Source organism: Nocardia sp. JCM 38205 (assembly GCF_058222935.1).
In genome coordinates this window covers 880,912-937,210 of the sequence record NZ_JBYHFL010000002.1, presented here as the reverse complement: position 1 = coordinate 937,210, position 56,299 = coordinate 880,912, and the positions used below count along the sequence as shown (strand labels likewise).

Sequence of the window (56,299 nt, the reverse complement as noted above, 5' to 3'; positions counted from 1 at the left end):
TCTTGTTGATCTTGTAGCGACCGACGCGGGCCAGGTCGTAGCGCTTCTCCTTGAAGAACAGGTTCTCCAGCAGGGTCTGCGCGGACTCCTTGGTTGGCGGCTCGCCCGGACGCAGCTTGCGGTAGATGTCCAGCAGCGCCTCGTCCTGACCGGCGGTGTTGTCCTTCTCGAGGGTGGACATCATGATCTCGGAGAAGCCGAAACGCTCGACGATCTCCTCGGTGGTCAGACCGAGCGCCTTGAGCAGCACGGTGACCGGCTGGCGACGCTTGCGGTCGATGCGGACACCGACGGTGTCGCGCTTGTCGACGTCGAACTCCAGCCAGGCGCCACGGCTCGGGATGACCCGCACGCTGTGCAGATCCTTCTCGGTGCTCTTGTCGACGGTGTGGTCGAAGTAGACACCGGGCGAGCGCACCAGCTGCGAGACGACGACACGCTCGGTGCCGTTGATGATGAAGGTGCCCTTGTCGGTCATCATCGGGAAATCACCCATGAAGACCGTCTGGCTCTTGATCTCACCGGTGTTGTTGTTGATGAACTCCGCGGTGACGAACAGCGGAGCCGCGTAGGTCATGTCCTTGTCTTTGCACTCATCGATGGAGGCCTTGACCTCTTCGAAGCGCGGATCGGAGAAGGACAGAGACATCGACCCGGAGAAATCCTCGATGGGCGAGAGCTCCTCGAGCACCTCCTCGAGCCCACCGACCAGGCCGACGTCGCCGCGGGCGGCTGCCCGCTCACGCCATTCGGGCGACCCGATCAGCCAGGCGAAAGATTCCGTTTGTAGATCGAGAAGCCCGGGCACCGCAAGCGGCTCCCTGAGCTTCGCGAAAGACACCCGCAACGGGGCCCCGGGGATAGACCCCGCAACTCCCAGCTTCGAATTGGCGCTTGTCTGGGTGGAGACTGCCAAGATGCGTCCTTCCAGCACCTCACGCGCGTCGCGTGGTGGTCCGCGACCGTCGCTTGTCTGCTACGAATTCCGCTGGTTACAACCCGAACGAAACTCGAACAGGCACCAACGGAAGTAACACCGGAAGGTGGAACTTACGTGTGCAAATCGAGGTATGGACAGGAGGCAGCCAGCGCAACGTCCAAACTTACACCTACTGACACGGAGGTGTCAAAGTACCAGCCATGCGAATTTTCGCCAGGCCGACGCGCCGTGTCCGGCCACCCTGCTCCGGCCGGGTCCGATTCCGCTGGCTGCGTCGAGAACCACGGTGAGCCGAGTGTCGACTGTGACGGATTACCGCCACGGTGACAGCTGCCGCTGCTGTGAATAGCGTGACGGGTCCGGCGAGACTCGTCAAGTGGCAGCACCGGGTGGACAGTCGGCGAGATCGACTGCCCCGCTGCGCTTATCCCGGCTTCCCGGCCGTCCTGATCAGGCGCTGGTCAACGGTCGACGATGTCCTCGGCCAGCCATCGGCCGTCCACCTTGCGCATCTGCAGCACCACCGGCCCGGCCACGCTCTGCTGCGCGATACCGTCCTTCTCGGCGCTCACCACGAGGTTGACCAGAACCTCGGCGCGATCGCCGGTCAGTTTGGTCACACCGACCGGCTCGACATGCGCTTCGGTGCTGGTCCCGGCCTGTTTGATGGCCGAGATGGTGGTGGCGGCGTAGCTGTCGAGCTCGGCGCGCATCTTGCCGGTGAGCACCTGGGAGACGGCTGCCTGATAGCCGTCGATGTCCTTCAGCTGATACCCGTACACGGTGCGCAGTGCGTGCTCGGCGGCCGCGCGCACCTCCTCGGTGGCGGCATTGTCGACGAACGCGGCGTTGTCGTCGGGAACGCCCGGCCGCAGCGCGGCGACGACGGCGAACGCGGCCAGCGCGAGCGCGGCGAGGCCGCAGGCCAGCGGGAGGGTCCAGGAACGGGCGCGGCCGGCCTGCGGTCGTCGGCGCGGCAGGAAACGGCGCCGGTCCCGTCCGCTCGCCACCGGGCGCGACAACCGGGCCGCGCGGGTGGTCTTGGTGCGGGGCGCGCGGGAGGTGTTCGCGCCGGTCATCGCGGCAGGCCCACGACTGTCCGCACCGCGGGAGCCGGCGCGCGGACCGGCCGCTCGGGCGCCGGAGGCGGCGATACCACGCGATCCCGTCGACGGCGTGCCGGTGCGGCGGACCGGACGCGGCGTGCGTTCGACCGGGCGGCGCGAGGAGATCTTGTTGACGGGTCGGCGTTCAGCCATCGCTGTTCCTCCTGGCACCGGTCGGCAGCTCGGTTCGTGCGGTGAGGCGCGGCGAGGTGCGGCCCTGCGCCATGAACATGCTGGTCGCAGGCTCCCCGCCGGGAGCCGTGGGCATGACCGCGCCCTGGGCGGGCCGCCGTGGCGCGGGGCGGGTCCGTCCGCCGAGGCGGTTGCGTAGATGCCCGGTGCGGAGCCTCACGGGATCTCACCTGCCGGGGGTGCACCGCCCGGGGCGGGCGCATCGCGAGACTCATCCGGAGCGGTGCCCTCACCCTGCCCACTCGGGCCAGGTACATCGCGAGACTCGCCCGGTGCGGCGCCCGCGCCCGGCCCACTCCGGGCAGGCGCGTCGCGAGACTCGTCCGGAGCGGCGCCCTCGCCCCCACTCGGGTCGGGTCCGTGCGCCGGTTCGCCGGGCGGGGCGGCCCCGGGTGCCGCCGGATCGGCGGGGCTGGTCCCCGCATCGTTCAATGGCACCGGCTGCCCGAGCGAGGACACCTGCTCGGCCTTCCAGATATCGCCGTCCTTCGCCATATCGAGGCTCCAGGTGTACCGATACCCGGACGGCTGTTCGCCCGGCCTGGCCTCGGTGACCCGGAGCACCACCAGCGCCGACGCCCGGTCGAGCTCGGAGTTCAACGAGGTCACGGCGGCGCCGAGCACACTCGACTCCATCCGCACCCCTGCCTGCGTCGCCATTGCCTCGGCCTGCTGCTGATGTTCGGTGGCCGAGGCCAGGATCGGCCCCGTCATCGACGAGCGCGCGATCGCCAGCGACCCCGCCACGTCATCGATGTTCATCGAGGTCATATTGATCGCGGCCTGCTGGGCGGCGTCCAGCGCCGCATCGCGCGCCGCCGCCCGCGGGCCATCGGTGAAGTACGCCGCCCGCACCCACCCGGCCCCGAACCAGGCCGCCGCAACCGATGCGAGCACCAGCGCCGCCACCGCCGCCACCGTCACGAACCGCGGCGGACCGGGGCTCTCACCGCCCGCACCGCGCTTGCGGGTCACACCGGCGACCGGACCGTCCACTGTCACGTCCGAATCGGCAGCCGCTTCGCCCCGAACCGCAGCCGCCTCGCCCGAATCAGCAGCCACCTCGCCCCGGACCGCAGTCACCTCGCCCGAACCAGCCGTCGCATCGCCCGGATCAGCAGCCGCCTCGACGGACCCGGCGGCCGCCGATCGGGTCCTGCGGCGCGGCCGACCGCCCCGCACTCCAGCCTCGGCAGCCGGCACTTCGCCAGGACCACGCACCGCAGACTCGGATCCGGCGCCGGGCTCACTACCGGCAGCATCGGCGGAAGGTGATCCACGGTCCATCTCCTGCGCAGATTCGGACCGGCCGCTGGTCTTGCGGCCGCCGAGGTCCGGCGCGGCGCCGTCGGCAGGACGGGAGGGTGGGTTGTCGGCGGAGTCGGGATCGCGGGACGGCGCCCGGGTGTTCTCGGGGTCGGGTGGGTCGAGATTCACTGCGCACCTCGTGTCGTTCGGTTCAGCGTTTCGGGGTCACTCCCAGCAGGGTGGAGATCTGGACGGCGATGGGGGTGAGGTTGAGCTTGTCGGGGTCGACCTTGGGGTTGTCGTCCCAGGGCTGGACGATGAGCGGGTCGGCGAGGTCGGCGCGTTCGCCGCCGCGGACGGCGGTCGGATTGCCGAAGGGCACCGCGCAGTGGGCCTCGGTATTGAAGGGGAACTCGTCGCGGGTGTCGTCGAAGTCCGGGTTCTGCGCCTTCATCCGGTCGAGGATGGCCTTGGTGCCCTCGTAGCCGACGGTGCAGGCGGGCGGATTGTTGGTCTCGAGCACCAGCCCGAAATGGCTGGTGCCGTCACCGGGGGCGGTGGCCGAGGCACCGATGGACAGTTGCGGCAGCATTTGCAGCAGCGGTTTGAGCGCGTAGAACTTCGGCGAGATGGCCAGCAGCAGCACGCGCAGGTTGGCCAGGTCGGTGGTCAGGGCGGCGCCGCTCTCGTCGAGCAGCGCGCCGATTTGCTGACCGGCGTCGGTGCCGGTGCCGATCAGCCTGCGCACCGCCGGATCGCTGGTCCGCAATTGGGCTGCGAGCTGGTCGAGACCGGCGCTGAATTCGCGGATCGCATCCGATTGCGCGGCCTGGGTGCCGAGCGCGACGCGGCCGTCGCGGATGAGCTGCACCGTCTGCGGCAGCGCCTCCCGGAAGCTCTCGGTGAAGGTGTTCAGCGATTCGAGCAGCCCGCGCAGGTCGCCGCCCTTGCCGTCGAGTGCGCGACCCAGTTCGGTGACGGTGGTGCTCAGCGCGGTCAGGTCGACGGTGCTCGCGAGGGTGTCGACGCTGCCGATCAACTCTTCCACCGGCACCGGCGTGGTCACCGAGTCGATGATCGATCCCTCGCGCAGATGCGGTTCGCCCACCGTGTCCGGTTGCAGATCTACATACTGCTCGCCGATCGCCGATCGGTTGGCCACCACCGCCCGCGCCGACGCCGGGATCGGCGGCGAACTCGAATCGATCGTCAGCTTGATCAGCACGCCGTCGTCGGTGAGGTCAACGCCACCGACCCGGCCCACCGGAACTCCGCGATAGGTGACCTCGGCGCCCGCGTAGGCGCCGCCGGTGTGCTCTGCGCGTAGCAGCACCTCGTACTGCCCGAATCCGAGCATGTGGTCGAGCCGGATATAGCGGGCGCCCACGTAGACGACACCGAGCACCGCGATGACGGCGAACGCGATCAGCTGGATCCGCACCATGCGCGTCATCGCGGTCCACCTCCGAACGGTTCCAGCAGGGGCCCGAGCTGCGGCGGCAACCCCGGTACGCCCGGTTGACCCGGCACAGGAAGGACGGCCATGGTCGGCGGCAGCGGGAACAGCGACACCGTCGGCCAGCCGGGCCGCGGCCCGTTGCCGCCGTAGTACGGATTGGACGGGTCGACGTTGACCGGCGGTCCGGTCGGCGGGATGTACACCGGATCGGGTTTGCCGACGCCGAGGTTGCTCAGGGTGACGCCGATCTGCTGATCCACCGACAGCCAGGTATTGACCTGCCCGCCGAAGGTGCCCTCCAGCGTCGAATCCGGGAACGGATAGGTCGGCACGAGCGGCAGCGCGGTGACCAGGTCCGGCGCGGCACGCCCGAGCTCTTGTAGTGCGGGCCGCAGCGCGCGCAGATCGCGGATGAGATCGTCTTTGGCGGTATCGATGACGTCGAACCCGGCCCGCCCCACCCGATCGAGCTGGGCCAGCAGCGCGATCAGCTGCGGCCGCTGTTGTTCCAGAATCCGGATGCCTTCGGGCAGTTCGTCGAGGATCTGATCGAGTTGGCGGGTCTGCGCGGCGACCCGGTTGCTCAGCGTCTCCAGTCCGTCGAGTGCTCTTGTGATGTCATCGACCTGTTCGTCGAGTCCGCCGATGAGGGTGTTCGCCTGCTCCAGCACCGCCCGCACCCGGTCTTCGCGGCCGCCGATCGCCTTGTTCAACTCGCTGACGATCGGCTGCAATTGCGCCACCCCACCGCCGTTGAGCAGCAGCGACAGCGCGCCGAGCACCTGCTCCACCTCGGTGGCGTGCCTGGTGTTGGTCAACGGGATCACCGCGCCGTCGCCGAGTCTCGGCCCCGCATCATCGCCGTCGGGTGCGGACAGTTCGATGAACTTCTCACCGAGCAGATTCGATTGGCGCACTTCGGCCAGCGCGTTCGCCGGCAGATCGACCGAAGAGTTCACCACGGTGGAGACATTCGCGGTCCAGCCGTCCTCGGCGAGGCTGATGTCCTCCACCCGCCCGACCGGTACGCCTTCGACTTTCACCGCCGATTGCGGCACCAGATCCAGCACATCGTCGAACCGGATATCGATGTGCATGGGGTCTGATCCGACGTCCGCGCCGCCGGGCAGCGGAATGCTGTAGATGCCGTCCGACGAGCACGAACCCATCAACAGCCCGGAGACCACCGCGGCCGCCGCGAGCGCCGTCCGCCGCATCATTTCGGACCTCCCTGCGAGGGCGGCAGCCGGTTCGACGGCGTGCCCGGCACCGTCCCCGGCACCGGCGCACGCTGCTGGTTCTCCGCGCTGAGGATGCCGAACGGCAGGATCAGCGTCGGCGTCTGCACGGCTGCCGTGATCTGGTCGGTGATGTGCTTGCAGCGTTCGAGCAGCGGTCGCATCTGCTTGCCGAGCGCCTCGAACTTCGGGTCGCCGGGCATGAGCTTGCTCAGGTCGAGCATCCGGCACATGGCGCCGAACGGGTCTTGCAGATCGGTGAAATTGGCACGCATATCCAGCGTGCCGGATTCGCCATTGTGGATATTGATGAGATTGCTCAACGCCACCGGCAGCACCGGCAGGGCCTCGGCCAGTGCGTCGCGCCGGTCGGCGAGGGTCTGGGTGAGGGTGATGAGCGAATCGGCATTGCCCTGGATCAGTTGCCGATTGGCGTCGATGAACCGGGCGACGTCACCGAGGGCGATGGACAGCAATTCCAGCGCGTTGCCGAGATTCTGCCGTTCCCCGGCCAGGAACGACGACAGGTCGGCGAGCTGGATGTTGAATTGGCGCACCTGCTGGTCGTTGCGGGCCAGCATGGTGATGAACGCCTGCAGGTTCTTCACGGTGTCGAAGATGTCGCCGCGCGAATCCGACAGCGTGCGCGCGGCCGCCGACAGTTCGCTGATGCCGTCGGCGATCGCGGCGCCGTTGCCGGTGAGGTTGCGCGCAGTGGTCCGCACCAGCTGGTCCAGCGCGCCGTCGGCATTGGCGCCGTCCGGGCCGAGCGCTTCGGACAGTTCGGTGATGCTGCGGTAGAGCCGATCGACTTCGACCGGGGTGGCGGTGCGCTCACGCGGAATCGTCGCGGTGCGCTCCATTTTCGGGCCGCCCCGATAGACAGGCGTGAGCTGGATGAAGCGATCCGAGACGATCGACGGCGTGATCTGGGCGGCTCTGGCGTCGGCGGGGATGTCGTAGGAGCGGTCGACGCTCATCACGATCTTCACCTGATCGCCCAGCGGTTCGACCGATTCCACCGAGCCCACCGGCACCCCGAGGATCCGCACATCCGAGCCCTCGTAGATGCCGACCGACCGATCGAAATAGGCGGTGATCGTGGTGGTGTTGAGCCGGTCGAACACCCACCACAGCGCCGCGGCCAGCACCAGCGCGATGACCGCGATCAATGCGATCGCGATCTTGCCGCCCCGCCGCAACGCCATCAGTTGCCTCCCAGCGTGCGCACCGGCGGCCGGTAGCCGGGGATCTCCGGAAGGCCGGGCGGGGTGATGTTGACGATCACCGCGTCGAACCAGCGCCCGGTGCCGAGCACATTCGCGTACAGCCCGTAGAACGGCGCCGCCAACTCCAGGGTTTTGCTGATATTGGCCTGGTTGGCGTTGAGCAGGTCGATCGCGGCCTGCAAATTGGTCAGCGCCGGGCCGATCTGTTTCTCGTTGTCGGCCACCAGCGCACTCAGCTCGGTGGACACGGTCTGGGCGCCCGCCAGCAGCTGCGAGATGGCCTGCTGACGGATATTGAGTTCGGCGAACAGCTGCCCGCCCGAGGTCAGCAGACGCTCGAATTCGGCATTGCGGTCAGCCAGCACCTGGGTGGTTTTCTTCGTCGCGGCGAACAATTTGCGCAGTTCGTCATCGCGTTTGGCCACCGTGGTCGACAACCGGGTCACCCCGTCGATCGCGCTGCGGATATGCGGCGGCGTGGCGGCGAAGGCGTCCGAGAGCACCCGCATGGAGGTGGCCAGCTGGGTGGTGTCGATCTCGTCGAGGGTGCGGGCGGCGTCGCTGAAGGCGTCGATCACGTCGTACGGGGAGACGGTGCGCGACAACGGGATCCGCTCGCTCGGGTCGGCCATCCGCGAACCCTGCGGGTCCAGCGCCAGATACTTCTGCCCGAGCAGGGTCTTGATCTGGATGGACGCCGTGGTCTCGTCACCGATCCAGGTATCCCTGGTGCGGAAATCGACCACCACCCGGTCGCCGTCGAGGCGCACCCCCGACACCGACCCGACCTTGACTCCGGCGACCCGCACCTCGTCCCCGCGATCGAGCCCGGCCGCCTCGGAGAATTCGGCCGAATACGAGATGCCCGCACCGATGATGGGCAGCCGGTCGAGGAAGAACGCCGACATCGTCACCAGCAGCACCATCACCAGCCCGAGCACGCCGATGAAGGCGGGACTGCGCTTGCCGAGTAGCACCCGATCGTCCATCAGCGGCCCCCTTCCCCATGGCAACGCGGCGCGGCATTGGTGTAGAGCGGCTGATTGATCGTCGGCAGGCCGGCGGGCAGATTCAGCTGAGGCGCGTCCGGGGCGCCCGGGCCGGCAACGATGTCGATGCCGCACAGATAGAACTGGAACCAGGAGCCGTAACTGCCGACGCGGCCGAGCTTTTCCATCTTGATCGGCAGCGTCGCCAGCGCCTGATCCACCTCGTCGCGGCGTTCGTTGATCACCCCGGTGAGCTGGTTGATGCCGGCGATGGTGCCCTGCAGCGACGGCCGGGTCGGCACCAGCAGCTCGGAGGTGGCGGTGGCGACGTCACCGAGGGAGGTGACCGCGCGGCCGATCGTGTCGCGTTGCGCGGCCAGCCCGTCCACCAGCGCCGCGGTATTGACCACGAGCTGATCGAACTGGTCCTCGCGGGCGTTGATGGTGTCGAGCACCTCGGTCAGATCGCGCACCAGCTCGCCTATCACCGCGTCCTTGTCGGCGATCTTGTTGGTGAGATTCGCGGTGCTGGCGACCAGGTCGGCGACGGTGCCCTGCTCACCTTGGAAGACCTGGATGATCTCGTAGGACAGCTTGTTGACGTCCTCGGGCTGCAAGGTCCGAAACAGCGGCCGGAATCCGTCGAACAGGGTGGTCAGATTCAGTGCGGGCCGGGTGCGTTCCAGCGGAATCGTCGCACCCTCGTTGATCTTGCGGCCCTGCTCACCGGGACCGCGCTCCAATTCGATATAGCGCTGCCCGACCAGATTGCGGAAGCGGATGGTGGCCATCACCGAGGCGGGCAGCCACTCGCGGTCGGTGAGTTCGAACTTCACCTCCGCCACCCGGCGGTCCACGATCGAAATCCCGGTCACCTTGCCGACGCGGACGCCGGCGATGCGGATCTCATCACCCGGATTGAGCGAGGTGACGTCGGTGAAGCGGGCCTTGAACATGGTGCCGCCGCCGGTGTAGTTCGCGATCGACAGCCCGAGCATCACCGTCGCGAACAGCGTCACCACCACGAAGACCGCGAGTTTGGTGAGCGGCCCGCCCAGACCACGCAGCTGCGCCCTCATCGCACACTCACCTCGCTCCCGCGAAAGGCCGGTGCGGCGATCCTGGTCACCCAGCCCGGCACCTGGTCCGGCGAAACACCCTGTGCGGCACCGTAGATCGCGCCGAGCGCGTGCTGCTCGCCGGGCGAGCCCGCGATGGTCGGCGTGTTCCCGGCCGGGAACACCCCGAACTGCGGTGGCTGCATGGCACCAATCTGCTGATCGCCCGGGTTGCGGCTCGGTGGCTGATAGGAGCCGTCGTTGTTGGGCCCGCCCGGATACTGCCCCGCATCCACACCCAGCGGGAACTCGGGGAAGCAGGCCGGGCCGCGGGTATCGAGCCAGCGCGGTTCGTCCTGGTTGGGCAGATACCGGCCGCGGGTGTTGACCAGCTCGATCGTCACCCGGGAGCCGGGGCGGTCGGTGCCCATGCCCATGATCTCGTCGATCCGCGGACGCATCTTGGCGAAATTGGCCAGCGCACAGGCATAGGTCGGTGAATAGGTGGCCAGCAATTCCAGCGCCGGACGAGCGTCCGCGGCGACATCGATGACGTTGTCGTGGTTGGCGATCAGGAAATCGGCGGTCGCTGCGGAGGTGGGCGTCAGCGTGGCCAGCAGGACGTCGATATCGGTGCGGCGCTGCACGATGGTCGCGTTGGTGGTGCGCAGTTTGTCCAGCGCGTCGATGAGCTGCGGTGCGGCGTCGGCGTAGGTGATCGCGGTCTCGGCGAGACTGCGCAAACCCGCACGCAATTCGGGCAGCACCGCGTTGACGTCGGTGAGGATGACGTCGAGCCGGTCCAGCGTCGTACCCAGCTCCTCCCCCTGCCCGGCCAGCGCCTGCGACAGCGCGCCGAGGGTCGCCGCCAGATCCTGCGGCGGGATCGCCTGCAACAGCGGCAGCAGATCGTCGAGCAGTTTGCTCACCTCGACGGCATTGCCGCCGGCATCCTGATGCAGCGTCACCCCCGACGTCAGATGCTGCGGGCTCGGATCCTCGGGAATCAACAGATCGACATACCGTTCGCCGAACAACGTCTTCGGCAGCAGCCGCGCGGTCGAGTTCACCGGAATCTGCTCCGCGCGCGCCGGATCGATCGCGAGCTCGAGGGTCACCTGGCCGCCCTCGGCGCGGCTGGAACGCACCTCGCCGACGGTGACGCCACGCGCCTTCACATCGGCGTTCTTGGTCAGCGCATTGCCGACGCTGTCGGTGATCAGCCGGACATCGACCGAGTTCACGAACGTCTTGTTGTAGATGGCCACCGTCGTCCACAGAAACAACGCGACCACCACGAAAAAGGCGATGCCGAGCAGCCGATTGCGCACCTTGGCCGTCGACCGCCACCACTGCACCCGGCTGCTCATCCGGCCACCCGCACCGTCGTCGTGGTGCCCCAGATCGCCAGGCTCAGAAAGAAGTCCAGCACATTGACCAGCACGATCGCCGCTCGCACGGCCCGCCCCACCGCCACCCCGACACCGGCGGGCCCTCCGGTGGCGTGGAAGCCGTAATAGCAGTGCACCATGATGATCACGAAGGCGAATACCAGCACTTTGAGGAACGAATACAGCACGTCCTCTGGTGGCAGGAACAGCCCGAAATAGTGGTCATAGGACCCGCTGGATTGGCCGTTGAACCAAATGCTGATCATCCGCGAGGCCAGAAAGGTCCCGAGCAGACCGACGACGTAGAGCGGGATCACCGCGAGAAATCCGGCGATCACCCTGGTCGTCACCAGGAAGGGCACCCCGGGCACCGCCATCACTTCCAGCGCGTCGATCTCCTCGGAGATGCGCATGGCGCCCAATTGCGCGGTGAAGCCACAGCCCACTGTCGCCGACAATGCGAGCGCGGCCACCAGCGGCGCGATTTCCCTGGTGTTGATATAGGCGGTGAGGAATCCGGTGAGCACCGAACTTCCGAGCGAATCGAGCGCCTTGAAACCCTGGAGTCCGACCACCACGCCGACCGAACCGGACATGAACACGATGACGCCGATCGTTCCGCCGATCACCGCGAGCGCACCGCTGCCGAACGTGACCTCGGCCAGCAGCCGCATGACCTCCTTGCGGTAATGCACCGCGGTGCGCGGAATCCAGGCGATCGCACGGGAATAGAACGACATCTGCTCGCCCGCGCGGTCGATGACGTTCAGCGGCGCGCGTGCGGCCTCCCCGGCCCGGCGGGCCGTTTTCGCGAGGGCTGGATTGCGGTAGCGGACAGCCACCGGTCAGGAGCCCTTTGCGGGAACAATCTGCAAATAGATCAAGGTCAGCACCAGGTTCACGAAGAAAAGCACCAGGAACGTGATCACCACTGATTGATTCACCGCGTCGCCGACTCCTTTCGGTCCCCCGCTGGGATGCAGCCCCTTGTACGCGGCGATCACGCCCGCGATCAGCCCGAAAACGGCGGCTTTGATCTCACCGATCCACAGATCGGGCAGCTGGGCCAGCGCCGAGAACGACGCGAGATAGGCGCCCGGTGTGCCGCCCTGCAACAAGACATTGAAGAAATAGCCGCCGGCGATGCCGACCACCGACACCAGCCCGTTGAGCAGCAGCGCCACCAGCATCATGCCGAGCACCCGGGGTACGACCAGCTTCTGCACCGGATCGACGCCGAGCACCTCCAGCGCGTCGATCTCCTCGCGGATGGTGCGCGAGCCCAGGTCGGCGGCCACCGCGGAGCCGGCCGCGCCCGCGATGATCAATGCCGTCACCACCGGCGCCGCCTGCTGCACGGTCGCGAGCACGCTGGTCGCGCCGGTGAACGATTCGGCGCCGAGCTGTTTGATCAGTGAGCCGGTCTGCAACGCCACGACCGCGCCGAACGGAATCGCCACCAACGCGCTGGGCAGAATCGACACGCTGGCGATGAACCAGGATTGCTCGATGAATTCGCGCCATTGGAAGGGCCGGCGAAATACCTTGCGCGCCACATCGAGAAACAGCGCGAAGATCTTCCCGGCCTGAGCGAACCCGGACTCGACCGGAGTCCGTAAACGCGCGAGCGTTGGGTTCACGAGGGCCGATGTTACCTGCGTTACACCTTGCGACAGTCCCGCATAACCGCCGTGTCGCGGGGTTTATCGGCGACCAGGCGCCGAAAAGACGAATACCGCGCCGGTGATCCGGCGCGGTATTCGAGGGGGTGTGGTCTACCTGTTCGGAGTCTGGTGATGCGGCACGGTGGCGTCGTACGGGCCACCCTGCGAGAGCTGGGCGGTGTCGTAGGACATCACCTGGGTGTCATCGTTCTCCTCCAGCGACTGCTGGATGGCGACCTGCGCGGCGTGCGGCAGGGTGTGCATGATCTCGCGCACCCGCTGCTTGCGGCGGTGCACCGCCTGGCGCACCGGCATACCGGGCTGGGCCTTCATCTGCGGGATGATGCCCTCGATCTCCTCGGCGCCGCCGTGGTGGTGACCGGCGTCGACCATGGCCTGCTCGCGGGCCATCTGCGCCTCGTCCTTTTCCTCCGACATACCGATCGGGCCGATCATGCGGCCGTTGAGGAACTGCTTGACCACCGGCTCGTCGGAGGTGAGCAGCACCTCGCGGGGGCCGAACATCACCAACTGGCGGCGGAACAGCATGCCGATGTTGTCGGGCACGGTGCGGGCCAGGTTGATGTTGTGGGTCACGATGAGGATCGTGGCGTCGATCTGGGCGTTGATGTCGATGAGCAGCTGGCTCAGGTAGGTGGTGCGGACCGGGTCCAGACCGGAGTCGGGCTCGTCGACCAGGATGATCTGCGGGTCGAGCACCAGCGCGCGGGCCAGGCCGGCACGTTTGCGCATACCGCCGGAGATTTCGCCGGGGAGCTTGTACTCCGCGCCGAGGAGACCGACCATCTCCATCTTCTCCATGACGATCTTCTTGATCTCCGACTCCGACTTCTTCGTGTGCTCACGCAACGGGAAGGCGACGTTGTCGAACAGATGCATGGAGCCGAACAGTGCGCCGTCCTGGAACAGGACGCCGAACAGCTTGCGGATCTCGTAGAGCTCCTTGTTGGAGCAGGTGGTGATATCGGTTCCGTCGATGTAGATCGAGCCGCGCTCGGGGCGCAGCAGACCGATCAGCGATTTCAGAAAGACGGACTTACCGGTACCGGAGGGGCCGAGCAGCGCACTGACCTCCCCGGCGGGCAGGGTGATCGAAACGTCCTGCCAAATCCGCTGGGAACCAAAGGACTTGGTAATGCCTTCGGTCCTGACCTCGACGCCCACGCCAACCTCCACATTTCTCAGCGAGCCGCCCCACCGGCGAACCGCGGGCTCGACCTCGCGGTGTGTCACGTCACAGTGGGTTCGGTCACTCTATCGCATGGGCATGTCGTCGCACACCCCAACCTGACCGAAGAGTAACCCCCGAACGGTCCGGTTATTCGGCCGACCCCGGCAGGTGGCCGGAGAACACGAACGGGCGGCCCCAGGAAATGGGACCGCCCGTTACGGCGTTTCGCTCGGAAATTACTTGACCGAGACCGAGGCGCCGGCCGCTTCCAGCTTCTCCTTGGCGGCGTCGGCAGCGTCCTTGGCGACCTTCTCCAGGATCGGCTTCGGGGCACCCTCGACCAGGTCCTTGGCTTCCTTCAGGCCCAGGCCGGAGACGATCTCGCGGACCACCTTGATGACCTGGATCTTCTTGTCGCCGGCACCCTCGAGGATGACGTCGAACTCGTCCTGCTCGGACTCGGCCTCGGCGGCACCACCGGCAGCGGCGCCACCGACGGCGGCGACGGCGACCGGAGCAGCAGCGGTGACCTCGAACTTCTCCTCGAACTTCTTGACGAAGTCCGACAGCTCGAGCAGGGTCATGTTGCCGAAGGTCTCGAGCAGTTCGTCAACGTTGGCCATTGTTGTTTCCTTTCGGTGGATGATGTCTGGGTCGGACGCGGATCGCGCCCGTTTGATTTGCGGCGTTCACGGGGCCTGCGTGGTTACGCTCCGCTTCCGCCTCCGGCCCCTGAGCTCACGCCGCGGGGGTTTGGTGGCGCTTATTCGGCGCCTTCGGCCCGCTTCTTGTCCTCGAGCGCGGCGGCCAGGCGGGCCACCTGCGACGCGGGAGCGTTGAACAGGCCTGCGGCCTTGGCCAGGTTGCCCTTCAGCGCACCGGCCAGCTTGGCCAGCAGCACCTCGCGGGTTTCCAGGTCGGCGATCTTCTCGACCTCGGACACGGACAGCGCGTTGCCGTCCATGTAGCCGCCCTTGATGACCAGCGCCTTGTGATCCTTGGCGAAGGTCTTGAGCGCCTTCGCCGCGTTGACCGGCTCGCCCTGGATGAAGGCGATAGCGGTCGGTCCGACGAACAAGTCGTCCAGGCCCTCGACACCGGCCTCGGCGGCAGCCCGCTTGACCAGGGTGTTCTTGGCGACGGAGTACGTGGCGTCGGCACCGAGCGCGCGGCGCAGTTCGGTGAGGGCACCGACGGACAGGCCACGGTATTCCGTGACGACGGTGGCCGTCGAGCTCTTGAACTGCTCAGCGATCTCCGCGACCGCGGTGACCTTCTCGGGTTTTGCCATACTTCGCCTCCTCTCTGATGTCGGTTCGGACCCGAACTACCGACCTGAGGTGGCGAAACAACAAACGCCCCGGACGCAGAGCGTTCCGGGGCGCAATAGGATGAACCGATCCGGGCCGGGGCCCGTGGTCGACTCCCAGCCTCGGCTCTCCCTGCGTGGGCCGCCGGCTGATGCCGGACCTTCGACCGAACCCATGCGGGAACGGCGACCAACGGTCTTCGGTAGAACGGATTGGGTAGCGATCGAACACGTCGATAACTTCGCTTCAGAGTACCGGTAGGTCCCCCATCTGGCAAAACGGGGTCCACTGAGCCCGCGAATCAGTCAATTTCAGTGTCGTGCATCACATTCGACCCGCAAGGTGAGCAGGATCGCAGAGCATAAGTGTTACTTGAAGTAACGGTTACTACATACGCTGCTCGCCATGACAACCTCACTAGTCGATCCACCGGTGCTGCTGGAACGACGTGCGCACCGATTCCTCGCGCTCGCGGTGATCTGCCTCGCCGAACTGCTCGTCGTACTCGACAACACCATCGTCAATGTGGCCCTTCCGTCGATCGGTGTCGAACTGTCCACCGGCGTCAGCGGCCTGCAATGGGTGGTCGACGCCTACACCCTCACCTTCGCCGGCCTGCTGTTGGCCTTCGGCAATCTCGGCGACCGCTACGGGCGCCGCCGGGTGATGATGATCGGCCTGGTCGGCGTCGGTGCGATGTCGGTGGTCGGTGCGCTGTCGAGTTCGCTCGACGGTGTCATCGCCGCCCGTGCGGCCATGGGGGTGTTCGCCGCCGCGGTGTTCCCGGCGACATTGGCGCTGATCATCAATATCTTCACCGACCGAAGGGAACGCGCCCTTGCCATCGCGGCCTGGACCGCCATGGCCGGCTTCGCCATCGCGATCGGACCCATCTCCGGCGGCTGGCTGCTCGAGCATTTCTCCTGGCACTCCGTCTTCTGGATCAACGTGCCGGTGGCCCTCGTGGCCTTGATAGCCACCGTGTTGTGGGTGCCGGAATCACGGTCGGCGGAGGTCGGCAGGCTCGACCTGGCGGGCATCGCGTTGTCCATCGCCGGTATCACCCTGCTGGTGTGGGCCATCATCGAAGCCCCGCGCTATGGCTGGCTCTCGGCGACGACGCTCACCGCGGCGGCCGGTGGCCTCGCGCTGCTCGCCGCGTTCATCGGCTGGGAATTGCGCACCGGCGCACCGATTCTCGATATGCGCCTGTTCCGCAACCGACGATTCTCGCTGCCCGCCCTTGCCATCGCGGTCGGCTATTTCTCGATGTTCGGCTTCCTGTTCCTGATCACCCAGTATTTCCAGGGGGTTCGCGAATACACACCGCTCGAATTCGGTATCGCCTCCTTGCCTTTCGCGTTCTCGGTCGCGATCGGCGCGCCCGTCGCCACCCTGCTCGCGCAACGCCTCGGCACCACCCCGGTCATCGTGTTCGGCTTGCTGCTCACCGGGCTCGGGCTCTATCTCGGCGGTCAGGTGACCGTCGACAGCGGCTATCTCACCGATGTGCTGCCGTCGATGGTGTCGATGGCACTCGGCCTGGCCATCGTGCAGGGGCCCGCCACCGAATCGATCATGTCGTCGCTGCCGTTGAACGAGGCGGGCGCCGGCTCCGCGGTCAACGACACCACCCGCGAATTCGGCGGCACGCTCGGCGTGGCCGTGCTCGGCTCGATCGTCGCCTCGTACTACACGACGAAGGTGGCGCCGCTGATCGACCGTGTGCCAGGAACGCTGATGTCGGACAACGAGAAGGACTTCGCGAAGTCGACCCCGTTGAGCGTGCTGGAGATGCGCAAACGGGAATTGACGCCGTTCTTCGACTCGCAGCGCGAGAACATCATCACCGCGATGAAGACCGCCTGCTTGGAAGGCTCACATGCCGCCTCGCTGGTGGCCACGGGCGCGGTGGTGGTCTGCGCGGTGATCGTCGCGATCTTTCTGCCCTGGGGTGTGCCGGAGGGTGATTCGGTGCTGCTCGGCTGGCGCGGGAAGGCGGAGTCGGACTGAGCGGACCGGTCGGCAGGTGTGGGTGGCCGGTGGGTTCTCCCGGCCGGCCTCCGTCACCGGAGTCTGGTTACTTGCGGTGCCGCCCGGCACGGGTGCCGGCAGAACCGGAGTCATCGTCGCGGTGACTGTCCTTCGCACTGTCGTCGCTGGATCGTTCGCCGATTCGGCGGGGTTTGGGCAGGCGCCGGTGTCCGGTGGCTCCGGCGTCATCGCCGGACCGCTTCCGACGCAGCTCGTCGAGATCGACGACGCTACCTGCCCGACCGGTGCCGGGTGAGTCGGTCGGGCTCGCCGACCACGAGCCGACCGGCCACGCTCCGGTTTCGCCCTGCAACTCCGACCGCAGGACCGGCCTGGTCGGCGCCGGGTCGTACGACGCGCCGAATTCCGGACGCCACGTTTTCGGTGGAGCGGCCTCTGCCACCCGCCGCGGGCGCCGCGGGAGTGGAACGACCTTCGAGGACCGCTGGTCCGGTACTTCCTGATCCGACATCGAGCTAGCAGCCGCCTGGTGCCGCGACATCGGCCGGCGCACCGGGCCGATGTCTGATCCTTGTGCTGAGTCCGTCGCTCACACCCCTATTCTCTCTCAGCATCCGCGCGACCGCAGAATCGGTCGCCGCGGCCCGCTCGGCGGCCGGGGCGTAGGGCCGGTGAACGCCGAAACGGCGGGAACGCAGATCGCGTTCCCGCCGTTTCGGTGGTGCTCAGGTGCTGCTTACGCGTCCTCGTCGAGGAGGTTGCGGGTGCGGTTCGGGTCCACCGGGATGCCCGGTCCGGTGTTCGTCGAGACCGTCACCTTCTTGACGTAGCGGCCCTTGGCGGTCGACGGCTTCACACGCAGGATCTCGTCCAGCGCGGCGCCGTAGTTCTCCACCAGCTTGGCATCGTCGAAGGATGCCTTGCCGATGACGAAGTGCAGGTTGGCCTGCTTGTCGACGCGGAAGTTGATCTTGCCGCCCTTGATGTCGTTGACGGCCTTGGTCACGTCGGTGGTGACCGTGCCCGTCTTCGGGTTCGGCATCAGACCGCGCGGGCCGAGGACACGCGCGATGCGGCCGACCTTGGCCATCTGGTCCGGGGTGGCGATCGCGGCGTCGAAGTCCAGCCAGCCGCCCTGAATCCGCTCGATCAGATCCTCGGCGCCGACGGCGTCCGCACCGGCGGCCTCGGCCTCGGCGGCCTTCTCGCCGGCCGCGAACACGATGACGCGGGCGGTCTTACCGGTGCCGTGCGGCAGGTTGACGGTGCCGCGGACCATCTGGTCGGCCTTACGGGGATCCACACCGAGACGAACGGCGACCTCGACGGTCGCGTCGGTCTTGGTGGTGGCGGTCTCCTTGGCCAGCCGCGCGGCGGCCAGCGGGGAGTAGAGCTTGGTGCGATCGACCTTCTCGGCCGCGGCGAGGTACGCCTTGCTTCGTTTTGCCATGTTTTCTCTGTCCTTAGCTGTGGTTCAGAAGTGGTTATCGGGCCTGGCCGGCCCTCCCACCAGTTGCAGGGAGCTGACGCTCAGCCCTCGACCGTGATGCCCATCGAACGAGCGGTGCCCGCGATGATCTTCGCGGCCTGCTCGATGTCGTTGGCGTTCAGGTCTTCCTGCTTGGTCTTGGCGATCTCGCGCACCTGGTCCATGGTCACGGTGGCGACCTTGTTGCGGTGCGGTTCGGCCGAGCCCTTCTGCACGCCTGCGGCCTTGAGCAGCAGCTTGGCGGCGGGCGGGGTCTTCAGCTTGAAGTCGAAGGTCCGGTCCTCGTACACCGAGATCTCGACCGGAATGACGTTGCCACGCTGCGACTCGGTCGCGGCGTTGTACGCCTTGCAGAACTCCATGATGTTGACGCCGTGCTGACCGAGCGCGGGGCCGACCGGAGGGGCCGGGTTCGCCTGGCCGGCCTGGATCTGCAGCTTGATGATCCCGGCGAGCTTCTTCTTCTTGGGGGGCATCTTTCTTCCTTGGTTTCGGTTCCTTACGGTTGCCGTAAGCCTGTCGCGGGCGCGAACCCGCAGCCGGGCACGCCCGGCACCGCGCGACGAATCCGGTAGTACTGCACCGGCTCGCGCGCGAACCCTGACACCTTACCGGGATCGCCGCGCGCGCGATCATGTGGGGCCGGTGCACGGCCCCTTGATCAGATCTTCGCGACCTGGGTGAACGCCAGCTCGACCGGGGTTTCCCGTCCGAAGATCGACACCAGCACCTTGAGCTTCTGCTGTTCGGCGTTGACCTCGGAGATGCTGGCGGGCAGCGTCGCGAACGGGCCGTCCATGACGGTGACCGACTCGCCGACCTCGAAATCGACCTCGATGACCGGCTTGGCGACGGCCTCGGTGGCGGCTTCCTGAGTGGCCGAGGCGGCAGCGGCCGCGGCGGCCGGCGCCTTCTTCTGCTGCGAGGCGGGCACCAGGAACTTCACCACGTCGTTGATGGTCAGCGGCGAAGGCCGGGAGGTCGCGCCGACGAAGCCGGTGACGCCGGGGGTGTTGCGCACCGCGCCCCAGGACTCGTCGTTCAGTTCCATGCGGACCAGGATGTAGCCGGGCAGCACCTTGCGGTTGACGTTCTTGCGCTGGCCGTTCTTGATCTCGGTGACCTCTTCGGTGGGCACTTCCACCTGGAAGATGTAGTCCTCGAGGTCGAGGTTCTGCACACGGGTCTCGAGATTGGCCTTGACCTTGTTCTCGTAGCCCGCGTAGGAGTGGATGACGTACCACTCGCCGGGCGCGCGACGCAGCGCGGCCTTCATCTCCTCCACCGGATCGGCCGGGGCCTCGTCGATGGGGGCTTCCTCGGCAGCGGCGGCCTCGTCAGCGGGCGCGGATTCGTCGACGGCCACGGACTCGTCGGCGGATTCCTCGACGGAGCCGGCGGCCGACTCGGCCACCGCGTCGTCGACCGGGAACTCGTCGTTTGTGTCGTTCTCCGGGGTGCTCACTGGGGCACTCGCTTCCTGTGTCGTCACGTAAATCCTCTGCGTGCCGGGGCCGGACACGGTGAAAATGGTCCGTCCGTCCCGTCCCGGGGTCGGCTTCCGGCGGCGTTCGTTAACCGAACAGCCAGTCGACACCTTTGACGAACGCCACATCCAATCCCGCGATGAACGCGACCATGAAGACCACGAACACCAGAACAACGCTCGTATAGGTGACCATCTGCTTCCGGTTGGGCCAGATCACCTTGCGCAGTTCCGCGATCACCTCACGCAGGAACTTGATCAAACGCTTGAACGGATTGCCCGGCTTCTTGCGTTCGGCCCGATCGGAGGTCTTGGCTGCCTTGCGCGGGCGGTCGATCGTGGCGACCGCGCCGTTATCGGCCGACGAGGACGACGAACCGGTGCGGGCCCGCCGGGCGGACCGCTTGCCGCTCGGCCGACTCGCCGCGGCGGTGCCATCGCCGTCGTCGCGAGTGTCCCGCTCGTCGCTCACGTCAGAACCCTCTCTCATCGCTGGCATCCAGGGCAGGGGCGACAGGACTTGAACCTGCAACCTGCGGTTTTGGAGACCGCTGCTCTGCCAATTGAGCTACGCCCCTTCGGCTGGACGGTGGTGCTGATGCCCAGCCACATGTGCTGTATTCAGTTGTCCTGGTGCCACACAACACGCGCGCCGCTCCGGCAGTTGCCGGCCCCGTCAGCGGAAGTTCCGGAGCTGGGCTCCGGGCCGCCTGGAACCAGCCTTGCAGAGCAGCGCGCATCGGCTGGTGACCCCAGAAACCCGAGTGTACGTGAAGACCGGTGGCATTAGCCAATCCGGCCCCCACGAACCAGGTCAGGACAGCTGCACGGTGGCGGTCGCGCGCCCGAAGATCTTGCGGCCCGCCGACTTCGCGACGAGGGCGACGACCGCGGTCTTGGTCTCGGGATCGACCGATTTCACCTTGCCGGTGAACTCCACCTCGGCCGGTTCGTCCACACCCACGTAGACCGGGCTGGTGAAGCGGACGTTGTACTCCTTGACCGCACCGGGATCGCCGAGCCACGAGGTGACGAATCCGCCGCCGAGGCCCATGGTCAGCATGCCGTGAGCGACGACGTTGTCCAGGCCGACGAGCTTGACGACCTCGTCACTCCAGTGGATGGGGTTGGCGTCGCCGGACACACCGGCGTAGTTGACCAGGTCGCCCCGGGTCAGCCGGACGGTGCGCGGGGGCAGCTCGTCGCCGGCGCTGATCGAGTCGAAGGCGATGGCGTGCTTGCTCGGCGCGACGTCGGGAGCGGTCGGCACCGGCGCGGGCGCCGAGGTGGGCACGGTGCGCGGGTGATGCTGCGGGGTCTCCTCGCCGAGGCCGTGCATGAGCACGTTGCGAACCGCGCCGGCCAGGTTCGGGTCGATATCGCCGCCGCTGCGGCCGATCAGCGTGGTGTAGGTGGTGAGCACCAGCTCGTCGCGCTGATCGGTGACGATGTTCTTGGTGACGATGATGTCGCCGCCGAAGGCCTGCCGGAACGAGTGCAGGTAGACGTCGCAGGTCAGCTGGTCGCCGACCTTGATCGGCCGGTGGAATTCCAGGATCTGGTCGGTCTGCATGATCTGGCTCAGGTCGTAGCCGGTGACGACCTCTTCGAACAGCTTGCGCTGAGCCAGGATCCCGACCAGGGAGATGAAGGTCAGCGGCGCGAGCAGGCCGTCGTAGCCGTACTCCTGCGCGACGTCTTCCTCCCAGTGCACCGGGTGGTAGTCCTGCACGGCGCGGGCGTATTCGCGGACCTTTTCGCGGCCGACCTCGTAGTAGTCGTCGACGCGGTAGTGGTGACCGACCATGGCCGCCGCGTGTTCGGCGGGGTCGAAACTCTCGCCCGTCGCGACCGCTTCGTCTGTACCGGTGTTCATTGTCACGGGAGGACTGTACCTATCTGACCCCGTCTGCGGAGTCGGTGGAGCGTAGACCACCGCTGGCCAGATGCACCGTGCCAACGCAGTCGGGCCGGACGCGAGGTCCGGCCCGATGCTTGTGTCACGGCGGTTGTGTTCCGGCTGGTGCCGGAATCGAGGTCCCGGCGCCGATGCACGCGGTAGCTACACGCGTGGTTGGCTCAGCGGGACTCGCGGTGCGCCCGATGCGTGCCGCAGTTCGGGCAGAACTTCTTCAGCTCCAAGCGGTCCGGGTCGTTACGCCGGTTCTTCTTGGTGATGTAGTTGCGGTGCTTGCACTGCTCGCAGGCCAAGGTGATCTTTGGCCGGACATCGGTGGACTTCGCGGCCACGATATGCCTTCTTTCCGGAACTGGGCTTGATCGGTTGTGGTAGCGATGGCCGGACTTGAACCGGCGACACAACGATTATGAGTCGTTTGCTCTACCGACTGAGCTACACCGCCACGGGTCGCATTGCCTTACGGTGCCGTGCCCAGCCCCTCCGAGCGGGGAGCGATGCCGAGTCGGTCACCACCGGCAATCCGGCGAGCCCCCTAACGGAATCGAACCGTTGACCTTTTCCTTACCATGGAAACGCTCTGCCGACTGAGCTAAGGGGGCATGACCTCTTACGCACCGTGACCCGACTTTCCGTGACCCCGGCGCTTCGAAGTCTTGAACGAGGTTACACACTCACCCGTCCATGCACCAAACCGGCTGGTCAGAGCGGGTATTTCCGATCTCGTGGGCCCAGCCGTGGCCTCGCGCGCAGCACCGGCCGGCCCGGAAACGGAAGAACCCCCGCGGATCGTTTTCGATCCACGGGGGTTCTCGGTGGCAGGTGTAGGATTCGAACCTACGTAGGCTTTCACCGACAGATTTACAGTCTGCTCCCATTGGCCGCTCGGGCAACCTGCCGTCGCGCTTCTCGGCGCGCAGAGCAGAATACAACGAACCCACACCCGGAATGCAAACCGGCTGTACAGCGGCATGGTTCGACCGGCTCGCCCCTGCCTGCGGCGACACAGACCGCGTCCGGGGACTAATCTCGTTCGGCCGGGTAGAACTAGGTGGGTGCGGCGAACCATCCGGCGCGACCTCGAACGCCGGACCGTCAGGACAGGAGCGCAGTGTGGCCGATTCGTCTTTCGATGTCGTCAGCAAGGTCGATCGCCAGGAGGTCGACAACGCCTTGCATCAGGCGGAGAAGGAGCTGAACACCCGCTACGACTTCCGCGGCACCGGTGCGGCGATCGAATGGTCCGGTGAGGACAAGATCGTGATCAGCGCCGAGGCCGAGGAGCGGGTCAAGGCCGCACTCGAGGTGTTCAAGGAGAAGCTGATCCGCCGCGATATCTCGCTCAAGGCGTTCGACGCCGGCGAGCCGGTGGTCTCCGGCAAGACCTACAAGATCACCGGTTCGCTGGTGCAGGGCATCGACGCCGAGCACGCGAAGAAGATCTCCAAGAAGATCCGCGATGAGGGCCCCAAGGGCGTCAAGGCCCAGATCCAGGGCGACGAGCTGCGCGTGAGCAGCAAGAAGCGCGACGACCTGCAGGCCGTCATCTCGCTGCTCAAGGGCGAGGACTTCGGCATCGCCCTGCAGTTCGTCAACTACCGCTAGCCGAGGTCACCGCCCCGGGCGCCGGGGCGAGTCCTTCGTCACGCCCAGCCTCGGGGCCGAGCAGGCCCAGCGGGAATTTGCGCGCCGGCGAGGTCAGCCGCGCGGACGGCCGGCCAGCTCTTCGAGGCGGGCGATGCGGTCGGCCATCGGCGGGTGGGTGGAGAACCAGCGGGCGGCGCGCTCGCCCGGGCGGAACGGGTTGGCGATCATCAAATGGGACTGGGCGGTGAGCTGCGGTTCCGGTGGCAGCGGGGCGGCTTGGACGCCGCGTTCCAGCTTGCGCAGGGCCGAGGCCAGAGCGAGTGGATCGCCGGTGAGTTCGGCCCCGGATTGATCGGCCTGGTATTCGCGTGAGCGCGAGACGGCCAGCTTGATCAGGGTGGCCGCGATCGGGCCGAGCAGCGAGACCAAGATCACGCCGATGATGTTGGGCCCACCCTCGCGGTTGCCGCCGAAGGCGGTGGCGAAGAAGGCCAGATTGGCCAGACCGGAGATGACTGCGGCCAGTGCGCCCGCGACCGAGGAGATGAGGATGTCGCGGTTGTAGACGTGCGAGAGCTCATGTCCGAGCACCGCGCGCAGCTCGCGCTCGTCCAGGATCTGCAGGATGCCGCTGGTACAGCACACCGCCGCGTGGCGGGGACTGCGACCGGTAGCGAAGGCGTTGGGGGCGTTGGTCGGGCTGATGTAGAGCCGCGGCATGGGCTGACGGGCGGCGGTGGCGAGCTCACGCACGATCCGGTAGATGACCGGCGCCTCCAGCTCGCTGATCGGCTGGGCGTGCATGGCCTTCAACGCCAGCTTGTCGCTGTTGAAGTAGGCGTAGGCGTTCATGCCGACGGCCAGCAGGATCGCGATGACCAGGATCGTCGGGCTGCGGAACATCGCCCCGGCGAACACGATCAGCGCGGATAGTCCGACCATCAAACCAAAGGTCTTGATCCCGTTCGCATACCCATGCCCGTGCATACGTCTCCTCGCCGCTCCCCCGTCCTGTATGGATTTCCGCGCCGCCCGACGGCGCACAACGCTGCTCGACTGCTACTGATCTTCACGTAATCCAGCAGTTCGAGTGCTACAGAATGGCAACGATCGCGGCGCTGCCGGAGTTCCGGGTGCGCCGCGGCGAGGGCCTAGCCCACTCGTTCGATGGTGTAGCGGACCAGCCGCACCAGCGCGTCGTTGGCGGGGCCCGGCGGCAGCGCCGAGAGTTCGGCGTAGGCGAGGTCGGCGTACTCCTGCAGCTTCTGCTTGGCCTGGGTCATGCCGGGGGAACGGCCCAGCAGTTCCAGCGCCTCATCGACTTCGGCGTCGGTCTCCAGCGGGCGGGCCAGCAGGGCACGCAGCCGGTCACCGTCGGGGCCCTCCTCGCGCAGGGCGTAGAGAACGGGCAGGGTGTGCACGCCTTCGCGCAGGTCGGTGCCGGGCGTCTTGCCGGATTGCGCCGATTCGGAGGAGATGTCGATGATGTCGTCGGAGATCTGGAAGGCGGTACCGACGGCGTCGCCGAGGCGGGCCAGCCGCTCGACGTGTTCGGTGTCGGCGCCGGAGAAGGTGCCGCCGAATCGGCCGGCGGCCGCGATCAGCGAACCGGTCTTCTCCCACACCACGCGCAGGTAATGGGCGACCGGATCCTTGGCCTCGGCGGCGCCCATCGTCTCGCGCATCTGGCCGGTGACCAGTTCGGCGAAGGTTTCGGCGATGATCCGCACCGCGTCCGGGCCGAGGGTCGACACCAGCCGGGAGGCATGCGCGAACAGATAGTCACCGGCGAGGATCGCGATGCTGTTGCCCCAGCGCGAATTCACGCTCGGCGCACCGCGGCGCATGGTGGCCTCGTCCATCACGTCGTCGTGGTAGAGGGTGGCCAGATGCACAAGTTCGACGACGGTGCCCGCGGTGATCAGGTCCGGGTCGGTCGGGCGCGGGCCGAGCTGGCCGGTGAGGATGGTGAACAGCGGACGGAACCGCTTACCTCCGGCCTTGGCCAGGTGCAGTGCGGCCTCCTGGAGGAAGGACGCACCGTCGGACAGCTCCTCGATCAGTAGCTTTTCGACGTCGGCCAGGCCGTTACGCACCGTGGCGGCGAGTTCGGAATCGCCGAGATCCACCCCTGCCACTACCGTGCTCTCGTCGCTCACAGCAGATGTGCTCATTTCTTCTCCCAGCGATGCGTCCGACCCACGGTCAAAGAACCTAGCGTGTCCACGGTAGATAACCCCATGAACACCGTCACTCCCGGCAATATCCGCTGGGGCGCACCGCACACCTTCGCATACCGGACCGGACGACGGACGGTGAGCCCGGCGCTGCGTCGGCGGCCGAGTCCGCCACCTCGCCGCATGTCACACGGCACCGGCGTCGACACCGGTGCGGCCGCGCTGCGAGTATGGGTCCATGGGTGCACCGGATGTCACACCAGCGGGCGGTGACGAGCAGACACACGGCGCGGTCCCCGCGCACGCCGATGTCGTCGTGGTCGGGGCGGGACCGGCCGGATCGGCGGCGGCGACCTGGGCCGCACGAGCCGGCCGCGATGTGCTGCTGGTCGATTCGGCGGTGTTCCCGCGCGACAAGACCTGCGGCGACGGCCTGACCCCGCGTGCCACCGCCGAATTGGAGCATCTCGGGCTCGGCGACTGGGTGCGCGCGCATACCGTCAACCACGGTTTGCGGATGACCGGCTTCGGGCGCGAGGAACTGCTGCCGTGGCCGGGTGGATCGTTCCCCACCTACGGAAGTGCCGTTCCGCGCACCGAACTCGACGACAAGCTGCGCGAGACCGCGGTGAAATCGGGGGCGGGGATGCTGGAGGGCGCCAAGGTCGTCGACGTCACCCGCGACGGTGAGCGTGTCACCGGCGTGACGGTGCGTACCGGGGCGGGCACGCGGTCGATCAGCTGCCGGACCCTCGTCGTCGCCGACGGTGTGCGTTCGCCGGTCGGCAAGATCCTCGGCCGCGAATGGCATCGGCAGTACGCCTACGGCGTGGCGGCCCGCGCCTACATCAGCTCCGGACGTTCGGCCGATCAGTGGATCACCTCGCATCTGGAATTGCGGGACGCGAACGGTTCGCTGGTGCCCGGGTATGGCTGGGTGTTCCCGCTGGCCAACGGCGAGGTCAATATCGGGGTCGGTTCGCTGGCGACCGAGAAGCGTCCCTCGCATATCGCGTTGAAGCCGCTACTGGAGCACTACACAGCGTTGCGGTACGAGGAATGGGAGTTCAGCGGGTCGCTGCGGGCGGTGGCGTCGGCGCTGCTGCCGATGGGCGGCGCGGTGTCGAATATCGCCGGCCGCAACTGGGTGCTGGTCGGTGACGCCGCGGGCTGTGTGAATCCACTCAACGGCGAAGGCATCGATTACGGGCTCGAAGGCGGGCACATGCTCGCCGATCTGCTCGACGAACCGGATCTGAGCACGGTGTGGCCGGAGTTGCTGCGGGCCCGCTACGGCCGCACGTATTCGGTGGCGCGCCGGATCGCGGGCCTCGCCACCCATCCGCGCATGGTGCCGATGGGCGGGCCGCCGGTGATGCGGTCGAAGTTCTTGCAGCGCACCGCGGTTCGGGTGATGGGCAATCTGGTCACCGACGAGGACGTGGATCTGGTCGCGCGGGCCTGGCGGATGGCCGGGCGGGTGTCGCGGCGTTTCGACGAGCGGCCACCGTTCTGCTGATCGCCGCATCGAGCGGGCCGAGGACCGCGTACGGACCCGCGCCGACCTACAGTGGAACGGTGACGCCGCGACCGGTGCCCGAGGATCTGCTCCCGCATCTGCGGCGGGCACGGGATCTCGCCGACCGTGAATACGCCCAGCCGCTGGATCTGGACGGCCTTGCCGCCGCCGCGGGTGTGTCGAAGTATCACTTCCTGCGCTGTTTCGCCGCGACCTACGGCAAGACGCCCGCGGTGTATCTGGCCGAGCGCCGCGTCGAGCGGGCCCAGGATCTGCTGCGCGCCACGAATGTCACGGTGACCGAGGCGTGCATGCTCGTCGGCTACACCAGCCTCGGATCGTTCTCCCGGAAGTTCACCGAGTTGGTCGGGATGTCGCCGTCGGCGTATCAGGCGAAGTTCGCCGCCGACGGCGCGCCACGGATTCCGGGCTGCTACGTGTTCATGCACGGCTTGTCCGATCGGGCGCCCCGGCCGGACAAGGAACGGTGACGCCGCAATTTCGGAGAAGCCGCCGCCGTGTGCGCGCACATAGCCTGAGCTCATGACTCCGATTACGCACGTTTCGCTGGTCACGGTGTATGTGACCGATATGGACGCGGCCAAGCAGTGGTACCTCGACAAGCTCGGCTTCGTGGAGACCGCCGATGTGACGATGGGCGACAGTGGTTTCCGCTGGCTCACCATCGCCCACCCCGACCATCGCGAACTGGAAGTGACGCTGATGGTGCCGGGCCCGCCGCTGGACGAGAACCTCGCCGAAGCCACCCGGCGCGCGCTCGCCAACGGCACGCACGGCGCGCTCGGCCTGGCCACCGACGACTGCCAGAAGGCCTACGAGGAACTGTCGGCCAAGGGCGTGGAGTTCGTGCAGCCGCCCTCGGACCGCCCCTACGGCGTCGAAGCGGTAATGCGCGACAACTCCGGCAACTGGCTCGTGCTGGTGCAGAAGAAGGATTACGACCCGAGCGATTTCGCGCCGTAGGCGCGTGACGTGGATGCACGCCAGCACGGTGTGCATCCACCTCGCGGATCAGGCAGAGGCCTGCCCGGCGAACCACTTCTCGATGAACTTGCGCTCGCTGTCGAGCACGCGGTGATGCAGTTGTTCGGCCAGCGGCTCGATGGCTCCGCCGACCAGCGGAACCTTCACCTTCACGGTGCCGACGACCTCGATTTCGCTGCCCTCGGCGGTGGGCCGCAGCTCATAGGTGCCCGACATCTCCGAGTTGACGCCCTTGGACGTGCCTTCGAAGCTGCCCTTGGCGATCTCGCCGGTCAGCGGCTGCCAGGTGTCGGTGCGGGAGACCACCAGATCACTCTTGAGCACCTTGCGCACGATGCCGGGAATCTTGTCGGGACGGATCTTCTCGCTCATCGCGAGCCTGACGGTGCCCTCGCCGCCGGGGTGGGCCAGATCGAGGGTGGCGGTCTCGGCGCCGGCGAAGCGGGCCTGCCACAGCTCGTCGCCGGTGAGTGCCCGGTGCAGGTCCTCCACCGGAACGGTGTAGGGCACCGTGAAGCTGAATTTTCGGGACATGGCGTCACGGTAGCCGACCCCGGCTCGCCCGGCCCGGCATCGGCCGCACATGGCGGACGGGCACGCGGTTCGGCGGGCCAGTAACCTGTGGCGGTGTCGGAAACCAGTCAGCCGGAGGGGCGCCCGGTACGCCTGCGGCGGGCGCGGATCGCGGTACTCACCGCCGCCATCGTGGTCAGTGTGCTGATAGGTCTGCTGGTGCTGGCGGCCTGGCGCAACGACTATCTGATCAGTTCGGATATGGGCCGCACCACCGGTGAAGTGATCTCGGCTGGCCGGCTGCGCTCGGCGGTGAAGTATGTGACGCCCGATGGTGTGACGCACAATCCGAAGGTCGGGGTGCTCTACCCCACCAACCTCACCAAGGGCGAGCACATCAACGTCGAATACAACCGGGCCGATCCCGACCTGGTGCGGGTTGCCGGACGCGACGTACGGGTCGCGATACCGCCCGCGCTGTCGGTGATCGCGGTGACGTGGGCGCTCGCGCTGCCCACGCTGTGGATTCTGCGGCGAACCGAACGCAGGCCGGTAGCGGTGGCCACCGCGAAGGTCTGAGAGGTGTTCGCCGGAACTTCGCGTGGGTGTCATGTCGGCGTGACTGGGCTGACGGCGCCACCGATCACACTGGAGACGTGCGCGTAGCCATCGTGTCGGAGTCTTTCCTGCCGAATATGAACGGTGTCGTCAACTCCGTGCTCCGGGTTCTCGATCATCTGGACCAGCACGGGCACGACGCGCTGATCATCGCGCCGGACACGCTGCGTGGGCAGCCGCCCGCGCCGCGCTTCCACGGGCGGTTCCCGGTGTACCGGGTGCCCGCGGTGATGGTGCCGAAGATCAGTTCCCTGCCCGTCGGCCTGCCGCAACCGGGCATGGTGCGCGCCATCGCCGATTTCGACGCCGATGTGGTGCACCTGGCCTCGCCGTTCCTGCTCGGCGCCGGTGGACTCGGGGCGGCGCTGCGGCTGGATCTGCCCGCGGTGGCGGTGTATCAGACCGACGTCGCGGGATTCGCGAAGAGTTATGGGCTCGGGCTGGCCAGTCGCGCGGCATGGGCATGGACGCGGCGGATTCACGAGAGCGCGGCCCGTACGCTCGCGCCGTCGTCGGCCGCGGCGGCGGATCTGGCTCGGCACGGCATTCCGCGGGTGCATCGGTGGGGTCGCGGGGTGGATATCGGACGGTTCACGCCGTCGGCGCGGCGAGCGGCGCTACGAGAGTCATGGGCCGGCCCGGAGAAGCTGATCGTCGGCTTCGTCGGACGGCTCGCGCCGGAGAAGCATGTCGAGCGGCTGGCCGCGCTCGCGCACGATCCGGATATCCAGCTGGTGATCGTCGGCGACGGCCCCGAACGCTCCCGGCTGACCCGGTTGATGCCGGGCGCGGTGTTCACCGGGGAACTCGGCGGTGCCGAACTGGCCCAGGCCTACGCGAGCCTGGATGTGATGGTGCACGCCGGCGAACACGAAACCTTCTGTCAGGGAGTGCAGGAGGCGCTGGCCTCGGGGGTTCCGGTGATCGGACCCGATGCCGGCGGCCCGCGCGACCTCATCGCGCACTGCCGCAACGGGTATCTGCTGCCGGTGGATCGGTTCAGCGAACTGTTGCCGAGCGCCGTCGCGGCCCTGCGTGATCCGGTGCTGCGCGCCCGCTTCGCCGGTGCGGCCCGGAAATCGGTGCTGCACCGCACCTGGCCGGCGATCTGCGAAGAGTTGATGGGCCATTACGCGGACGTGATCGGCACCGAGTACCGGATACCGCGTTCGGCCTAGATCGATCGCTCGACACCGCGGCCAATGCCGTCCGCCTGCACCTCTTCGAGAAGAACGACGAAGACCGGCATCCGGGCGCGGAACCCGGATGCCGGTGCGACGAGCCGATTCATGGAACGTCGCTACCCGACCTCCCAGGTGACCGGAAGTTCGTGCACGCCATAGATGTTCATATCGGTTCGGAGCGGCACCTGGTCGGCGGGCACGGCCAGCGACAGCGTCGGGAAGCGACGCAGCAGGCCGGCGAAGCCCGCGGCCATCTCGATCCGGGCCAGCTGCTGGCCGAGGCACTGGTGCATCCCGTGCCCGAGGCTCACGTGACCGCGCGCCTTGCGGTGGATGTCGAGCCGGTCGGGTTCCTCGAATCGCATCGGGTCGCGGTTGGCGGCCAGCAGCGAGACGACGACGGTGGAGCCGGCCGGAATCGTTTCACCACACAGCTCGATATCCTCGGTGGCGTAGCGATAGAAGATGTCGGCGACCGAGAGATAGCGCAGCAGTTCCTCGACAGCGTCGGGGATCAGCTCCGGTTCGGCGTGCAGCAGCGCCAGTTGGTCTGGGTGTTCCACAAGCGCGAAGGTGCCGAGCGACAGCATGTTCGCGGTGGTCTCGTGACCGGCGAGCAGCAGCAGGAAGGCGATGCCGGTGAGCTCATCAATGCCGAGGTCCTCGTCGCGGGCGAGGTCGGACAGGATGTCCTCACCGGGCTCGGCCCGTTTGCGGGCGACCAGTTGCGCCAGGTACGTGTGCATCGCGCCGAAGGCCGCCATCTTCTCCTCCACCGTCTGGTCCTTGACCAGGAACTGCGCGGAGTTGGCCTGGAAGTTCGCGCGGTCCTCGTAGGGCACGCCGAGCATTTCGCAGATCACCAGCGACGGCACCGGCAGCGCGAATTCGGCGACCAGATCGACCGGCGGGGTGAGCGCAGCCATGGCGTCGAGACGCTCCTCGACGATCTCGGCGATGCGTTCTTCCAGCGCGCGCATCCTGCGGACGGTGAACGCGCCGATGAGCTTGCGCCGCAACCGAGTGTGATCCGGCGGATCCATGGAGATGAACAGGCCGGGGATCTGCGGCGACGGCTCGGTGGGAAACGGCATGCCCGGCGTCTCGTACGGGATGTGCATGATGTCCAGGTCCTGGCGGGAGCTGAACCGGGTGTCGGCCAACAGCGCGCGGACTGCCTCGTAACCGGTGACCAGCCAGCCCTCGTGGCCGTCCGGGAAGAGCAGCGGGCTGACCGGGAGGGCCGCACGCAACCGGGTGATCGCGCTCGGTGGATCGAACGGGCCCGCGTCGCGCTGCTGCGGCAGACCGTGCGGGACGGAGACGGTGTCGATCATCGGATGTCCTTGTCGGAGAGAAGAATTCGGGATCTAGTCGCGGTCGATGAGAGTGATGGCCCCTGAGGGGCACAGCAGTGCGGCCTCGGCGACCGCCGGCTCCCACTCCGCGTCGGGAGCGGAAGCCGGCGGCAGTACCCGGCCGTCGTCGGGGTGCTGGTCGAACACCGCGGGCGCGGTCAGCACGCACATGCCCGCGCCGATGCAGCGTTCGCGATCTACCTGGAGTTCCGGCACGGTCATGCCCGGCTCAGGCGGCGACGGCGTGCCGGATGACGATGTCGCCCTGGGTGGTGCGCGCGAACACCTGCACGGTGTCCACCGGCTCGGCGACGACGGGCGCGATGGTGTTGCGCACCGCGCCTACGGTGGCGGCCGTGTCCAGCTGGACGACGCTGGTGGGGTTGATGCCGATCTCCAGCTCGCCGACCGAGGTCTCCAACCGGATATCGCCGCGGGTGGCGGCGCCGATGCGGATATCGCCCTTGGCGGTCTTGGCGGTCACCGAACCCTGCGGGCGCTCCACGATGATGTCGCCGAGCGACACGGTGAGATCGCAGTGCCCGAGCTCGCCGGCGCCGAGCACGCGGCCGACGCCGCTGGTGGCCGTCAGCTCCGAGCCGACGGGCACCTCGATGGTCACCTCGATGCGCGGGTTGCCGCCGAACGGGGTGTGGCTGCGCCAGTTCTTCGGGGTGATCACGCTCAGGGTGCCCGCCTCGAATGCGACGACGGTCTGCTCGGCGGCGCGCACATCGGCCTTCTTGTCGGCGTCGGCCGGCCGGACCAGCACGACGCTGTCGGTGCGTTCGGCGGCGATGACGGTGACGTCGGCGGCCAGGACGTCGACGGTGACGGCGATCGGCTGCGGGGTCTGGAAGGTGTACATGGGGTTCTCCTCGAGATCGTGCTCCCGCTGCCTGCTCGCCGCGGTCGCTGTTGCGTTGATGTGACTACTGTCGCGGGGGCGGCTGATACGGACCTGACACCGAGCTGATGCCCCGCCTGATATGCCGGGCGGCCTCATTGAGCACGCGGTTCTACCCCGCTGACCAGGGCATTCGACCGGATGAACACCTCGCGCGAACCGCTCGGAACGATCCACGATCCCGTTACACACCACCCGGCCGGCACACGTCGGGCCGCACGGACACGATCTCGCGCGGCGCCGGGCACGGCCCACCAGCGAGACCGCACAGCTGGCTGACGACCGGACACCATCCGTCGGCGCCACACGCAGCGCCAACCACGCAGGCCGGTCGACCGGCCGGCAACCGGCAACCCGCCGGCACCATGCATGGCTACCGCCCGGACCACCCGCCCCCGGGGGGCGACGCCGGGCGCACCGTTGACGGCCCGGGCAGAATGAGCCGGTGCAGATCACGATGCTCGGCCCGCTGGAGATCCGGACAGCTGACGGTGGATTGATAGCGATACCGGGTGCACGGTTGCGCGCGTTGCTGGTGGCGCTGGCGCTCGAGCCCGGCCGCGCGGTCGCCAAGACCAAGCTGGTCGACTGGATCTGGGGCGAGCAGCCGCCGGCGGATGCCGCTAATGCCTTGCAGGCGTTGGTCTCCCGTTTGCGCCGGGTGTTGCCCGAGGGCGCGCTCGATGTGCAGGCGGGCGGGTACCGGCTGGCGATCGAGCCGGGAGCCGTCGACGCGGTGCGCTTCGATCAACTGCTCGATCAGGCGCGCGGCGGCGATGACGCGTCTCAGGCCCGGCTGCTGCGGGAGGCCCTGGAACTGTGGCGCGGGCCGGCGATGCAGGATCTGGGCGACAGCGATGACGTCGCCGCGGTCGTCACCCGATACGACAACTTGCGGCTGTCGGCGATGGAGGATCTGTACGAAGCGGAGATCCGGTTGGGTCGCGGGGCCGAGCTGGTCACCGAGCTGACCGATCTGATCGCCCAGCATCCGGCGCGGGAACGGCTGGCCGGTGCGCTCATGCGGGCGCTCGCCGCGGCGGGGCGCGGGGCCGAAGCGCTGACGGTGTTCCAGCGCACCAGGGAGGCGCTCGCCGATGAACTCGGCGTCGACCCGTCACCGGAGCTGTCCACGCTGCACGTCGCCCTGCTGCGCGGCGAGGTGGGCGCACGTCCGCAGCAGCGCAGCACCAACCTGCGCGCCGAACTCACCAGCTACATCGGTAAGCGCAGCGACATCGCCGCGGTGCGCGAACTCATCGCCGCGCACCGGCTCACCACGCTGACCGGCCCCGGTGGTTCCGGCAAGACCCGCTTGGCGTCCGAAACCGCCCACTCCATGCTCGGTGATCTGCCCGACGGCGCCTGGCTGGTGGAACTGGCGGGCGCCGATGGCAGCGGCGATCTGGCGCAGGCGGCGCTGTCGGCCTTCGGGCTGCGTGACGCGCTGCTGGGCAGCACGGCCGATACCGAACCGATGGATCGGCTCATCGCGGCGATCCGCGACCGGGAAACCCTGCTGATCCTGGACAACTGCGAGCATGTGATCGAGGCCGCGGCCGGCTTCGCTCATCGCCTGCTCGGCGAGTGCCGGCGGCTGCGCATTCTGGCGACCAGCCGCGAACCCCTCGGCATCACCGGTGAGGCGCTGTGGCAGGTGGAACCCCTGCTCTTGCCGGGCGCCGACGCGGACCCCGACACCATCGCGAAATCCCCCGCCGTGGCGCTGCTGCGGGACCGGGCCGGTGCGGTGCGCAAGGATCTCGGCAGCGACCCCGCGACCCTGGCGACCATGGCCCGGATCTGCCGTGCCCTCGACGGCATTCCGCTGGCGATCGAATTGGCGGCGGCGCGCTTGCGCACCATGTCCCTCGATCAGCTCGCGCACCGCCTCGACGACCGGTTCCGGCTGCTCACCGGCGGCAGCCGCACCGCGATCGCCCAGCACCGGACCCTGCGCGCGGTGGTCGACTGGAGCTGGGAACTGCTCAGCGAGGCCGAACGGACGGTGCTGCGCAGGCTCGCGATGTTCGCGGGTGGCGCGAATCTGGAAGCGGCCGAACATGTTTGCGCCGACGGCAGCACGGTCGAACAGTGGGAGGTGCTCGAGCTGCTGACCGCGCTGACCGAGAAATCGTTGCTGCTGGTCACCTCGGACGATAATCCGCGCTTCCGGATGCTCGAAACCATCAAGCAGTACGCCGCCGATCGGCTCGCCGAATCCGGCGACGCCGAAACCGCCCGACGTGCTCACCTGAAGTACTTCACCGACCTCGCCGCCACCGCCGAACCCCACCTGCGCCGCGCGGAACAGCTGAAATGGCTGGCCGTGCTCGAAGCCGAACACGACAACATCGCCGCGGCCATGCGTGGTGCACTCGGCGCAGGCGACGCCGACGGAGCGACGCGGCTCGCGGCGGCCGCCGGCTGGTACTGGTGGCTGGGCGGGCACAAGGCCGAGGGCACCGAATACGTCGTCGCGGCAGCCGAATCGGACGGCACCGTCGATGCAGAGACGCAGGCGATGGTCTACGGGCTCGTCGTGCACTTCGTCAGCGCGGGCCGCAATGACGAACAGCACATCGCGGAATGGATCCGCAAGGCGTGCGCGGCCGGCCGTGGTGTCGAGGGCGGCCATCCGGCGCTGCGGTTCACCACCGCGCTCGAACGCATGCTCGCCGGCCCCGACGCGTTCCTGCCCGCCTTCGAGGCCCTGCTCACCGATGACGACCCCTGGGTGCGGGCACTGGCCCGGCTGCAACTGGGCAAACTGCGCACCGTGCTCGGACACGAGGGCACCGCGGCCGACGAATACCTCGAACAGGCGCTCACCGAGTTCCGCGCCATCGGCGAACGCTGGGGCATGTCGTTCGCGCTGACCGAGCTGGCCGCTCGGACCGCCCTACGCGGCGAATTCCGGGCGGCGTGCGAACTGTACGACGAGGCCGCCGCCGTCATCACCGAGGTCGGCGCGATCGAGGATCTGGTGCCGATCCACGCCAGGAAAGCGCAGCTGTACTGGCTGCTCGACGACCCCGACGCGAGCGCGGCCGCCCTGGCCGAAGCACAGCGCCGCGCCGACCAGACCGGCTGGCCGACCTCCCTCGCCGAAGTCGCCATGGCCCGTGCCGAACTCGCCCGCTGGACCCGCGACACCGCCCTCGCCCACCAGCAGATCGACCTCGCCCGCACCGTCCTCGGCCCCGACGCCGACCAACCCAACGTCTCCGCCACCCTGCACTCCCTGCGCGGCTACCTCACCGAAGACCTCACCGAGGCCCGCACCCACCACACCACCGCCTACCAAGCCGCCACCCTCTCCGGGCACGCCGCCCTGATCGCCCAAATCCTTGTCGGTATCGCAGATCTGGCCTTGCGCTCCGGAGATTTCGAGCAAGCCGCCCGCCTGCTCGCGGCAAGCACCGCCGCCCGCGGGCTGCCCGACCGTTCTCATCCGGACGCGGCTGCCATCGAGGAGGAGGCACGGATTCACCTCGGGGAGAAGGGGTTTGCAGTGGCGATGAAGGAGGGGTCTGTGGTGGATCGGGACGAGTTGGTCGCACGGACGCTCGGTTCGTGACAATTCGTGAGTTCAAGGGCAACGCGCTCGATGAGATCAGTGGCGTCAAGTGACCACAGGTGAGGGATCGCCGGGCGAACGTCCGTGGTCCGAGGTCTTGGCGGCCGAAGAGGTGCGGGGCCAGCCGGCGGGTCCATCGGTATCGGATCTGGTGGATCGGTTTTCGGTCGATGGCGAGTACGACGACTACTACGAGGTCGTCGCGCAGGGGCTGTACGAGCATGGCCGAGCCGGCATCGAAGTGCTGGTACAGGAGTTGGCCAGTCGGCGGATTCCACAGTTGCGCGCTGCGCTGACCGTGCTGGCAGTTCAGCAGGGCGATGATCCGCAGTTCGTTGAGCGGGCGAAGTCGCTGGCCGGCAATGCCGAGCCTATCGTTGCGGCGGACGCGATCAGGCTGCTCGGTTCACTCGGTGTCACCGATGTCGCGGACAGAATCCGTGGCCTCGTAGGGCATTCGTCGCCACTCATCCGGGCGAGCGTTCTGGATTATCTGGCTCGCGTGGAGCCGGATTCGGCACGCCCTGTGTTGATTCAGGCCCTGGAGGATTCTGACTACATCGTGCGTGAGACTGCTATCGAGATCGGGGGGAATGCCGCCGTTTCCCTCACGAACCGCCCCTCCAACGAGTGATCTCACCGCCAGCAAGCCCGACCACGACCTCCACCATGTCAACGTCGCATAGGTTGTCGGCGCGGAGAGGCTCGATAGGGTGTGCGAAGTGCCGGCAGCCTGTGCGAGGTCGGTGTACGGGGCGAGTCCGCGCGACGTCTGGTGGCTATCGAGCGGGCACGACACCTACCCGCTGGGCGAGTCGGCCGAGGTCGCCTGTGGTGCGGTCGCGGCGGGCTGTTCGCATCATGTGGCCGACCAGCTCCCGAACGTGGACCATGGTGCGAACATGCTGGGGGGCGGCGTGTTCGGCGCGTAGCAGGGCGTGCAGCGAGTCGCGGTAGTTGCGCTGCATGGCGTGTGCGCGGCCGATTTCTACGAAGTGAAGGTTCCGTTATCCCACTCGCGGACCAGGTGCGTGAAGCCGACGCCGATGCGTTGATCATTCCCGCGCCGGACCATCTGGATCCGATCACCCTCAATGCCGTCATGCATTACAGCGACGTCGAATCAGTTTGTCCGCGCCTGTCTTTCGCTCGCTGGTCGATCGGACGCCAGCAGTGAGCGGCTGGATAGCCGCCGGGTACGCGGTCGCGAGTGGGCTCCCGTTGCTGGTGATCGCGGCTACGGCCTGCTTGCCGTACCCCACCGACGGCGCATCGCCCCGGCGACGAGGTCACCGGGGCGATGCGGAGGGGGACGGGAAGAGCGTGTGGGGTTCACGCTCGCTTGCTGAAAGTCGCTCGGGACCACACGTAGCCGATGATGGCGAAGCCTGCGCACCAGGCGAGGGCGGTGAGGGTGTCGGCGGTGGAGGGGGTGCCGGCGAGGAAGCCGCGGACGGATTCGATGATCGGGGTGAAGGGCTGGTATTCGGCGAACTGGCGCACGCCGGGGCCCATTTTGTCGGCGGGGACGATCGCGCTGCTGAGGAAGGGCAGCATGATCAGCGGGACCACCGACATGCCCGCGGCCTCAGGGGTTTTCGCCGACATGCCGAGCGCGACGGTGAGCCAGGCGGCGGCGAACGCGGTGGCCAGCAGGACACCGAGGGCGCCGAGCCACTGCACGGCATCGGCCGGGGAGCGGAAGCCGAGCGCGAAACCGACGCCGAGGACGGCGGCGATGGCGACGATATTGGTGACCATGCTCGCTGCGACATGGCCGGTGAGCACGGCACCCCTGGACACATCCATGACCTTGAACCGGTTGATGACGCCCTTGGTCATGTCCGAACTCACCGCGACGGCGGTGCCGGACAGCCCGTAGCTGATGGCAAGCATGAGCATGCCCGGCACGGCGTAATCGATGTAATCCCCGCCGACGTCGAAAGCGTCGCCGAAGACGTAGACGAAGATCAGCATCATCACCACGGGCATCAGCGCCGCGTTGAACACGGTGACGGGTGAGCGGGTGATGTGGGTGAAGTTGCGGCGCAACATCACCGACGAATCGAACAGGGCGGCGGACAGGCTGCTGGTTGCGGTCGCGGTGCTCATCGTGCTTCGGCCTCCGTGGTGGCGTGCCCGGTCAGGGCAAGGAAAACGTCGTCGAGATCGGGGGTGTGGATGGAAACCTGCGCGGCCTCCATGGAGTGGGCGGCGAGCCGGTCCAGCAGCTCACGCAGCGCGGCCGAGCTGCCGTCGCCGGGCACGCTCAGCGTGAGCGCGTCCTCGTCAGCGGTGGCGCCGGACAGGATGCGCGCGGCCGCGGCCAGTTCGGTGCTGCTGGTGAAGCGCAGCCGGATGTGGCTGCCGGGGACGCGGCGCTTGAGTTCCTCGGCGGTGCCCTCGGCCACGATATGGCCCTGGTCGAGTACCGCAATGCGGTCGGCCAGCTGGTCGGCTTCCTCGAGGTACTGGGTGGTGAGGAAGATCGTCACGCCGCCTGCGGTCAGCTCACGCACGATCTCCCACATGGTGCGCCTGCTGCGCGGGTCGAGCCCGGTGGTCGGTTCGTCGAGGAAGACGATCTCCGGCTTGGTGACCAGCGTCATCGCCAGATCCAGCTTCCTGCGCATACCACCGGAGTAGCTGCCTGCGGGCTTGCGCGCCGATCCGACCAGATCGAATCGTTCCAGCAGCTCGGCGATCACCCGCTTGCCGTCCTTGCCGCGCAGGCGGTGCAGATCGGCCATCAACCGCAGGTTCTCCTCGCCGGTCAGCAGATCGTCCACCGCGGCGAACTGCCCGGTGACGCCGATGGACGCGCGAACCGCCTTGGTCTCGGCGTCGACATCGTGGCCCGCCACGCGGGCGGTGCCGGAGTCGGCTTTCAAGAGCGTGGTCAGGACGTTGACGGTCGTGGTTTTGCCGGCTCCGTTGGGGCCGAGCAGGGCGAAGATCGTGCCCGCGTCGACGGTGAGGTCGACGCCGTCGAGGACTGTTTTGTCCCCGTAGGACTTCCGCAGCCCGGAGGCCGCAATTGCTGTGCTGTTCATGGCAACTACCGTCGCCGGTGCGGCTGATACCGGCCTGACACCGTCCTGATACGTGCGCTGACAGCGACCTGACGCGTGTTCTGACAGCGCCTTCTCGTGTCGGGCCAGTGGTATGTCAGTTCGGCGTCAGCCCGCCGTCAGCCGGGTCGGCGACCGTCATTGCCGTGAACACCACCGCATTCGCCGCCACCGCTCCCGTCTTCGTCTCTACGATGCCGGCGGAATGGGCCACCCGCGCACGGCAGTTCCTGTTCGGTGCGCACCCCCTCGCGCAGCTGCTCCGTTTCGCCGCGGTCGGCGGCGCCAGCAATATCTCCTACCTGCTGCTTTTCCTCGGTTGCGCCGGCCTCGGCCCGTTGGCCGCCAATGCCGCCGGTTCGATCGTGAGCACGATGATCGCCAACGAACTACACCGCAGACTCACTTTCCGGGCAGCCGGCCGAGTCGGCTGGTTCACCGCGCAATGGCAGGGCGGCGGGCTGGCGCTGCTCGGCCTGCTCACCAGCACGGCCGCGCTGGCGGGCATCGAATTCCTGACACCCGGCCTGGACGAGATCACCAGGGCGTCGCTGGTGCTCGCGGTGATGGCGGCGGTCGGCGGTCTGCGCTTCCTCGCCCTGCGCGGCTTGTTCTAGTTTGCTCGATCCATGGTTGCCTGCTGCTGCGCGCAGCACGGTTCGCCGACGCCACGCGGGTCCTCCCTGCCGTGAACGGGCTCATCCTGGATGAGCGCAGCACTAGCCGGTGGAGGACTCACGAACGAACGTCCCCCGCGCGGCCCCGTCGGCGGCCGATTGCGCGGCGCTGCGGGCGGCGAAATCGTCGATCGGGTCGCCGCTGGCGAGCAGGCGGTAGTACAGGGGGCCCGATACCGCGGCGAGGACGGCGCGCGGGTCGGTGCCGGGAGGAGCTTCGCCTCGGTCGATGGCGGCGGTGACGCAGGGGGCCCATTCGGTGAGGCGGATGTCGTAGAAGCGGCGCAGGGCGGCGGCGGTGGTGTCGTCGCAGGTGGCGGCGGCGATGACGGCCTGGAAGAGCCGGCCTTGGCGAGGATCGGTGAGGGTCTTCGCGACCAGGCGGGCGTTGGCGGTCAGATCACCGAGCAGGGAACCGGTGTCGGCACGCGAGACGGACGTTTCGGCCATGTCGACCAGCAGATCGGCGATGAGCCCGGTGGGGGTACGCCAGCGGCGATAGACGGTGGTCTTGCCGACCTCGGCGCGGGCGGCGACCTCGGCCAGATCGAGCCGCGCGAAGCCGTTTTCGGCCAGCAGATCACCGGCCGCATCCAGCACGGCCGCGCGCACCCGGGCCGTGCGACCACCGGGCCGGACCGACCCCGGGACCTGCGATTCTTCCGTCATAACGGGACTCCAGTTTCATTTATCGCCGAAAGGGTGTACGTTCCGAGTTGTTAACGGAACTATAGACCCTTTAGGAGTCATCATGGAGTACCGGCGGTTGGGTGCCTCGGGGCTGCTCGTTCCCGCATTGAGCTTCGGCGCGGGTACCTTCGGTGGACGCGGCGAACTGTTCAGCGCGTGGGGCGATACCGACGTCGAGCAGGCGCGGCGGATGGTCGACATCAGCCTGGAGGCGGGCGTCACCATGTTCGATACGGCGGATGTCTATTCCGACGGCGCCTCCGAGGAGGTCCTCGGCGCGGCCATCCGGGGACGACGCGATCAGCTGCTGCTGTCCACCAAGGCGAGCCTGCCCACCGGGCCCGGCCCCTTCGACGCCGGCTCGGGCCGCTCCCGGCTGATCGGCGCCGTGGAGGCCTCGCTGCGCCGGCTCGGCGTCGACCACATCGACCTGTTCCAGCTGCACGCCTTCGACGCCAACACCCCGATCGAGGAGGTGCTGCACGCCCTCGATGATCTGGTGCGCGCCGGCAAGATCCGTTACCTCGGCGCCTCGAACTTCGCCGGCTGGCAGCTGATGAAATCGCTGGACGCCGCCGATCGGCACGGCCTGACCCGCTATGTCGCGCACCAGGTCTACTACTCGCTGGTCGGCCGCGACTACGAATGGGAGCTGATGCCGCTGGGCCGGGAGGAAGGCGTCGGCGCGGTGGTGTGGAGCCCGCTCGGCTGGGGCAGGCTGACCGGCAAGATCCGGCGCGGGCAACCACTTCCGGAAGGCAGCCGGTTGCATCAGACCGCCGAAGCGGGCCCGCCGGTGAACGACGAACTGCTCTACGACGTGGTCGATGTGCTCGACGAGATCGCCGCCGACACCGGCAAAACCGTCCCGCAGATCGCGTTGAACTGGCTGCTCACCCGCCCGACGGTATCCACCGTCATCGTCGGCGCCCGCAATGAGGAGCAGCTGCGCCAGAATCTCGGCGCCATCGGCTGGCAGCTCACGGCCGACCAGATCGCCCGCCTGGACAAGGCAAGTGCCGTCACCCCGCCGTACCCGTACTACCCGTACTACCGGCTGGCCGACTTCACCCGGCTCAACCCGCCGGCGGTGTGAAATCGGTTGCCGCGGCGGATCGCCGGCGAATCCTGCGCCGAGGCATTCACGGCGAAAGCGGCAACGGAAGCGGCGGGCACCAGGTGGCCGCCGATAACGCAGTGGTGCGGATGGTTGTTGACAACACCGGGATGGAACTATGCGTCACCAGCGCTGAGCAGCCGGCCGTCGCCGGAGGCCGAACTGTCCCCGCGCGGGCGCGACGACCTCAGTGATCGGCGGGGATGACCCGCACAGGCCTCCGCCGCCGCCGGAAGCAGCAGCGCGTCGACCGAGCGGCACGTCGACCGGGCGTACTTCGAGTTCCCGGCTCACGTGCTGCTCGGCCGCTCAGTACACGTCGCGCACGTACCGCTTCTCCGCGACGAGCTGCTTCTTGAATGCCAGCGCCCCGTCTTCGTCGAGCTTGCCGTGGATCTGGGCGAGCGTGAGCAGGGTGTCGTCGACGTCCTTGGCCATGCGGGCGGCGTCACCGCAGACGTAGAGGTGGGCACCGTCGCGCAGCCAGGACCACAGTTCGGCGCCGTGCTCGATCATGCGGTGCTGCACGTAGATCCGTTCCCGCTGGTCACGGGAGAAGGCGAGGTCGAGGCGGGACAGGTGCCCGGACCGGAACATGTCCTCGAGTTCGGTGCGGTAGTAGAAGTTCTGCGCGGCGTGCTGATCGCCGAAGAACAGCCAGTTGCGGCCGGTGGCGCCGAGGGCGCGGCGCTCGTGCAAGAAGCCGCGGAACGGCGCGATACCGGTGCCGGGGCCGACCATGATCATCGGCACGCTCGGGTCCAGCGGCGGACGGAAATGCGGGGCGCGTTGCAGGAAGATCGGCACCTCGGTGGTGTCGGCGCGGTCGGCGAGGAAGGTCGAGCAGACCCCGCCGCGCCGGGCCACCGAACCCGCGGCGGCCGGATCGCCGTAGCGCACCACGCCGACCGTCAGCTCCACCTGATCCGGGCTCACCAGCGGGCTCGACGAAATCGAATACTGGCGTGGCTGCAACTTTTTCAGCGCGCCCAGCCATTCGACCAGGTCGGCGCGCACCGGGAAATCGCGCAGCACATCCACGGCTTGCCGATCCCACAGATAGCCGGCCAACTCGTTGCGGTTGTCCCGGCGCAGCAGCTTGGCCAGGCGCTGATCCGGGTTGCGGTCGGCGACGAATTCCAGCAGATCGTGGGAGATCTTGGTGATGTCGTAGCGGGTGCGCAGCGCCTCGGCCAGCGGCATCTCGGTGGCGTCCACCTCGACGGTGCGCTGCCCGTCCAGCCCGGTCGCGTCCAGCCATTCCCGCACCAGCGACGGACAGTTGGTCGGCCAGACTCCGAGCGAATCCCCGACCTCGTAGCTCGCGTCGAGTCCGCGCAGATCGAATCCGAACCTGCGCACCTCCTTCGAGGAATCGGCACTGGACAGCACCTCGTTGCGGACCAGCGGCGCGCGCAGCGGGGCGTTGCGGCTGAACGGCGCCGGGGCACGACGCACCGGCTGCGGGGCGGGCGCCGTCATGGTGCGGTCGAGCACAGCCGTGGCGGTGCCGGCGGACCCGCCGGGCGGCGGGAAACCGATCGAATCGGGGGCAGGCCCGGAAACCTGGCCGCCGCTTCCGGTGAGCACCGCGATGACCTCGTCCAGCCAGGCCTGTCCGGGTTCGGTGAAATCGGGTTCGCAGTCGACGCGCGGAAGCAGCCTGGTCGCACCGCGTTCGGCGAACTTCTCATCCAGTGTGCGGCCGTGCCCGCAGAAATCATCGTAGGAGGAATCACCCAGCGCGAAGACGGCGTAGCGCATGCCGGTGAACCGGGTGGCGCTGTCGTCGAGCCGCTGCCAGAAGTCGCTGCCGTTATCGGGCGGGCCGCCATCGCCGAAGGTGCTGCTGATCACCAGCACGTCACCGGTGAGAGCGCCGAGCTCACAGGAATCCATCTCGAGCAGCCGTGGACTTAGCCCTGATTCGGTGAGGCGTTGCGCGGCCGTCGCGGCGAACTCCTCGGCATTGCCGGTCTGCGATGCCCACAGCACGGTCACTACGCGCTGTTCGTCGGCGGGCTCGGAGACGGCCGTGATATCGGCTCCCCCACGGGAATACATGCCCGCCAGCAGTCCGTCCACCCACAGCCTGCTCTGTGGCGACAACGGCGCCGATGCGGGCAGCACCGGCTGGCCGGTGACCGGCAGCGAGTGCAGCGCGGCCAGATAGCCGCCGAGGTAGATCCGCTCGGTCTCGCTCAGCGTCGGCGTGGCGGTCGCGTCCAGGCCGAGCATCGCCGCCAGCGGATGGGTTCCGGTCTGCGGTTGCGCGATAGGCGTCTGTTGGACCGGACGAGCCACCGGAGCAACGCGTCGCAACGCGACCGCGCAGGCCTTGAACTCCGGTTGCAGCGAATCCGCGTCCACGGCATCGTTGGTGACGGCGTTGATGGTCAGGTACTCCCCCTGTTCGTCATTCCAGTGGAAGGGCGCGAAGCAATCGCCCTGGCGCACCCGGTCGCTGATCCGGGCGGGCAGCACGGCCCGGCCGCGGCGCGAGGTGATCTCGACTTGATCGCCGGGGGCCAGCTCGAGGGCGCGGGCGTCGTCGGGGTGGATTTCGACGAACGGTTCGCCGTTGAGTTTGTTGAGCTTGTCGATGCGGCCGGTCTTGGTCATCGAATGCCACTGATGTTGCAGGCGGCCGGTATTGAGCAGGAACGGGTAGTCGTCATCGGGCATCTCCTCGGGCAGCAGATGCGGGCGCGGCCAGAACACCGCGCGACGGCTCGCGGTGGGGAACGCCAGCCGCGGGCGATGTCCGCCGGCGTCGACGAACCCCGTTTGGCTCACGCCATCGTTGACGTAGCGGATCGGATTGCGACGCCGCTCGGGTTCGGGGCACGGCCACTGCATTGGCCCTTCCCGCAACCGCTCATAGCTCATCCCGCGCAGGTCATAGCCGGTCGCCGGGTTCGCGAACCGCCGAATCTCGTCGAAAACCTCCGCGCTGGAGGCGAAATCGAAGCCGTCGAAACCCATGGCGGTCGCCATCTGGGCGATCAGCTGCCAATCCGGGCGCGCATCGCCCGCCGGCTGCACCGAGCTCTGCAACAGCGTGACGTTGCGTTCGGAGTTGACCATCACCGCGTCGGCCTCCGCCCACAGCGTTGCGGGCAGCAGCAGATCGGCGTAGGCGTTGGTGGCGGTGTCGAGGTAGGCATCCTGGGCGATCACCAGCTCGGCCGCTTCCAGGCCCGCGATGACGGTCTTCCGATTGGCCACCGTCGCCACCGGATTGGTGCAGATGATCCAGGCCGCCTTGATGGTGCCCGCGGACAGTCCGCGGAACATGTCGATGGTCCCGGGCCCGGTTTCCGCGCGTATGGTGCCGGGGTCCAGGCCCCACGCCGTCTCCACGAAAGTGCGGTCGGCGGGGTTGAGCACGCTGCGCTGGCCGGGCAGCCCGGGACCCATATATCCCATTTCCCGCCCGCCCATGGCGTTGGGCTGGCCGGTCAGCGAGAACGGGCCGCTGCCGGGGCGGCAGATCGCTCCGGTGGCCAGATGCAGGTTGATCAGGGCGTTGGTGTTCCAGGTGCCGTGCGTGGACTGGTTGAGGCCCATCGTCCACAGGCTCATCCACTCGCCGGCTTCGCCGATCCAGCGGGCCGCGGTGCGCAGATCCTCGACGGCAAGGCCGGTGATCTCGGCAACCCGGTCGGGGGTGTAGCCGGCGAGGAATTCCGGCATCGCCGCCCAGCCCTCGGTGTGCTCGGCGATGAATTCGGCGTCGATATCGCCCGCCTCGACCAGCAGGTGCAGCAAGCCGTTCAGCAGGGCCAGATCGGTGCCGGGCGCGATCTGCAAGAACAGATCGGCGCGGGCGGCGGTATCGGTGCGCCGCGGATCCACCACGATCAGCTTGGCGCCCGCCTTCAACCGGTCGGCCATCCGCAGGAACAGGATGGGATGGCAATCGGCCATGTTCGCGCCGATGACGAAGAACAGGTCGGCGTGATCGATGTCGTCGTAGGAGCCGGGCGGCCCGTCCGCGCCGAGCGATTGTTTGTATCCGGTGCCCGCACTGGCCATGCACAGCCGGGAGTTGGCCTCGATATGCACCGTGCGCAGATATCCCTTGGCGAGTTTGGTGGCGAGATACTGCGCTTCCAGCGACATCTGCCCGGAGACATACAGGGCGATGGCGTCGGGGCCGTGTTCGTCGAGGATGGCGCGCAGCCGGTTGGCGGCCTCGGTGACGGCGGCGTCGACGTCGATCGGCGTCGGCGCCTCGTCACGGCCGTCGCGGCGGTAGGCGGTGCGCATGCGGCCGTCGGTGCGCATGAGCTCGGCGTGGGTGGCGCCCTTGGTGCACAGCCTGCCCGCGTTCGACGGATGCCGTTTGTCGCCGCTGACCTTGGCGATGACGGTGGCGCCGGTCGCGTCGCGGGCGGTGTCGACGGTGATGCCGCAGCCCACACCGCAGTACGAGCACGCCGTCCTGGTCGTGCCCGGCTGCCGGTCGGTCGCCGCATCGGACATGCCACCGATCATTGCGGCGCTCGGTTTCAGCTGGTTTGCCCGATGTTATCGGCAGATGACGTTTCCGCTCACCGAGGCGTATGCACCGCTGTGAGCTGGGCGTTCACCGGGGTGCGAGGTATATCACCCCAGCTTGTAGGCCCGGTGCAGCGCGACGGCGCCCAAGCTCAGGTTGCGCCATTTCACCCCCGACCAGCCCGCGTCGGCGATCCGCAGCGCGAGCTGACGCTGATTCGACCAGTCCGGAATGGACTCGGAGAGGTAGGCGTAGGCCTCGGGATTGCTGCTGGCAGCCTTGGCGATCATCGGCATGATCTTGGTCAGGTACAGCCAGTAGACCGAACGGAAGCCGGGCACCGTCGGCGTGGAGAACTCGCACACCACGAGTCGTCCGCCGGGTTTGGTCACCCGCAGCATTTCCCGCAGCGCCAGATCCGGATCGGCCACATTGCGCAGGCCATAGGAGATGGTGACGGCATCGAAGGAATTGTCGGCGAACGGCAGCGCCATCGCATCGCCCGCGACCATGGGCACATTGCGGAACCGGCCCGCCTTCAGCATGCCCTGGGAGAAGTCGGCCGCCACACACCAGGCACCGGACTTGGCGAACTCCGCGGTGGACACCCCGGTGCCCGCGGCGAGGTCGAGCACCCGCTCGCCGGGCCGCGGCGCGATCGCCCTGCGCGTCTCGCGCCGCCAGTACCAGTCCTGACCACCGGAGATGAGGATATTGGTGGAGTCGTACCGCTGCGCGACCTCGTCGAACATCGCCGCGACCTCATGGGGCTGCTTGTCCAGCGAGGCCCGGACCGAGTGTGTTTTCGCCACGCCACCGACATTAACCGCCCGCACTCGGGGATCGATGCGCGCACCGGTGTTGCCTCGATTACCCCTGCGGCTCACCACAGATGCCGGTAGTGCACACCGGCATCGACCAGCAGCGCAAGGCCGAGCAGGACGAAGATGACGCGGACCGAGATCGGGCCGTATTTCGTCAGCACCCGAACCACTGTCCGATAGATCCGCTGCGCGCCCGGCGAGCGGCGGGTCGCCAACACCAGCACGAGCAGCGGCGGCAGCAGCGCGAGCGCGCAGTAGGCCACCACGATCACCGGCCACAGAGCCGGCAGCGGATCGCGGGCCGAGATCATCGCCAGCCCGGCCAGATACGGGATGGCGGTCGGCGCCTGCGCGAGGCCGATGGCGACGCCGACGATGCCGAGCAGCCACGGTTTGCGCCGGAACGCCGTCGCCCAGGCGGGCGGCTGCGCGCGAGCACCCGCGGGCAGGCAGGCGACGGCGATGAGCGCGAGGCCGATCACCAGCTCACCCCAGGCCCGCACGGTCGGCGTCAGCCGGAAGTCGAACAGGCCGGTCAGGAAATTGATGCCGAGCACGGCCAGCAGCCCGAACGTGGTGGTGACCGCGAAAACGCCCGCGATGAAACTCAATCCACCCGGAACCGGCGACCTGCGGCCCAGCTTGCTGTCGAACACGATGGCCGTGGTGACGCCGACGAGCAGCAGGTCAAGGGAATCGATGAATGCGAACCCGGCGAGTGCGAGAAGTAGGGCCAGCATGTCCCGGCCAGCTTACTAGCCGAATGGATCGCCACTTCCGGCCCGACGAGCACCGGTACACGTCGCGGTCAGTGCGATACAGCGGCCGGGTCCGGTACGTCGGCCAGGTCATGCCGACGCTACTCGGATCATCCCCGCCTACGCGCGGGTCACCTTGCGAAGACCGGCACATTGTCCGCGCGACGGCACATGAAGCCCCGGCGACCGACATCAGACCGGCGAACTCCGCCCCGCAGCACCCGCCGAGGTGCGCCGAATCAGACGGGCGACCCGGCCGCCGTCCAGTCCGCCGCGCGCCCGGTGAGCGCGAGCAAGCGGTCGACCTTCGGTGCATCGTCCGAAACCGGAACCACCGGACCGAACAAGCCCGGGGTCCCCTCCGCCGGTGTGTCGGCCAAGAACTCCAGCAGCACATCGAGATCCGCGTCGGCGACCGAGACCTCCCGGCCGGTGGCGCGGGCCAGATCCCAGGCGTGGATCACCAGTTCGTCCAACGCCACCCGGGCCATGATCGCGGCGGGCATGCTCACCCCGCCCGCTTCGGTGTCACCGTCCCACGCCGAGTCCACCCGCCACGCGGCGACCAGCGCGTCCAGCTGACGCGGAATCCGGGTGCGCCAATCCGGTACCAGCGGATTCTCCGGCCCAGTCGTCGGCGCGACCGATCCGCCGACGGCCTCCTTGGTGGCGGCCTGCCGGAACGCTTCGGTCAGATCGACCACATGCGCGAGCAGATCGCGCACCGTGGTGTCGGCGCACGGGGTGGGTGCGTCGAGCTGTTCGTCGGTGATGTCGGCGACGACAGAAGCGAGGGTGGTGGCGGCGGGGGCGAAATCGAATTCCGGTGTCATCGTGTCTCCTGGAGCGAGCGGGTGGGCGTCCACTCGTTGAGACGAGTCCACCCGCCGGAATTCATCGCCGCCGCGAAACAACCCGCCGATGGTTGCCGGATCGGGCCGACCGGAGCATGCTCGACAGCGTTGGACTGTTGTCCGCCCCGTCGCGGCACCGCGCGGGGCTTACGCGGAGAGGAGCCCACGATGACCCCGAACACCCCCGACCCGGTCCCGGCCGCCGACCCCGCCGACCTGGCGGAACAGTCGGTCGAGATCGCGCCAGAGGACGAGGACACCGGCCTCGACACCGCCGAGCTCCGCACCAGGGACAACTGGGAAGCCAACCCGGCCGACGTGGTGGAGCAGTCGATTCCGGTGCCGATGGACGACGAATACGAAGACGAGGAGACCGAAGCGCCCGCCTGACCGGGCCCGTGCACGCCGTCGCCCGAGCCTTCGGGCGGCGGCGCCCGCGTGCTAGCCCTGGATCTTCGCCCGCACGGTGGCGTGCAGTTCGCGCAGGCTCGACCGTTCGGTCACCACTTCCAGCACCCGGATACCGTGCGCGTTCCCGGCCAGCTCCACGGCCAGCTTTTCCGGTGTGACCTGCTGGTGCGGAATGCGGTAGGCCGCGCACAGGGCGGCCAGATCCATGCCGTGCGGGGTGCCGAACACTCGCTCGAACACGCCCGCGTACTGCGGGTCGCCCTGTTCGAGCAGTTCGAAGATGCCGCCGCCGTCGTCGTTGGCGACCACGATGGTCAGGTCGGCGGGCCGTGGCTCGCCGCGCCCGATCAGCAGCCCGGACGCGTCGTGCAAGAAGGTGAGGTCACCGATCAGCGCGATGGTGCGGCCGGCGTGGTGCAGCGCCGCGCCGACGGCGGTGGAGACGGTGCCGTCGATGCCCGCCACACCCCGGTTGGACAGCACCCGCACGCCGGGGCGGGGCGCCGACACCAACGCGGCGTCACGCACCGGGTTGGAGGCGCCGAGCAGCAGCTGATCGCCCTCGCGCAGCGCGTCCATCACCACCGCGGCCACGTGCAGACCGGTCGGCTTGGGATGCCCGGCCAGTTCCTCGCGCACGACCTGACCGGCCTTGGCGTTCAGATCGCGGCAGTGCGCCAGCCATTCCGGACGCGGCTGCCCGGTGGTGACGGCGCGGGTCCCGGTGCCGACCACATTGCCGGAGACATCGGGCCAGCGCGGGCCGGTCGTCAGCGCGTAGACCGTTACCTCGGGATCGGCCAGCACCTTCGACACCTGACGATGCAGCGTCGGCCGCCCGGTGATGATCGCCTGCTTCGGCTTCAGCAACGGCAGCGCCAGCGGATGCAGGGCCGGACCGTGCATCGGGGCGGTCGGCTCGGCGACCGTCGGCAGCTGCGACAGTTCCGGGCGCAGGCCGGCGCCATGGCCGGAGATGACAACGGTATCGGGGGTCAGGTCGATATCGAGCGGCACATCGAGGGTCGCGTAGCGGGTCGCGGTCCAGGCGCTGCCGTCGGCGCGGCCCTGCGGCAACGCCTCGCCGGGCGCGAGGTCGGGGACCAGCGGTTCGCGTAGCGGGATGTCGAAATGCACCGGCCCGGCATTGCCGGAACGGGTGCCGCGCGCGGCGGCGAGCACCCGGCAGACCGCCGAGCGCCACACACTGTTGTGCTGGTCGTAGCCGCCGGCGTCGTCGGTTTCGGCCAGGCCGAGGCTGATGGTGGCGCGCACCTGGCTGCCGAACAGGCCGAGCTGCTCGATGGTCTGGTTGGCGCCGGTGCCGAGCATCTCGTAGGGCCGGTTGGCACTGAGCACGATGAGCGGAACCCGCGCGTAGTTGGCCTCCAGCACGGCAGGCCCGAGGTTGGCCACGGCGGTGCCGGAAGTCATCACGACGGGCACCGGGCAGCCGGAGGCGATGGCGAGACCGATGGCGAGAAACCCGGCGGTGCGTTCGTCGATGCGCATGTGCAGCCGCAGCCGTCCGGCGGCGTCGGCGGCCTGCAACGCGAAGGCCAGCGGCGCATTGCGCGAGCCGGGGCACAGCACGACATCTCGCACGCCCCCGCGCGCCAGCTCGTCGACGACGACCTGGGCCTGTGCTGTTGACGGGTTCACCTCTCCAGACTCTCAGACGGTGCGCCGTCCCGACGCGTCAGCCTGCTCACAGCCAGCGTTTCTTAGGGTTTGCTAACCTAAGTGATATGGCCAAGCGCACCAAGTACGTCAAGCCGGAAGACCGGCGGATCTGCACCGCCGAGGTGGTCGCGAGCAAGCGGATCAGCCCGCATTTCGTCCGCGTCACCGTCGGCGGGGCGGATCTCGCCGACTTCACGCCGATGGGCTACGACCAGTGGTTCCGGCTGTTCCTGCGCCGCCCGCAGCAGAGCGAGCTGAGGCTGCCCACCGCGGCCAACAACCTCTGGTACGCGCAGTACCTGATGATGAGCAAGGAGACGCGGCCGCTGGTGCGCAACTACACCGTGCGCGATTTCCGTCCCGCGGGCGATGGCCGGTTCGGCGAACATGCCGAGATCGACATCGATTTCGTCTCACACGGCGACGACAGCCCGGCCTCGGCCTGGGCGAACAATGTCAGCGCGGGCACCATGGTCGGCCTGTTCGACGAAGGCGTGATGTATCAGGCGCCGGAGCATACGAATTGGTCGCTGCTGGTGGGCGATGAGAGCGCCCTGCCCGCGCTCGCCGGCATCCTGCGGTCGGCCCCGCGCGACCTGCGCGGCGCGGCCTATATCGAGATCCCCCATACCGATGACGTCCACGACCTCGGCGAACCCGAAGGCGTCCAGGTGCATTGGCTGCCACGCACCGACGCCTCGGCCAAGATCGGCGAATTGGCGGCGGCCACGGTCCGCACCGCCGATCTGCCCGGCACCGGCGTGTACGGATTCATCGCCGGGGAGCAGGCGCTGGCTTCGGGGGTGCGGCGGCATCTGGTGAACGAACGCGCAATCCCCAAGGCGGACGTCACCTTCACCGGCTATTGGCGCTTCGGCAAGGCCGCGCCGAGCTGAATCACGCCGCCGGGCCGCGAAATTCGCCGGGCGCCCCGGCCGGACAGCCGGGGCCCATACGAAAGCGGTACCGCCGCGAGAATCCGCAGCGGTACCGCCAGGGGATGTCAGCCCGCGTGCCGCTGCACCAGATCGCCGACGCGCGGCAGCGCCTCGATGACGTTCTTCTTGGCCGAGGAACGCATCGAGTTGTAGACCTTCTTGATGGCGGGCCGGGTGGAGGCTTCGGCCCGCTCGTCGGTCACGGCGAGCAACGCCTCGGCGACCTCGTCCGACTTGGCCACGAGCAGGTCGGCGAAGCTACCCGAACCGGCAGCGGTGTACTCCTGCCAGTAGGGCTCCAGCTGCGCGAGCAGCTTGGGCGCCAGCGACTCCAGCGCGTCGGGCACGATGGACGGGCTGATCTTCTTGACCGCCGCGTATCCACCCTTCACAGCCAGGCCGGACGCACCACCCTTGTCCGAGACCTCGGCATCGAGCACCTGGACGGCGTCAGCGAGGAAGGCCGGGCGCTTGGCCTCGTCGAGCAGGGATTCAGACAGTGCTGCAACCACTTTCAGGGTCCTCCGGATCGTTATTTCGATGGACGAGCAGCCGCAACTATACGCATCGCTTTCGGGCTTGCGTGGGCTATGGCTGCCACGGCAGCAACTGCACCATCAGCCCTTCACAATCGGCGAGCACTGTGCCCTGCTCATCGACCAATTCGGCGCTGATGAAAGTTTTGCGACCCTCGATTCGTTCGACTCGCCCGCGCACCGTCAGCGGGGTCTCCAGCGGAGTCACCTTGCGGTAGTTCACATGCAGGTAGGCGGTGCGGCTGATCGGGCGGCCCGCGTAGTGCACGATCATGCCGAGCAGGTCGTCGAACAGCAGCGGCAGCACCCCGCCGTGCGCGGCGGAATTGCCGCCGAGATGGAAGCGGCGGAACACGCCCTTCATCACGATGCCGTCCGGCCCGGCCTCCACGGTGCGCCACGGGAGCAGCAGCAGACTGCCGCGGCCGGGGAGTTCGACCGCGCGGCCGGCCGGGCCCTGCAATTCGGGTGCGCGATAGGGCTCGAGCAGTTCGATCAAGCGGTTGGCCTGGGCGAGGGCGTCGGTGAGCACGTCGTCGGGCGCGTCGATGGAGACGGTCAGATCCTGCAACGTGCGCATGGCCTCGACGAACGGGCCGAAATCCGGCCCAACGCGCGCCGGGGTGATCTTGGGAAACCCACCGTGCCGCTCGTACCGAGACTCATCGACCATGCTGTCGTCGATAACGGGTTCTACTCGCTCACTCATACCTGCACGCTAACGCGATTTTTTACACCGTCAAGTCGATGCCTCCCGCCGACCGGGAGTCGAGCGGCTCACACCTGCGCCGGAACCGCCCACCCGCGGGGCCATAATCACTGACGTGACGTTCAATCCGACGCTGTGGCGGCCCGTACCCGGGTTCGAGAACCTGACCGACATCACCTACCACCGGCATATCGAGCAGGGCACCGTCCGGGTCGCCTTCGATCGGCCCGAGGTCCGCAACGCCTTCCGCCCACATACCGTCGACGAGCTCTACCGCGTGCTCGACCACGCGCGGATGACCTCCGACGTCGGCGCGGTGCTGCTCACCGGCAACGGACCGAGCCCAAAGGACGGCGGCTGGGCCTTCTGCTCCGGCGGCGATCAGCGCATCCGCGGACGCAGCGGTTACCAGTACGCCAGCGGCGAGACCGCCGACACGGTGGATCAGGCCAGGGCGGGCCGGCTGCACATCCTCGAGGTGCAGCGGCTCATCCGGTTCATGCCCAAAGTGGTGATCGCACTGGTCAACGGCTGGGCCGCCGGTGGCGGGCACAGCCTGCACGTGGTCTGCGATCTCACCCTGGCCAGCCGCGAACACGCCCGGTTCAAGCAGACCGACGCCGATGTGGGCAGCTTCGACGGCGGCTACGGCAGCGCCTACCTGGCGAAGATGGTCGGGCAGAAGTTCGCCCGCGAGATCTTCTTCCTCGGCAGGCCCTACACCGCCGAGGAAATGCACCAGATGGGCGCGGTGAACAAGGTCGTCGACCATGCCGAACTCGAGGACGTCGCGCTGGAGTGGACCGCCGACATCAACGGCAAATCCCCGCAGGCCCAGCGCATGCTCAAATACGCGTTCAATCTGGCCGACGACGGCCTGGTCGGCCAGCAGCTGTTCGCCGGTGAGGCGACCCGGATGGCGTACATGACCGATGAGGCCGTCGAGGGCCGCGACGCCTTCCTGGAGAAGCGCGCACCCGACTGGAGCCCCTACCCCTGGTACTTCTGACCGGTCACCACCGCCGGGCGAGGACCCACACCACGAGGGAGACCGATGGACATCCTGAGTAGTCGAATTCTGCTGCGACCGGCCGATTACGACCGGACGCTCACGTTCTACCGCGACGATCTGGGGCTGGCCATCGCCAGGGAATACCCGGGCGGCACGGTGTTCTTCGCCGGACAGTCGCTGATCGAGATCGCCGGGCACGGTGGTTCGGACGGCTCGTCGAGCTTCGATGGAGCTATCTGGCTGCAGGTGCGCGACGTGTCGGCCGCCGCGGTGGAGCTGACGCTCAAGGGTGTGTCGATCGAGCGGGCGCCGGTGCAGGAGCCGTGGGGCCTGATCGAGATGTGGGTCCGCGATCCCGATGGGGTGGCGATCGTGCTCGTGGAGGTGCCCGACGATCACCCGATTCGTCGCGATAGCCGCAGGAAGCCGGAATGACCACGGCCACGCCCGGTGACTGTCGGCAGGCCATCGAGTTGCTATCCGGACAACGGAGGGGAACGATAGCGCTCGGATGGCCGCCCGACCGTCGACGCCCGGGTGACCGTAGCCCGCGTACATCCGACGAACGAATCGCAGTTTCGATGTTTGGCCTATCCGAGCCTCATTTTCCCGCGCCGGTCGCAGCTGGTTCGTACCGGCACGGCAACCCGTTCCGCACCCGGACTCGCGCGCATGACACGATCCCTGTCGTGAGCGAGCGCAACGAGGTGGAGCCGTGAGCGAGCGAACTCTCGGCACCTCCACCGCGTCCTCGACGGAGCCGAGTGCCAGCGAGGTGGAGTCATGAGTACCCTGCGAACCTTGCCGATGCCCACCGGTTCGGGCATGCGTGATGTGCTGCCGCACCTGCGCGAGGCCCTCGAGGGCAATGGCCCGGCGTGGCTGCCGATTCCGACCAGTGATCGCCGTGAGGCCCGCCGGTTGAGCAGTGCGCTCTCCCCCGGCGAGCCGATCGAAGACGATGTCGCGCTGGTGGTCACCACCTCCGGCACCACCGGTGTGCCCAAGGGCGCGATGTTGAGCGCGGCGGCCCTGCGGGCCAGCGGCAATGCCACCCACGACCGGCTCGGCGGTCCGGGCAGCTGGCTGCTGGCACTGCCCACCCACCACATCGCCGGGATCCAGGTGCTGCTGCGCAGCATTCTGGCCGGCACCGAACCGACCGTGCTCGACGTCTCCGGCGGTTTCCTACCCGAAGCACTGGCCGGCGCCGTCGCGAGCATGCCGGGCCCGCGCCGCTACACCTCCCTGGTGCCGACCCAGCTGATCAAGGCACTCGACGCCCCCGCCGGCGCCGCCGCCTTGGCCGAGCTCGACGCCGTGCTGGTCGGCGGTGCAGCCACACCGATCCCGGTGTACGAGCGCGCGAAAGCCGCGGGGATCAATGTGGTTCGCACCTACGGCATGAGCGAGACCTGCGGCGGCTGCGTCTACGACGGCGTCCCGCTGGACGGCGCCGAGGTGCGCATCGAGGACGGCCGGGTGCTGCTCGGCGGCGCCATGCTGGCCTCCGGCTACCGCGGCCTGCCCGACCACCCGGCGTTCGCCGAACCCGGCTGGTTCCGCACCGAGGACGCGGGCACCTTCGACAACGGCGTGCTCAGCATCAGCGGCCGCCTCGACGAAGCCATCATGACCGGCGGGCTGCTCGTCATCCCGCAGGTCGTGGAGGCCGTGCTGGTCACCCATCCGGCGATCAGCGAGGTCGTGGTGCTCGGCCTGCCCGACGAGCGGCTGGGCCAGCGCGTGGCGGTGGCGGTGGTACCCGTCCCCGGCGCCGACCCCACCCTCGACGACCTGCGCGACCACGTGCTGCGCGAACTCGACCCCATCGCCGCACCCCGCGAACTCGCGGTGCTGGACGAGCTGCCGCTGCACGGGCCGGGCAAACCGGACCGCGCCAAACTGCGGGAGATCCTGATATCGGAGTCGGCGCGGTAGCGATGCCACCGCACTCCGCCCGCGCTGCACGACGGCCACCCGTGCATACGCGCCGCGCGATGTCGGCGTGCCCCCGGTACGCCGATCACACCGGGTAGGGCACGCGCTCCTTGGCCGTGCGCAACGCATCCGCCCACCACAGCAGCTGCCGCGCCATCACGTGCAGGGCATCGGTGGCCGCCTGGTCCGGATATCCGTCGGCCGGGTCCAGGGATGACCACG

At 68.0% G+C, this 56,299-nt stretch carries 55 protein-coding genes and 4 tRNA genes (2 of these 59 running past the window's edge); 17 read left to right on the top strand and 42 right to left on the bottom strand.

The features are described from left to right. From rpoB to rplJ, 15 genes are all read right to left on the bottom strand, one after another. A protein-coding gene (gene rpoB, locus AC4HOU_RS11185; RefSeq protein WP_375139361.1) for a DNA-directed RNA polymerase subunit beta crosses the window boundary here: on the bottom strand, window positions 1-934 show its 5' end (the start). Its footprint begins 2,591 nt before the window's first position; only the first 934 of its 3,525 coding nucleotides appear in the window; its start codon is at window positions 932-934; its stop codon lies off the left edge, out of view. A gap of 467 nt (window positions 935-1,401) precedes the next feature. After that, complete coding sequence (locus AC4HOU_RS11180) at window positions 1,402-2,199, bottom strand: hypothetical protein (RefSeq protein WP_228815163.1); 798 nt, start codon at window positions 2,197-2,199, stop codon at window positions 1,402-1,404. Further along, window positions 2,192-2,398 carry a hypothetical protein gene (locus AC4HOU_RS11175; protein WP_195020082.1) on the bottom strand — a complete coding sequence of 69 codons (207 nt, stop codon included), beginning with the start codon at window positions 2,396-2,398 and terminating at the stop codon, window positions 2,192-2,194. The genes AC4HOU_RS11180 and AC4HOU_RS11175 overlap by 8 nt, the downstream gene beginning before the upstream one ends. Further along, window positions 2,395-3,240, bottom strand: a complete 846-nt coding sequence (locus AC4HOU_RS11170) for a hypothetical protein (protein WP_195020083.1) — start codon at window positions 3,238-3,240, stop codon at window positions 2,395-2,397. The genes AC4HOU_RS11175 and AC4HOU_RS11170 overlap by 4 nt, the downstream gene beginning before the upstream one ends. 457 nt (window positions 3,241-3,697) lie before the next feature. Continuing rightward, window positions 3,698-4,939 (bottom strand): MCE family protein, encoded by a 1,242-nt coding sequence (locus AC4HOU_RS11165; RefSeq protein WP_195020084.1) that lies wholly within the window; start codon window positions 4,937-4,939, stop codon window positions 3,698-3,700. Continuing rightward, complete coding sequence (locus AC4HOU_RS11160) at window positions 4,936-6,165, bottom strand: MCE family protein (RefSeq protein ID WP_195020085.1); 1,230 nt, start codon at window positions 6,163-6,165, stop codon at window positions 4,936-4,938. The genes AC4HOU_RS11165 and AC4HOU_RS11160 overlap by 4 nt, the downstream gene beginning before the upstream one ends. Beyond that, entirely contained in the window at window positions 6,162-7,391 is a 1,230-nt protein-coding gene (locus AC4HOU_RS11155; RefSeq protein WP_163810083.1) for an MCE family protein, read from the bottom strand. Before AC4HOU_RS11155 ends, AC4HOU_RS11160 begins: the two co-directional genes overlap by 4 nt. Beyond that, window positions 7,391-8,401, bottom strand: coding sequence for an MCE family protein (locus AC4HOU_RS11150; protein ID WP_490724455.1), 1,011 nt, complete (start codon window positions 8,399-8,401; stop codon window positions 7,391-7,393). The genes AC4HOU_RS11155 and AC4HOU_RS11150 overlap by 1 nt, the downstream gene beginning before the upstream one ends. Beyond that, window positions 8,401-9,480, bottom strand: coding sequence for an MCE family protein (locus AC4HOU_RS11145; RefSeq protein WP_490724454.1), 1,080 nt, complete (start codon window positions 9,478-9,480; stop codon window positions 8,401-8,403). The genes AC4HOU_RS11150 and AC4HOU_RS11145 overlap by 1 nt, the downstream gene beginning before the upstream one ends. Then, window positions 9,477-10,829, bottom strand: a complete 1,353-nt coding sequence (locus tag AC4HOU_RS11140; protein ID WP_195020088.1) for an MCE family protein — start codon at window positions 10,827-10,829, stop codon at window positions 9,477-9,479. Before AC4HOU_RS11140 ends, AC4HOU_RS11145 begins: the two co-directional genes overlap by 4 nt. Continuing rightward, on the bottom strand, window positions 10,826-11,692 hold the full coding sequence (locus tag AC4HOU_RS11135) for an MlaE family ABC transporter permease (protein ID WP_163810089.1): 867 nt from the start codon (window positions 11,690-11,692) through the stop codon (window positions 10,826-10,828). Before AC4HOU_RS11135 ends, AC4HOU_RS11140 begins: the two co-directional genes overlap by 4 nt. Before the next feature lie 3 nt (window positions 11,693-11,695). After that, entirely contained in the window at window positions 11,696-12,490 is a 795-nt protein-coding gene (locus AC4HOU_RS11130) for an MlaE family ABC transporter permease (protein ID WP_036540477.1), read from the bottom strand. Between the two features lie 135 nt (window positions 12,491-12,625). Further along, a complete protein-coding gene (locus tag AC4HOU_RS11125; RefSeq protein ID WP_280211884.1) occupies window positions 12,626-13,699 on the bottom strand; it encodes an ABC transporter ATP-binding protein in 1,074 nt (357 codons plus the stop codon). A 243-nt stretch (window positions 13,700-13,942) separates the two neighbouring features. After that, entirely contained in the window at window positions 13,943-14,329 is a 387-nt protein-coding gene (rplL, locus tag AC4HOU_RS11120) for a 50S ribosomal protein L7/L12 (protein ID WP_014353097.1), read from the bottom strand. Window positions 14,330-14,469: 140 nt separating this feature from the next. Further along, a complete protein-coding gene (gene rplJ, locus AC4HOU_RS11115) occupies window positions 14,470-14,997 on the bottom strand; it encodes a 50S ribosomal protein L10 (RefSeq protein ID WP_014353098.1) in 528 nt (175 codons plus the stop codon). Window positions 14,998-15,421: 424 nt separating this feature from the next. On the opposite strand from rplJ, the gene AC4HOU_RS11110 reads away from it, so the two are divergent. Then, window positions 15,422-17,029: an MFS transporter gene (locus AC4HOU_RS11110; RefSeq protein ID WP_194991154.1), complete on the top strand. Its 1,608-nt coding sequence runs from the start codon at window positions 15,422-15,424 to the stop codon at window positions 17,027-17,029. Between the two features lie 718 nt (window positions 17,030-17,747). Here the strand turns inward: AC4HOU_RS11110 and rplA are convergent. From rplA to AC4HOU_RS11060, 10 genes are all read right to left on the bottom strand, one after another. Then, window positions 17,748-18,461 (bottom strand): 50S ribosomal protein L1, encoded by a 714-nt coding sequence (gene rplA / locus AC4HOU_RS11105; protein ID WP_036540481.1) that lies wholly within the window; start codon window positions 18,459-18,461, stop codon window positions 17,748-17,750. An 80-nt stretch (window positions 18,462-18,541) separates the two neighbouring features. Then, window positions 18,542-18,976 (bottom strand): 50S ribosomal protein L11, encoded by a 435-nt coding sequence (rplK, locus tag AC4HOU_RS11100; RefSeq protein WP_014353103.1) that lies wholly within the window; start codon window positions 18,974-18,976, stop codon window positions 18,542-18,544. A 185-nt stretch (window positions 18,977-19,161) separates the two neighbouring features. Next, a complete protein-coding gene (gene nusG, locus AC4HOU_RS11095) occupies window positions 19,162-19,965 on the bottom strand; it encodes a transcription termination/antitermination protein NusG (RefSeq protein WP_163810519.1) in 804 nt (267 codons plus the stop codon). A gap of 109 nt (window positions 19,966-20,074) precedes the next feature. Continuing rightward, window positions 20,075-20,458 (bottom strand): preprotein translocase subunit SecE, encoded by a 384-nt coding sequence (gene secE, locus AC4HOU_RS11090; RefSeq protein ID WP_163810093.1) that lies wholly within the window; start codon window positions 20,456-20,458, stop codon window positions 20,075-20,077. A 33-nt stretch (window positions 20,459-20,491) separates the two neighbouring features. Then, window positions 20,492-20,564 (bottom strand) — tRNA-Trp (locus AC4HOU_RS11085). A 236-nt stretch (window positions 20,565-20,800) separates the two neighbouring features. Beyond that, window positions 20,801-21,862 (bottom strand): fused (3R)-hydroxyacyl-ACP dehydratase subunits HadA/HadB, encoded by a 1,062-nt coding sequence (locus AC4HOU_RS11080; RefSeq protein ID WP_490724475.1) that lies wholly within the window; start codon window positions 21,860-21,862, stop codon window positions 20,801-20,803. Window positions 21,863-22,065: 203 nt separating this feature from the next. Beyond that, the gene (gene rpmG / locus AC4HOU_RS11075) at window positions 22,066-22,236 is read right to left on the bottom strand and encodes a 50S ribosomal protein L33 (protein ID WP_011211653.1); all 171 of its coding nucleotides are present in this window, start codon (window positions 22,234-22,236) and stop codon (window positions 22,066-22,068) included. A gap of 37 nt (window positions 22,237-22,273) precedes the next feature. Beyond that, window positions 22,274-22,349 (bottom strand) — tRNA-Met (locus AC4HOU_RS11070). Between the two features lie 84 nt (window positions 22,350-22,433). Next, window positions 22,434-22,506, bottom strand: a tRNA-Thr gene (locus AC4HOU_RS11065). Between the two features lie 214 nt (window positions 22,507-22,720). Beyond that, window positions 22,721-22,803 (bottom strand) — tRNA-Tyr (locus AC4HOU_RS11060). A gap of 214 nt (window positions 22,804-23,017) precedes the next feature. Between AC4HOU_RS11060 and AC4HOU_RS11055 the strand changes: the two genes are divergently transcribed. After that, window positions 23,018-23,509, top strand: a complete 492-nt coding sequence (locus tag AC4HOU_RS11055) for a YajQ family cyclic di-GMP-binding protein (protein WP_014353107.1) — start codon at window positions 23,018-23,020, stop codon at window positions 23,507-23,509. 93 nt (window positions 23,510-23,602) lie between these two features. On the opposite strand, the gene htpX is transcribed toward AC4HOU_RS11055, so the two are convergent. Both htpX and AC4HOU_RS11045 read right to left on the bottom strand, forming a co-directional pair. Continuing rightward, the gene (gene htpX, locus AC4HOU_RS11050; RefSeq protein WP_163810098.1) at window positions 23,603-24,478 is read right to left on the bottom strand and encodes a zinc metalloprotease HtpX; all 876 of its coding nucleotides are present in this window, start codon (window positions 24,476-24,478) and stop codon (window positions 23,603-23,605) included. A gap of 164 nt (window positions 24,479-24,642) precedes the next feature. Then, window positions 24,643-25,665, bottom strand: a complete 1,023-nt coding sequence (locus AC4HOU_RS11045) for a polyprenyl synthetase family protein (RefSeq protein WP_163810100.1) — start codon at window positions 25,663-25,665, stop codon at window positions 24,643-24,645. 241 nt (window positions 25,666-25,906) lie between these two features. Between AC4HOU_RS11045 and AC4HOU_RS11040 the strand changes: the two genes are divergently transcribed. The 3 genes from AC4HOU_RS11040 (at window position 25,907) to AC4HOU_RS11030 (ending at window position 28,171) form a co-directional block, all read left to right on the top strand. After that, window positions 25,907-27,187: a geranylgeranyl reductase family protein gene (locus AC4HOU_RS11040; protein WP_490724453.1), complete on the top strand. Its 1,281-nt coding sequence runs from the start codon at window positions 25,907-25,909 to the stop codon at window positions 27,185-27,187. Between the two features lie 74 nt (window positions 27,188-27,261). Next, entirely contained in the window at window positions 27,262-27,678 is a 417-nt protein-coding gene (locus AC4HOU_RS11035; protein WP_163810525.1) for a helix-turn-helix transcriptional regulator, read from the top strand. Between the two features lie 52 nt (window positions 27,679-27,730). Then, on the top strand, window positions 27,731-28,171 hold the full coding sequence (locus AC4HOU_RS11030; RefSeq protein WP_194991267.1) for a VOC family protein: 441 nt from the start codon (window positions 27,731-27,733) through the stop codon (window positions 28,169-28,171). Between the two features lie 48 nt (window positions 28,172-28,219). On the opposite strand, the gene AC4HOU_RS11025 is transcribed toward AC4HOU_RS11030, so the two are convergent. Then, the gene (locus AC4HOU_RS11025; protein WP_490724452.1) at window positions 28,220-28,726 is read right to left on the bottom strand and encodes a DUF2505 domain-containing protein; all 507 of its coding nucleotides are present in this window, start codon (window positions 28,724-28,726) and stop codon (window positions 28,220-28,222) included. A gap of 93 nt (window positions 28,727-28,819) precedes the next feature. On the opposite strand from AC4HOU_RS11025, the gene AC4HOU_RS11020 reads away from it, so the two are divergent. Both AC4HOU_RS11020 and AC4HOU_RS11015 read left to right on the top strand, forming a co-directional pair. Then, window positions 28,820-29,284, top strand: a complete 465-nt coding sequence (locus AC4HOU_RS11020) for a DUF3592 domain-containing protein (RefSeq protein ID WP_195020089.1) — start codon at window positions 28,820-28,822, stop codon at window positions 29,282-29,284. A 77-nt stretch (window positions 29,285-29,361) separates the two neighbouring features. Continuing rightward, on the top strand, window positions 29,362-30,501 hold the full coding sequence (locus AC4HOU_RS11015) for a glycosyltransferase family 4 protein (protein WP_163810106.1): 1,140 nt from the start codon (window positions 29,362-29,364) through the stop codon (window positions 30,499-30,501). A gap of 122 nt (window positions 30,502-30,623) precedes the next feature. Here the strand turns inward: AC4HOU_RS11015 and AC4HOU_RS11010 are convergent, their stop codons facing one another. The 3 genes from AC4HOU_RS11010 to AC4HOU_RS11000 are packed head-to-tail and all read right to left on the bottom strand — an operon-like array spanning window position 30,624 to window position 32,733. After that, window positions 30,624-31,844, bottom strand: a complete 1,221-nt coding sequence (locus AC4HOU_RS11010; protein ID WP_195020090.1) for a cytochrome P450 — start codon at window positions 31,842-31,844, stop codon at window positions 30,624-30,626. Between the two features lie 33 nt (window positions 31,845-31,877). Next, complete coding sequence (locus AC4HOU_RS11005; RefSeq protein ID WP_194991270.1) at window positions 31,878-32,087, bottom strand: ferredoxin; 210 nt, start codon at window positions 32,085-32,087, stop codon at window positions 31,878-31,880. A 7-nt stretch (window positions 32,088-32,094) separates the two neighbouring features. Next, on the bottom strand, window positions 32,095-32,733 hold the full coding sequence (locus tag AC4HOU_RS11000) for a DUF4097 family beta strand repeat-containing protein (protein ID WP_195020091.1): 639 nt from the start codon (window positions 32,731-32,733) through the stop codon (window positions 32,095-32,097). Window positions 32,734-33,217: 484 nt separating this feature from the next. Between AC4HOU_RS11000 and AC4HOU_RS10995 the strand changes: the two genes are divergently transcribed. The 3 genes from AC4HOU_RS10995 (at window position 33,218) to AC4HOU_RS10985 (ending at window position 37,529) form a co-directional block, all read left to right on the top strand. Beyond that, window positions 33,218-36,352, top strand: a complete 3,135-nt coding sequence (locus tag AC4HOU_RS10995; RefSeq protein WP_195020092.1) for an AfsR/SARP family transcriptional regulator — start codon at window positions 33,218-33,220, stop codon at window positions 36,350-36,352. A gap of 49 nt (window positions 36,353-36,401) precedes the next feature. Beyond that, window positions 36,402-36,986, top strand: coding sequence for a HEAT repeat domain-containing protein (locus AC4HOU_RS10990; protein ID WP_195020093.1), 585 nt, complete (start codon window positions 36,402-36,404; stop codon window positions 36,984-36,986). A 393-nt stretch (window positions 36,987-37,379) separates the two neighbouring features. Continuing rightward, the gene (locus tag AC4HOU_RS10985; protein ID WP_195020094.1) at window positions 37,380-37,529 is read left to right on the top strand and encodes a hypothetical protein; all 150 of its coding nucleotides are present in this window, start codon (window positions 37,380-37,382) and stop codon (window positions 37,527-37,529) included. Between the two features lie 155 nt (window positions 37,530-37,684). Here AC4HOU_RS10985 and AC4HOU_RS10980 read toward each other — a convergent pair whose 3' ends face one another. Further along, window positions 37,685-38,464, bottom strand: coding sequence for an ABC transporter permease (locus AC4HOU_RS10980; RefSeq protein WP_195020095.1), 780 nt, complete (start codon window positions 38,462-38,464; stop codon window positions 37,685-37,687). After that, complete coding sequence (locus AC4HOU_RS10975; protein ID WP_194991274.1) at window positions 38,461-39,405, bottom strand: ATP-binding cassette domain-containing protein; 945 nt, start codon at window positions 39,403-39,405, stop codon at window positions 38,461-38,463. Before AC4HOU_RS10975 ends, AC4HOU_RS10980 begins: the two co-directional genes overlap by 4 nt. 164 nt (window positions 39,406-39,569) lie before the next feature. Here AC4HOU_RS10975 and AC4HOU_RS10970 point away from each other — a divergent pair, with 164 nt between their 5' ends. Then, a complete protein-coding gene (locus AC4HOU_RS10970; protein ID WP_416381990.1) occupies window positions 39,570-40,040 on the top strand; it encodes a GtrA family protein in 471 nt (156 codons plus the stop codon). 102 nt (window positions 40,041-40,142) lie between these two features. Here AC4HOU_RS10970 and AC4HOU_RS10965 read toward each other — a convergent pair whose 3' ends face one another. After that, window positions 40,143-40,769, bottom strand: a complete 627-nt coding sequence (locus AC4HOU_RS10965; RefSeq protein ID WP_195020096.1) for a TetR/AcrR family transcriptional regulator — start codon at window positions 40,767-40,769, stop codon at window positions 40,143-40,145. A gap of 82 nt (window positions 40,770-40,851) precedes the next feature. On the opposite strand from AC4HOU_RS10965, the gene AC4HOU_RS10960 reads away from it, so the two are divergent. Then, window positions 40,852-41,886: an aldo/keto reductase gene (locus tag AC4HOU_RS10960; RefSeq protein WP_195020097.1), complete on the top strand. Its 1,035-nt coding sequence runs from the start codon at window positions 40,852-40,854 to the stop codon at window positions 41,884-41,886. Between the two features lie 330 nt (window positions 41,887-42,216). Here AC4HOU_RS10960 and AC4HOU_RS10955 read toward each other — a convergent pair whose 3' ends face one another. From AC4HOU_RS10955 to AC4HOU_RS10940, 4 genes are all read right to left on the bottom strand, one after another. After that, complete coding sequence (locus tag AC4HOU_RS10955) at window positions 42,217-46,395, bottom strand: bifunctional nitrate reductase/sulfite reductase flavoprotein subunit alpha (RefSeq protein ID WP_490724451.1); 4,179 nt, start codon at window positions 46,393-46,395, stop codon at window positions 42,217-42,219. Window positions 46,396-46,518: 123 nt separating this feature from the next. Then, on the bottom strand, window positions 46,519-47,223 hold the full coding sequence (locus tag AC4HOU_RS10950; protein ID WP_163810132.1) for a demethylmenaquinone methyltransferase: 705 nt from the start codon (window positions 47,221-47,223) through the stop codon (window positions 46,519-46,521). A gap of 71 nt (window positions 47,224-47,294) precedes the next feature. Continuing rightward, window positions 47,295-47,975, bottom strand: coding sequence for a GAP family protein (locus AC4HOU_RS10945; RefSeq protein ID WP_194990434.1), 681 nt, complete (start codon window positions 47,973-47,975; stop codon window positions 47,295-47,297). 257 nt (window positions 47,976-48,232) lie between these two features. Next, entirely contained in the window at window positions 48,233-48,826 is a 594-nt protein-coding gene (locus AC4HOU_RS10940; RefSeq protein WP_163810136.1) for a TIGR03086 family metal-binding protein, read from the bottom strand. Window positions 48,827-49,015: 189 nt separating this feature from the next. On the opposite strand from AC4HOU_RS10940, the gene AC4HOU_RS10935 reads away from it, so the two are divergent. After that, window positions 49,016-49,237: an Rv3202a family protein gene (locus tag AC4HOU_RS10935; protein WP_051016825.1), complete on the top strand. Its 222-nt coding sequence runs from the start codon at window positions 49,016-49,018 to the stop codon at window positions 49,235-49,237. Between the two features lie 51 nt (window positions 49,238-49,288). On the opposite strand, the gene menD is transcribed toward AC4HOU_RS10935, so the two are convergent. Next, entirely contained in the window at window positions 49,289-50,920 is a 1,632-nt protein-coding gene (gene menD, locus AC4HOU_RS10930; protein ID WP_280212797.1) for a 2-succinyl-5-enolpyruvyl-6-hydroxy-3-cyclohexene-1-carboxylic-acid synthase, read from the bottom strand. 86 nt (window positions 50,921-51,006) lie between these two features. Here menD and AC4HOU_RS10925 point away from each other — a divergent pair, with 86 nt between their 5' ends. Continuing rightward, a complete protein-coding gene (locus tag AC4HOU_RS10925) occupies window positions 51,007-51,837 on the top strand; it encodes a siderophore-interacting protein (protein ID WP_490724450.1) in 831 nt (276 codons plus the stop codon). A 107-nt stretch (window positions 51,838-51,944) separates the two neighbouring features. On the opposite strand, the gene AC4HOU_RS10920 is transcribed toward AC4HOU_RS10925, so the two are convergent. After that, the gene (locus AC4HOU_RS10920; protein ID WP_036540534.1) at window positions 51,945-52,391 is read right to left on the bottom strand and encodes a DUF6918 family protein; all 447 of its coding nucleotides are present in this window, start codon (window positions 52,389-52,391) and stop codon (window positions 51,945-51,947) included. Window positions 52,392-52,467: 76 nt separating this feature from the next. Then, a complete protein-coding gene (locus AC4HOU_RS10915; RefSeq protein WP_490724449.1) occupies window positions 52,468-53,124 on the bottom strand; it encodes a PaaI family thioesterase in 657 nt (218 codons plus the stop codon). Window positions 53,125-53,239: 115 nt separating this feature from the next. On the opposite strand from AC4HOU_RS10915, the gene AC4HOU_RS10910 reads away from it, so the two are divergent. From AC4HOU_RS10910 to menE, 3 genes are all read left to right on the top strand, one after another. After that, the gene (locus tag AC4HOU_RS10910) at window positions 53,240-54,133 is read left to right on the top strand and encodes a 1,4-dihydroxy-2-naphthoyl-CoA synthase (protein ID WP_163810145.1); all 894 of its coding nucleotides are present in this window, start codon (window positions 53,240-53,242) and stop codon (window positions 54,131-54,133) included. Window positions 54,134-54,178: 45 nt separating this feature from the next. Beyond that, window positions 54,179-54,571: a VOC family protein gene (locus AC4HOU_RS10905; protein ID WP_195020103.1), complete on the top strand. Its 393-nt coding sequence runs from the start codon at window positions 54,179-54,181 to the stop codon at window positions 54,569-54,571. A 348-nt stretch (window positions 54,572-54,919) separates the two neighbouring features. Continuing rightward, window positions 54,920-56,077: an o-succinylbenzoate--CoA ligase gene (gene menE, locus AC4HOU_RS10900; protein WP_163810149.1), complete on the top strand. Its 1,158-nt coding sequence runs from the start codon at window positions 54,920-54,922 to the stop codon at window positions 56,075-56,077. 85 nt (window positions 56,078-56,162) lie between these two features. Here menE and AC4HOU_RS10895 read toward each other — a convergent pair whose 3' ends face one another. Next, window positions 56,163-56,299, bottom strand: partial view of an NADPH-dependent FMN reductase gene (locus AC4HOU_RS10895; protein ID WP_194990426.1) — the end only. It continues 436 nt past the right edge of the window; 137 of the gene's 573 nt are visible here — the last part of the coding sequence; the start codon falls outside the window, past its right edge; it ends in the stop codon at window positions 56,163-56,165.

What these genes read in the sequence shown, in the direction of transcription:
- AC4HOU_RS11180 (WP_228815163.1), bottom strand. Translation starts at nt 2,199, where the DNA reads ATGGCTGAACGCCGACCCGTCAACAAGATCTCCTCGCGCCGCCCGGTC.
- AC4HOU_RS11165 (WP_195020084.1), bottom strand. Translation starts at nt 4,939, where the DNA reads ATGACGCGCATGGTGCGGATCCAGCTGATCGCGTTCGCCGTCATCGCG.
- AC4HOU_RS11160 (WP_195020085.1), bottom strand. Translation starts at nt 6,165, where the DNA reads ATGATGCGGCGGACGGCGCTCGCGGCGGCCGCGGTGGTCTCCGGGCTG.
- AC4HOU_RS11155 (WP_163810083.1), bottom strand. Translation starts at nt 7,391, where the DNA reads ATGGCGTTGCGGCGGGGCGGCAAGATCGCGATCGCATTGATCGCGGTC.
- AC4HOU_RS11150 (WP_490724455.1), bottom strand. Translation starts at nt 8,401, where the DNA reads ATGGACGATCGGGTGCTACTCGGCAAGCGCAGTCCCGCCTTCATCGGC.
- AC4HOU_RS11145 (WP_490724454.1), bottom strand. Translation starts at nt 9,480, where the DNA reads ATGAGGGCGCAGCTGCGTGGTCTGGGCGGGCCGCTCACCAAACTCGCG.
- AC4HOU_RS11140 (WP_195020088.1), bottom strand. Translation starts at nt 10,829, where the DNA reads ATGAGCAGCCGGGTGCAGTGGTGGCGGTCGACGGCCAAGGTGCGCAAT.
- rplL (WP_014353097.1), bottom strand. Translation starts at nt 14,329, where the DNA reads ATGGCCAACGTTGACGAACTGCTCGAGACCTTCGGCAACATGACCCTG.
- rplJ (WP_014353098.1), bottom strand. Translation starts at nt 14,997, where the DNA reads ATGGCAAAACCCGAGAAGGTCACCGCGGTCGCGGAGATCGCTGAGCAG.
- AC4HOU_RS11110 (WP_194991154.1), top strand. Translation starts at nt 15,422, where the DNA reads ATGACAACCTCACTAGTCGATCCACCGGTGCTGCTGGAACGACGTGCG.
- rplA (WP_036540481.1), bottom strand. Translation starts at nt 18,461, where the DNA reads ATGGCAAAACGAAGCAAGGCGTACCTCGCCGCGGCCGAGAAGGTCGAT.
- rplK (WP_014353103.1), bottom strand. Translation starts at nt 18,976, where the DNA reads ATGCCCCCCAAGAAGAAGAAGCTCGCCGGGATCATCAAGCTGCAGATC.
- AC4HOU_RS11080 (WP_490724475.1), bottom strand. Translation starts at nt 21,862, where the DNA reads ATGAACACCGGTACAGACGAAGCGGTCGCGACGGGCGAGAGTTTCGAC.
- htpX (WP_163810098.1), bottom strand. Translation starts at nt 24,478, where the DNA reads ATGCACGGGCATGGGTATGCGAACGGGATCAAGACCTTTGGTTTGATG.
- AC4HOU_RS11045 (WP_163810100.1), bottom strand. Translation starts at nt 25,665, where the DNA reads ATGAGCACATCTGCTGTGAGCGACGAGAGCACGGTAGTGGCAGGGGTG.
- AC4HOU_RS11040 (WP_490724453.1), top strand. Translation starts at nt 25,907, where the DNA reads ATGGGTGCACCGGATGTCACACCAGCGGGCGGTGACGAGCAGACACAC.
- AC4HOU_RS11030 (WP_194991267.1), top strand. Translation starts at nt 27,731, where the DNA reads ATGACTCCGATTACGCACGTTTCGCTGGTCACGGTGTATGTGACCGAT.
- AC4HOU_RS11025 (WP_490724452.1), bottom strand. Translation starts at nt 28,726, where the DNA reads ATGTCCCGAAAATTCAGCTTCACGGTGCCCTACACCGTTCCGGTGGAG.
- AC4HOU_RS11010 (WP_195020090.1), bottom strand. Translation starts at nt 31,844, where the DNA reads ATGATCGACACCGTCTCCGTCCCGCACGGTCTGCCGCAGCAGCGCGAC.
- AC4HOU_RS11005 (WP_194991270.1), bottom strand. Translation starts at nt 32,087, where the DNA reads ATGACCGTGCCGGAACTCCAGGTAGATCGCGAACGCTGCATCGGCGCG.
- AC4HOU_RS11000 (WP_195020091.1), bottom strand. Translation starts at nt 32,733, where the DNA reads ATGTACACCTTCCAGACCCCGCAGCCGATCGCCGTCACCGTCGACGTC.
- AC4HOU_RS10980 (WP_195020095.1), bottom strand. Translation starts at nt 38,464, where the DNA reads ATGAGCACCGCGACCGCAACCAGCAGCCTGTCCGCCGCCCTGTTCGAT.
- AC4HOU_RS10975 (WP_194991274.1), bottom strand. Translation starts at nt 39,405, where the DNA reads ATGAACAGCACAGCAATTGCGGCCTCCGGGCTGCGGAAGTCCTACGGG.
- AC4HOU_RS10965 (WP_195020096.1), bottom strand. Translation starts at nt 40,769, where the DNA reads ATGACGGAAGAATCGCAGGTCCCGGGGTCGGTCCGGCCCGGTGGTCGC.
- AC4HOU_RS10960 (WP_195020097.1), top strand. Translation starts at nt 40,852, where the DNA reads ATGGAGTACCGGCGGTTGGGTGCCTCGGGGCTGCTCGTTCCCGCATTG.
- AC4HOU_RS10955 (WP_490724451.1), bottom strand. Translation starts at nt 46,395, where the DNA reads ATGTCCGATGCGGCGACCGACCGGCAGCCGGGCACGACCAGGACGGCG.
- AC4HOU_RS10945 (WP_194990434.1), bottom strand. Translation starts at nt 47,975, where the DNA reads ATGCTGGCCCTACTTCTCGCACTCGCCGGGTTCGCATTCATCGATTCC.
- AC4HOU_RS10940 (WP_163810136.1), bottom strand. Translation starts at nt 48,826, where the DNA reads ATGACACCGGAATTCGATTTCGCCCCCGCCGCCACCACCCTCGCTTCT.
- AC4HOU_RS10935 (WP_051016825.1), top strand. Translation starts at nt 49,016, where the DNA reads ATGACCCCGAACACCCCCGACCCGGTCCCGGCCGCCGACCCCGCCGAC.
- AC4HOU_RS10925 (WP_490724450.1), top strand. Translation starts at nt 51,007, where the DNA reads ATGGCCAAGCGCACCAAGTACGTCAAGCCGGAAGACCGGCGGATCTGC.
- AC4HOU_RS10915 (WP_490724449.1), bottom strand. Translation starts at nt 53,124, where the DNA reads ATGAGTGAGCGAGTAGAACCCGTTATCGACGACAGCATGGTCGATGAG.
- AC4HOU_RS10905 (WP_195020103.1), top strand. Translation starts at nt 54,179, where the DNA reads ATGGACATCCTGAGTAGTCGAATTCTGCTGCGACCGGCCGATTACGAC.
- menE (WP_163810149.1), top strand. Translation starts at nt 54,920, where the DNA reads ATGAGTACCCTGCGAACCTTGCCGATGCCCACCGGTTCGGGCATGCGT.